At 48.6% G+C, this 57,671-nt stretch carries 46 protein-coding genes, 4 tRNA genes and 1 riboswitch (1 of these 51 only partly in view); of the genes, 19 read left to right on the plus strand and 31 right to left on the minus strand.

Translation table 11 applies throughout. From position 1 onward, the window contains the following. Window positions 1–204: 204 nt before the first annotated feature. Both ACN0TT_RS12690 and ACN0TT_RS12695 read right to left on the minus strand, forming a co-directional pair. Window positions 205–462 carry a GrxA family glutaredoxin gene (locus tag ACN0TT_RS12690; RefSeq protein ID WP_417762528.1) on the minus strand — a complete coding sequence of 86 codons (258 nt, stop codon included), beginning with the start codon at window positions 460–462 and terminating at the stop codon, window positions 205–207. 79 nt (window positions 463–541) lie between these two features. After that, window positions 542–2,305, minus strand: a complete 1,764-nt coding sequence (locus tag ACN0TT_RS12695) for a DEAD/DEAH box helicase family protein (protein ID WP_417762529.1) — start codon at window positions 2,303–2,305, stop codon at window positions 542–544. Window positions 2,306–2,801: 496 nt separating this feature from the next. On the opposite strand from ACN0TT_RS12695, the gene pheS reads away from it, so the two are divergent. From pheS to ihfA, 3 genes are read left to right on the plus strand one after another with little or no spacing between them, the layout of a single operon-like run. Further along, on the plus strand, window positions 2,802–3,782 hold the full coding sequence (gene pheS, locus ACN0TT_RS12700; RefSeq protein WP_417762530.1) for a phenylalanine--tRNA ligase subunit alpha: 981 nt from the start codon (window positions 2,802–2,804) through the stop codon (window positions 3,780–3,782). A 12-nt stretch (window positions 3,783–3,794) separates the two neighbouring features. Further along, on the plus strand, window positions 3,795–6,182 hold the full coding sequence (gene pheT / locus ACN0TT_RS12705) for a phenylalanine--tRNA ligase subunit beta (protein ID WP_417762531.1): 2,388 nt from the start codon (window positions 3,795–3,797) through the stop codon (window positions 6,180–6,182). A gap of 3 nt (window positions 6,183–6,185) precedes the next feature. Beyond that, a complete protein-coding gene (ihfA, locus tag ACN0TT_RS12710; protein WP_417762532.1) occupies window positions 6,186–6,482 on the plus strand; it encodes an integration host factor subunit alpha in 297 nt (98 codons plus the stop codon). 123 nt (window positions 6,483–6,605) lie between these two features. On the opposite strand, the gene ACN0TT_RS12715 is transcribed toward ihfA, so the two are convergent. The 7 genes from ACN0TT_RS12715 to ACN0TT_RS12745 all read right to left on the minus strand — a co-directional run bounded on the left by ACN0TT_RS12715 (window position 6,606) and on the right by ACN0TT_RS12745 (window position 13,628). Then, window positions 6,606–7,559 carry a lactate/malate family dehydrogenase gene (locus ACN0TT_RS12715; protein ID WP_417762533.1) on the minus strand — a complete coding sequence of 318 codons (954 nt, stop codon included), beginning with the start codon at window positions 7,557–7,559 and terminating at the stop codon, window positions 6,606–6,608. A 543-nt stretch (window positions 7,560–8,102) separates the two neighbouring features. Then, window positions 8,103–8,672 carry a hypothetical protein gene (locus ACN0TT_RS12720; RefSeq protein WP_417762534.1) on the minus strand — a complete coding sequence of 190 codons (570 nt, stop codon included), beginning with the start codon at window positions 8,670–8,672 and terminating at the stop codon, window positions 8,103–8,105. 147 nt (window positions 8,673–8,819) lie between these two features. Further along, window positions 8,820–9,752, minus strand: coding sequence for an AEC family transporter (locus ACN0TT_RS12725; RefSeq protein ID WP_417762535.1), 933 nt, complete (start codon window positions 9,750–9,752; stop codon window positions 8,820–8,822). 418 nt (window positions 9,753–10,170) lie between these two features. Then, complete coding sequence (locus ACN0TT_RS12730; protein WP_417762536.1) at window positions 10,171–10,527, minus strand: cytochrome c3 family protein; 357 nt, start codon at window positions 10,525–10,527, stop codon at window positions 10,171–10,173. A 788-nt stretch (window positions 10,528–11,315) separates the two neighbouring features. Continuing rightward, on the minus strand, window positions 11,316–12,128 hold the full coding sequence (locus ACN0TT_RS12735) for a DODA-type extradiol aromatic ring-opening family dioxygenase (protein ID WP_417762537.1): 813 nt from the start codon (window positions 12,126–12,128) through the stop codon (window positions 11,316–11,318). Window positions 12,129–12,170: 42 nt separating this feature from the next. Continuing rightward, the gene (locus tag ACN0TT_RS12740) at window positions 12,171–13,118 is read right to left on the minus strand and encodes a glutathione S-transferase family protein (protein WP_417762579.1); all 948 of its coding nucleotides are present in this window, start codon (window positions 13,116–13,118) and stop codon (window positions 12,171–12,173) included. Between the two features lie 60 nt (window positions 13,119–13,178). Next, the gene (locus ACN0TT_RS12745) at window positions 13,179–13,628 is read right to left on the minus strand and encodes a DoxX family protein (protein WP_417762538.1); all 450 of its coding nucleotides are present in this window, start codon (window positions 13,626–13,628) and stop codon (window positions 13,179–13,181) included. A gap of 146 nt (window positions 13,629–13,774) precedes the next feature. On the opposite strand from ACN0TT_RS12745, the gene ACN0TT_RS12750 reads away from it, so the two are divergent. The 3 genes from ACN0TT_RS12750 to ACN0TT_RS12760 all read left to right on the plus strand — a co-directional run bounded on the left by ACN0TT_RS12750 (window position 13,775) and on the right by ACN0TT_RS12760 (window position 19,118). Next, entirely contained in the window at window positions 13,775–14,656 is an 882-nt protein-coding gene (locus tag ACN0TT_RS12750) for a LysR substrate-binding domain-containing protein (RefSeq protein ID WP_417762539.1), read from the plus strand. 307 nt (window positions 14,657–14,963) lie between these two features. Further along, window positions 14,964–16,013: an efflux RND transporter periplasmic adaptor subunit gene (locus ACN0TT_RS12755; protein ID WP_417762540.1), complete on the plus strand. Its 1,050-nt coding sequence runs from the start codon at window positions 14,964–14,966 to the stop codon at window positions 16,011–16,013. A gap of 3 nt (window positions 16,014–16,016) precedes the next feature. Then, complete coding sequence (locus ACN0TT_RS12760; RefSeq protein WP_417762541.1) at window positions 16,017–19,118, plus strand: efflux RND transporter permease subunit; 3,102 nt, start codon at window positions 16,017–16,019, stop codon at window positions 19,116–19,118. 58 nt (window positions 19,119–19,176) lie between these two features. Here ACN0TT_RS12760 and ACN0TT_RS12765 read toward each other — a convergent pair whose 3' ends face one another. The 3 genes from ACN0TT_RS12765 to ACN0TT_RS12775 all read right to left on the minus strand — a co-directional run bounded on the left by ACN0TT_RS12765 (window position 19,177) and on the right by ACN0TT_RS12775 (window position 22,543). Beyond that, window positions 19,177–20,211 (minus strand): patatin-like phospholipase family protein, encoded by a 1,035-nt coding sequence (locus tag ACN0TT_RS12765; protein WP_417762542.1) that lies wholly within the window; start codon window positions 20,209–20,211, stop codon window positions 19,177–19,179. Window positions 20,212–20,401: 190 nt separating this feature from the next. Continuing rightward, the gene (gene gap, locus ACN0TT_RS12770; protein ID WP_417762543.1) at window positions 20,402–21,412 is read right to left on the minus strand and encodes a type I glyceraldehyde-3-phosphate dehydrogenase; all 1,011 of its coding nucleotides are present in this window, start codon (window positions 21,410–21,412) and stop codon (window positions 20,402–20,404) included. Between the two features lie 252 nt (window positions 21,413–21,664). Continuing rightward, window positions 21,665–22,543 carry a DUF2989 domain-containing protein gene (locus ACN0TT_RS12775; protein ID WP_417762544.1) on the minus strand — a complete coding sequence of 293 codons (879 nt, stop codon included), beginning with the start codon at window positions 22,541–22,543 and terminating at the stop codon, window positions 21,665–21,667. 206 nt (window positions 22,544–22,749) lie between these two features. Between ACN0TT_RS12775 and ACN0TT_RS12780 the strand changes: the two genes are divergently transcribed. The 5 genes from ACN0TT_RS12780 (at window position 22,750) to ACN0TT_RS12800 (ending at window position 25,613) form a co-directional block, all read left to right on the plus strand. After that, window positions 22,750–24,189 (plus strand): glyceraldehyde-3-phosphate dehydrogenase, encoded by a 1,440-nt coding sequence (locus ACN0TT_RS12780; protein ID WP_417762545.1) that lies wholly within the window; start codon window positions 22,750–22,752, stop codon window positions 24,187–24,189. Window positions 24,190–24,423: 234 nt separating this feature from the next. Further along, window positions 24,424–24,499: transfer RNA gene (locus ACN0TT_RS12785), tRNA-Gly, on the plus strand. 5 nt (window positions 24,500–24,504) lie between these two features. Continuing rightward, window positions 24,505–24,578, plus strand: a tRNA-Cys gene (locus ACN0TT_RS12790). Between the two features lie 9 nt (window positions 24,579–24,587). Next, window positions 24,588–24,674, plus strand: a tRNA-Leu gene (locus ACN0TT_RS12795). Between the two features lie 633 nt (window positions 24,675–25,307). Further along, entirely contained in the window at window positions 25,308–25,613 is a 306-nt protein-coding gene (locus ACN0TT_RS12800) for a hypothetical protein (protein WP_417762546.1), read from the plus strand. Between the two features lie 272 nt (window positions 25,614–25,885). Here ACN0TT_RS12800 and ACN0TT_RS12805 read toward each other — a convergent pair whose 3' ends face one another. The 5 genes from ACN0TT_RS12805 to ACN0TT_RS12825 form a co-directional block, all read right to left on the minus strand. Continuing rightward, on the minus strand, window positions 25,886–28,585 hold the full coding sequence (locus tag ACN0TT_RS12805; protein ID WP_417762547.1) for a bifunctional acetate--CoA ligase family protein/GNAT family N-acetyltransferase: 2,700 nt from the start codon (window positions 28,583–28,585) through the stop codon (window positions 25,886–25,888). Window positions 28,586–28,691: 106 nt separating this feature from the next. Beyond that, on the minus strand, window positions 28,692–30,320 hold the full coding sequence (locus ACN0TT_RS12810; protein WP_417762548.1) for a methyl-accepting chemotaxis protein: 1,629 nt from the start codon (window positions 30,318–30,320) through the stop codon (window positions 28,692–28,694). 377 nt (window positions 30,321–30,697) lie between these two features. Beyond that, a tRNA-Pro gene (locus ACN0TT_RS12815) sits at window positions 30,698–30,774 on the minus strand. A gap of 133 nt (window positions 30,775–30,907) precedes the next feature. Further along, window positions 30,908–32,692, minus strand: a complete 1,785-nt coding sequence (locus ACN0TT_RS12820) for a DUF3413 domain-containing protein (protein WP_417762549.1) — start codon at window positions 32,690–32,692, stop codon at window positions 30,908–30,910. Window positions 32,693–32,758: 66 nt separating this feature from the next. Beyond that, entirely contained in the window at window positions 32,759–32,971 is a 213-nt protein-coding gene (locus ACN0TT_RS12825; RefSeq protein WP_417762550.1) for a DUF1414 domain-containing protein, read from the minus strand. A gap of 73 nt (window positions 32,972–33,044) precedes the next feature. Here ACN0TT_RS12825 and yejK point away from each other — a divergent pair, with 73 nt between their 5' ends. Continuing rightward, window positions 33,045–34,073 carry a nucleoid-associated protein YejK gene (gene yejK / locus ACN0TT_RS12830; protein ID WP_417762551.1) on the plus strand — a complete coding sequence of 343 codons (1,029 nt, stop codon included), beginning with the start codon at window positions 33,045–33,047 and terminating at the stop codon, window positions 34,071–34,073. A gap of 165 nt (window positions 34,074–34,238) precedes the next feature. Here yejK and ACN0TT_RS12835 read toward each other — a convergent pair whose 3' ends face one another. Continuing rightward, window positions 34,239–35,648, minus strand: coding sequence for an IS1182 family transposase (locus ACN0TT_RS12835; RefSeq protein ID WP_417762552.1), 1,410 nt, complete (start codon window positions 35,646–35,648; stop codon window positions 34,239–34,241). Window positions 35,649–35,776: 128 nt separating this feature from the next. After that, window positions 35,777–36,220, minus strand: a complete 444-nt coding sequence (locus ACN0TT_RS12840; protein ID WP_417762553.1) for a DUF3069 domain-containing protein — start codon at window positions 36,218–36,220, stop codon at window positions 35,777–35,779. A 134-nt stretch (window positions 36,221–36,354) separates the two neighbouring features. Between ACN0TT_RS12840 and queG the strand changes: the two genes are divergently transcribed. After that, window positions 36,355–37,524 carry a tRNA epoxyqueuosine(34) reductase QueG gene (gene queG / locus ACN0TT_RS12845; RefSeq protein WP_417762554.1) on the plus strand — a complete coding sequence of 390 codons (1,170 nt, stop codon included), beginning with the start codon at window positions 36,355–36,357 and terminating at the stop codon, window positions 37,522–37,524. A gap of 1 nt (window position 37,525) precedes the next feature. Here queG and ACN0TT_RS12850 read toward each other — a convergent pair whose 3' ends face one another. Together ACN0TT_RS12850 and metE are read right to left on the minus strand one after the other, a co-directional pair. Then, window positions 37,526–37,735 carry a dodecin gene (locus ACN0TT_RS12850; protein ID WP_238898110.1) on the minus strand — a complete coding sequence of 70 codons (210 nt, stop codon included), beginning with the start codon at window positions 37,733–37,735 and terminating at the stop codon, window positions 37,526–37,528. Between the two features lie 81 nt (window positions 37,736–37,816). Continuing rightward, window positions 37,817–40,084 carry a 5-methyltetrahydropteroyltriglutamate--homocysteine S-methyltransferase gene (metE, locus tag ACN0TT_RS12855; protein ID WP_417762555.1) on the minus strand — a complete coding sequence of 756 codons (2,268 nt, stop codon included), beginning with the start codon at window positions 40,082–40,084 and terminating at the stop codon, window positions 37,817–37,819. 143 nt (window positions 40,085–40,227) lie between these two features. Here metE and ACN0TT_RS12860 point away from each other — a divergent pair, with 143 nt between their 5' ends. Continuing rightward, window positions 40,228–41,133 (plus strand): LysR family transcriptional regulator, encoded by a 906-nt coding sequence (locus ACN0TT_RS12860; RefSeq protein ID WP_417762580.1) that lies wholly within the window; start codon window positions 40,228–40,230, stop codon window positions 41,131–41,133. Here ACN0TT_RS12860 and ACN0TT_RS12865 read toward each other — a convergent pair. The 10 genes from ACN0TT_RS12865 to fkpA form a co-directional block, all read right to left on the minus strand. Next, complete coding sequence (locus tag ACN0TT_RS12865; RefSeq protein WP_417762556.1) at window positions 41,120–41,845, minus strand: HDOD domain-containing protein; 726 nt, start codon at window positions 41,843–41,845, stop codon at window positions 41,120–41,122. The genes ACN0TT_RS12860 and ACN0TT_RS12865 overlap by 14 nt on opposite strands. 112 nt (window positions 41,846–41,957) lie before the next feature. Continuing rightward, window positions 41,958–42,557, minus strand: a complete 600-nt coding sequence (locus tag ACN0TT_RS12870; protein ID WP_417762557.1) for an arylesterase — start codon at window positions 42,555–42,557, stop codon at window positions 41,958–41,960. Between the two features lie 89 nt (window positions 42,558–42,646). Next, entirely contained in the window at window positions 42,647–44,587 is a 1,941-nt protein-coding gene (locus tag ACN0TT_RS12875) for a TonB-dependent receptor (protein WP_417762558.1), read from the minus strand. Between the two features lie 83 nt (window positions 44,588–44,670). After that, window positions 44,671–44,859, minus strand: a riboswitch (cobalamin riboswitch). A 132-nt stretch (window positions 44,860–44,991) separates the two neighbouring features. Further along, window positions 44,992–45,363 carry a DUF805 domain-containing protein gene (locus ACN0TT_RS12880; RefSeq protein WP_417762559.1) on the minus strand — a complete coding sequence of 124 codons (372 nt, stop codon included), beginning with the start codon at window positions 45,361–45,363 and terminating at the stop codon, window positions 44,992–44,994. Between the two features lie 221 nt (window positions 45,364–45,584). Continuing rightward, entirely contained in the window at window positions 45,585–47,558 is a 1,974-nt protein-coding gene (locus ACN0TT_RS12885; protein ID WP_417762560.1) for an alpha-amylase family protein, read from the minus strand. A 23-nt stretch (window positions 47,559–47,581) separates the two neighbouring features. Beyond that, window positions 47,582–48,493, minus strand: a complete 912-nt coding sequence (locus ACN0TT_RS12890) for a PfkB family carbohydrate kinase (RefSeq protein ID WP_417762561.1) — start codon at window positions 48,491–48,493, stop codon at window positions 47,582–47,584. Further along, on the minus strand, window positions 48,490–49,344 hold the full coding sequence (locus ACN0TT_RS12895) for an HAD-IIB family hydrolase (protein WP_417762562.1): 855 nt from the start codon (window positions 49,342–49,344) through the stop codon (window positions 48,490–48,492). The genes ACN0TT_RS12890 and ACN0TT_RS12895 overlap by 4 nt, the downstream gene beginning before the upstream one ends. Further along, window positions 49,337–51,511, minus strand: a complete 2,175-nt coding sequence (locus ACN0TT_RS12900; protein WP_417762563.1) for an HAD-IIB family hydrolase — start codon at window positions 51,509–51,511, stop codon at window positions 49,337–49,339. Before ACN0TT_RS12900 ends, ACN0TT_RS12895 begins: the two co-directional genes overlap by 8 nt. A gap of 484 nt (window positions 51,512–51,995) precedes the next feature. Next, entirely contained in the window at window positions 51,996–52,877 is an 882-nt protein-coding gene (locus tag ACN0TT_RS12905; protein ID WP_417762564.1) for an SPFH domain-containing protein, read from the minus strand. A 285-nt stretch (window positions 52,878–53,162) separates the two neighbouring features. After that, complete coding sequence (fkpA, locus tag ACN0TT_RS12910) at window positions 53,163–53,936, minus strand: FKBP-type peptidyl-prolyl cis-trans isomerase (RefSeq protein WP_417762565.1); 774 nt, start codon at window positions 53,934–53,936, stop codon at window positions 53,163–53,165. Between the two features lie 167 nt (window positions 53,937–54,103). On the opposite strand from fkpA, the gene ACN0TT_RS12915 reads away from it, so the two are divergent. The 5 genes in view from ACN0TT_RS12915 to lpoB are tightly spaced (at most 21 nt apart) and all read left to right on the plus strand, a layout consistent with a single transcriptional unit that may run on beyond the window. Next, window positions 54,104–55,069 carry a WD40 repeat domain-containing protein gene (locus ACN0TT_RS12915; protein ID WP_417762566.1) on the plus strand — a complete coding sequence of 322 codons (966 nt, stop codon included), beginning with the start codon at window positions 54,104–54,106 and terminating at the stop codon, window positions 55,067–55,069. Between the two features lie 11 nt (window positions 55,070–55,080). Next, window positions 55,081–55,293 carry a SlyX family protein gene (locus tag ACN0TT_RS12920; protein ID WP_417762567.1) on the plus strand — a complete coding sequence of 71 codons (213 nt, stop codon included), beginning with the start codon at window positions 55,081–55,083 and terminating at the stop codon, window positions 55,291–55,293. A 13-nt stretch (window positions 55,294–55,306) separates the two neighbouring features. Then, on the plus strand, window positions 55,307–55,777 hold the full coding sequence (def, locus tag ACN0TT_RS12925) for a peptide deformylase (protein ID WP_417762568.1): 471 nt from the start codon (window positions 55,307–55,309) through the stop codon (window positions 55,775–55,777). Window positions 55,778–55,779: 2 nt separating this feature from the next. Beyond that, the gene (locus ACN0TT_RS12930) at window positions 55,780–57,144 is read left to right on the plus strand and encodes a COG3014 family protein (RefSeq protein ID WP_417762569.1); all 1,365 of its coding nucleotides are present in this window, start codon (window positions 55,780–55,782) and stop codon (window positions 57,142–57,144) included. 21 nt (window positions 57,145–57,165) lie between these two features. Beyond that, a protein-coding gene (gene lpoB / locus ACN0TT_RS12935; RefSeq protein WP_417762570.1) for a penicillin-binding protein activator LpoB crosses the window boundary here: on the plus strand, window positions 57,166–57,671 show its 5' portion. It continues 88 nt past the right edge of the window; only the first 506 of its 594 coding nucleotides appear in the window; its start codon is at window positions 57,166–57,168; its stop codon lies beyond the right edge, outside the window.

A 57,671-nucleotide genomic window follows, 5' to 3' on the forward strand; every position in this document is an offset into this window, starting at 1 on the left:
GTCGTTAGCTCAGTCGGTAGAGCAGTTGGCTTTTAACCAATTGGTCGAAGGTTCGAATCCTTCACGACCCACCATTTATCTCCTATAGAAGTCATCCTCAGATAAATTCACTAATATTGTTTCTAACTCGTTGTTATCCAAACTGTTACCAAACATTAGTGACAAAAAAAGCGTCCGAAGACGCCATTTTAAGATTGAACCCTATTACAGCAAATTATTGTCTCTAACGTAGGCTTCAAATTCAGTGCAACCACCGATAGGTTGTTTATCAACAAAGATCTGCGGTACGGTCTCTACCGGCTTACCAACACTCTTTGATAAATCCGCTTTGGTGATACCTTCTTCGTGAATGTCGACATAGCGAAAACTAAAATCATCACGTTTTTCTTCTAACTGCTCAGATAACTGTTTAGCACGAACACAGTAAGGGCAGCCAGGACGACCAAAAATAACGACGTGCATGGTGAACTCCCGTTTCTCAATTTTGCTCACATTACAACAGCCTGTAGAACGAGTACAGCCCTGAAATAACTTTGTCGGTTTAGTCGAGAAAATTTGCAGCAGTTTGGTGTCGGCCGTGATAATCAAAAAACTTTTCGACCAGTTGCCAACCTCGTTTGGGCTTCTGTTGCAGCAATAACAAATCCGGCTGGCGCAGACGAGTGGTCAGCGCGATTAGCTCACAGGGTTTAGTGAATTTCGGCCATGGCAACCCTGGTGTGCGGTCGTGAGGTAACAAGAAAACGGCATATAATGCTTTGCGTTGCGCCGTGGTTTCCATGCGAAAGGTCTCACCGAAATGATTGCCGTCCACGTCATGATAGATCACCTTCAGTACACCGTTGTCCTCTACTAGCTGCATTGCATCTACCTTAAACAGGTGATGGTGTTTTTTGCCAAGCACTTCCTTTAATCGTTTATCCGGATCAACCATTACTGACTGGCAGCTAGTGCAACTGCGCGCTGCGATATCATTTTCAGCGCCACAATCTGGACAAATCTTGGCGCGATAACGGTAGTTACATTGCTGTTTGCCATCGTCCATCAGCCCCTGGCATCGTCGACCAAAATGCTCGATGATGTCACCATCAGCGTCAACTTTGCCCCAAAATGTATTGGCAAAGCCACAGATTGGGCAGGGCACTTGCACAGGAACCGCACTACTGGTCGGTTTAGCTTGGGGGATCTCAGGGGCGAACAGATCAAAGCCATTCGCGGCATAATCAATGATGATGCAATCTTCTTTGCCCGGCGCAAGTCGCAAGCCCCGGCCTGCCATCTGCTGATACAAACCGGCTGATGCCGTTGGGCGTAAGATCGCAATGAGATCTACATGGGGCGCATCAAACCCCGTGGTGAGCACCGCTACGTTGACCATAAATTTTATCTGTCTGGTGCGAAACTCGTTAATGGCGCGATCGCGCTCCAGTGCTGGGGTATCAGCGGTGATGAGCGCAGCGTTATCGTCACTATATTTACCGAGTAATGCCATGATTTCTGCCGCATGTTTAACGGTAGCGGCAAAGATAATCACCCCTTGGCGTTGTTTAGCAAGTTGCACCAGTTGTTTGACAATGGCTGTTGTGGCTCGACCTTGCAGATTCAGCAGTGCTTCGACTTCACTTGCTTGGTAATCGCCACTATCTGTTACCGTTAACCGGCTAAAATCGTACTGTGCTGTTAATCCATCATAGGTTTTCGGTGGCGTTAAGTAGCCTTTTTTGACTAAGTAACGCATCGGCAGTTCGAAGATACAGTCATCGAACACCGCGGCTTTGCTGCCGATTTTACCGTGGTAGTGGCGCTTGTAGATATAACCGCTGTCGAGCCGATAAGGCGTCGCAGTGAGCCCCAATACTTTTAGTTTTGGATTATGTTTGGTTAATGTAGTCAGTAGTTGTTGGTATTGCGATGCTTCATCGTCACTCACACGATGGCACTCATCAATAATCACTAGCGAGTATTTATCACTAAATTCGGTAAGACTACGCGCGGCTGATTGTACTGACGCAACAACCGTTTTACCTGCCAGCAGCTTTTGCTTTAACCCCGCAGAATAGACGCTGACATCATCATCGAGCAGCTCAACTTTGGCAGCGTTTTGCTCCACTAACTCTTTGACATGCGTTAGCACTAATACCTTTCCGCGTGCGACACGTGCTAGCTCTGCAATTACAATACTTTTGCCTGCGCCCGTCGGTAACACAATCACAGCGCTACTGTTGCTACTGCGAAAATGTTGCAGCACCGCATCGACGGCTTGTTGTTGATAATCTCTGAGTTGTAACGCGGGAGCGGCAGGCATTTTTACTGAGTGATGAAGAAATTTTACAGCAGCATAGCACAGGGAGTTGTCACTAAAGCAGCGATGCTGAAATTCTTAGGGGCTGTTGATCTTTAGTGTTTAATTTTTGTTCAAATTAAACGCGTTATGAACGAGGCGAGACCTGCGACGCTTAGTCAACTAAGCAAGCTGGGCGCAACAAAGTTCAGAGTGCGTTTAAATGAACCCTTCGGGCAGCGACAGCGCGCAATTTATTCAGCGTTAGGCGCTGTTGGTGGAGAATAACTACACGGCACATCACCTGCCTTGCCTAAATCACGCGCTGCCTGCTGCAAAAACAATCAGCAAAGATAAACAGCCCCTAGGGACTTTGATGAAAAAAACTCCATGTTTTCATTCGTTAATTTAGATTGTCACTGGCTAATTTGGGGGGACTGACGTAAAATTTCTATCCTTTTATTACGTCATTTTAGAAACCATTCACAGCCCGTTGGGCTGGCATGAACTGGAAGGGAAGATGCAGCAGTTAACTGAGATCGTACAGCAGGCCCTCAATGCCATCGAAAGCGCCGCAGATCTAAAAACACTAGACGAACTTCGAGTCGATTACCTAGGTAAGAAAGGTAAAATCACCGACTTGATGAAACTGATGGCAACGCTGAGTGCTGAAGAAAAACCAGCATTTGGCCAAAAGGTCAACGAAGCAAAAAAGCAGGTCCAACAAGTGCTGAGTCAACGCATTGATGCGTTGAAAGCCGCTGAATTGGAAGAGAAACTGAAAGCCGAACAAGTAGACGTGACTCTTCCCGGCCGTCGCTTAGAAAATGGCGGTTTGCATCCTGTGACTCGCACCATCGAACGTATTGAATCTTTCTTTGGTGAATTGGGCTTTAGTGTTAAACACGGCCCAGAAGTGGAAGATGGTTACCACAACTTTGATGCGCTGAATATTCCAGCACATCACCCAGCGCGTGCCGATCACGACACATTCTACTTCAATCCCGAAGTGGTACTGCGTACGCAGACCTCTGGCGTACAGATCCGCACCATGGAAGTAGAAAAGCCACCATTGCGCATTATCTCTCCAGGCCGCGTTTATCGTAACGACTACGACATGACCCACACCCCAATGTTCCACCAAGTGGAAGGTTTGCTGGTTGATGAGCATGTCAGCTTCGCGCAGTTGAAGGGCATTTTGCATGACTTTTTGCGCAATTTCTTTGAAGAAGATTTAGAGATCCGTTTCCGTCCATCTTACTTCCCATTTACTGAACCATCAGCAGAGGTGGACGTGAAAGGTAAGAACGGTTGGTTAGAAGTGCTGGGCTGCGGCATGGTGCATCCGAATGTACTGCGTGGTGTCGGCATCGATCCTGAAAAATACTCCGGGTTTGCCTTTGGTATGGGCGTAGAGCGTTTGACCATGTTGCGTTACGGCGTGACAGACTTACGTTCATTCTTTGAGAATGACCTACGTTTCCTCAAGCAATTCAAATAACGGAGCGACATAATGAAATTCAGTGAATCTTGGCTTCGTGAATGGGTTAACCCTGCGATTAGCCGTGAAGAATTATCTCAGCAAATTACGATGGCTGGGTTGGAAGTTGATGATGTTGAAGGTGTAGCAGGCGAGTTCAGCGGCGTAGTTGTCGGTGAAGTGGTTGAATGTGGTCAACATCCTGACGCAGACAAACTGCGAGTTACCAAAGTGAATGTTGGCGGTGACGAGCTGCTGGACATCGTTTGTGGTGCACCAAACTGTCGCCTAGGCTTGAAAGTATGCGTTGCCGTAGTTGGCGCCGTACTGCCAGGCGACTTCAAAATCAAAAAAGCTAAGCTGCGCGGTCAACCGTCGCACGGCATGTTGTGTTCATATGGTGAACTTGGTGTTGATATCGAAAGCGATGGCATCATTGAATTGCCTGCCGATGCACCCATCGGTACCGATGTACGTGACTACCTGCAACTGAATGATGCGATTATTGACGTCGATTTGACTGCCAACCGCGCAGATTGTCTCGGCATGGTAGGTTTGGCTCGTGAAGTGGGCGTACTTAACCGCGTTACTGTGACTGAACCTACATGGGAAGCGGTAAGCGCAAGCATTGATGATACTATTACCGTTGATGTGCAAGCTACTGACGCTTGCCCACGCTATTTAAGCCGAGTGATCAACAAAGTAAACGTCACGGCCAAAACGCCAGATTGGATGATCGAAAAACTGCGTCGTAGCGGTATTCGTTCTATCGACCCAGTAGTTGATATCACCAACTATGTACTGATCGAATTCGGTCAACCAATGCACGCTTTTGATAAAGCCAACATCACTGGCAGCTTGCAAGTACGCTTGGGGGACGGTGTTGAAAAGCTGACTCTGCTTGATGGTAATGAAATCACCGTACCTGCAGATACGTTAGTTGTAGCTGATGATAACGGCCCGCTAGCACTGGCTGGTATTTTTGGTGGTGAACACTCAGGTGTTAATGCTGAAACTCAGGATATCGTGTTGGAATGCGCCTTCTTTGCACCGCTAGCCATCATGGGCAAAGCGCGTAACTTAGGTCTGCATACTGATTCAAGTCACCGCTTTGAACGTGGCGTTGACCCAGAACTGCAACACAAAGTGATGGATCGTGCATCACGTCTGATCATCGACATCTGTGGCGGTGAAGCTGGCCCAGTAGTTGAAGTGAAAGCTGATCAGTATCTGCCAAAAGCGGCGGATATTACGCTGCGCCGTGCCAAACTCGACAAGCTGCTCGGACACCATGTGCCTGATGCCGATGTTGCCGAAATTATGACTCGCCTTGGTTTTAACGTGAGCGACGTCGACGGTGGTTGGCAGGTTACTACCGCGACTTATCGTTTTGATATGGCGATTGAAGAAGATCTGATTGAAGAAGTTGCCCGCATCTACGGCTACAACAATATTCCAGATACTGCGCCAGTTGCTGCACTGAAAATGTCACAACACCAAGAGAGCAACATCAGCCTACGTAAAGTGCGTAGCATGTTGGTCGCGCGTGGTTTCCAAGAGGCGGTAACCTACAGTTTTGTCGACCCTAAATTGCAAAATCTGATACACCCAGAGCAATCAGCAATGGTGTTGCCAAACCCAATTTCTAGCGAAATGTCAGCAATGCGTTTATCGCTGTTTACCGGCTTGTTAACATCTGTGGGTTATAACCAAGCTCGTCAACAAGGCCGTGTACGCCTGTTCGAGACTGGGTTACGTTTCACACCAGATGCTGACGCGCCAATGGGCGTGCGCCAAGAACCTATGCTGGCGGCGGTTATTGCGGGTCCTCAAAGTGACGAACATTGGGCAATTGATTCTAAAACCGTAGATTTTTTCGATCTTAAAGGTGATTTAGAAGCAATTATTGGCTTGACACTAGCCGATGCTGAATTTAGTTTTAAAGCAGGGTCACATGCAGCGTTACATCCGGGGCAATGTGCTGAAATCACTAGAAATGATCAGACGATCGGTTATATTGGTGCAGTACATCCAGCGTTGGAAAAGCCGTTTGGACTAAACGGCAAAACTATCGTGTTTGAAGTGTCACTTGATGCGCTGTTGCACGCTAGTTTACCCGTTGCCGCTCCGGTGTCCCGTTTCCCAGCAAACCGTCGAGATATTGCAGTAGTCGTCGATGAGTCGGTTCCAGCAGGAAAAATTCTGTCAACAATAAAAAAAGTTGGCGGAAATCAGTTGGTTGGCTTAAACTTGTTTGACGTATACCGAGGGCAGGGCGTAGTGGAAGGTAAAAAGAGCCTTGCCATCGCGCTCACGTTACAAGATAACGCTCGTACTCTTGAAGAAAAAGAGATTGCCGCCACCGTAGAGGTGGTAGTTTCTGCTCTGAAAGACGAGTTCAACGCATCGTTGAGGGATTAAAGTATGGCACTTACCAAGGCCGAAATGGCAGAGCATCTTTTTGAAACACTTGGCATAAACAAACGTGTAGCCAAAGAGATTGTTGAAGCATTTTTCGAAGAGATCCGGTTAGCGCTAGAGAACGGTGACCAAGTTAAGTTGTCCGGCTTCGGTAATTTTGACCTGCGCGATAAAAACCAACGTCCAGGACGTAACCCTAAAACGGGTGAAGATATTCCAATTTCTGCACGACGCGTGGTTACCTTCCGTCCCGGTCAAAAATTGAAGAGCCGTGTAGAAGCAGCCAATAAAGAAGGCTAAGCTTCTGACACCAAACACCTATCCAGTGGGATAGGTGTTGACTTGATTTTACGGTATTGGCCAGTAGATGTTTGATCTACTGGCCTTTGCTGTACTTATAAGATAGCGGAATTGCTTATCTAGTTAAGCATTAAGTCCCGTCCGCTGTGCTACCGACACGATAACATCACGAATTTTCTGATGGATTTCTGTAAGTTGGGCTAACTCATCCTCGCTAAATGGATGTTCAAGCACCTTTTCAATACCGCGTTTACCCACGACCGCTGGTAAACTCAATACCGACCCTTCGATACCATAATAGCCGTCCACTAATACGCCAACCGGCAGTACTGAATGTTCATTAAGTGCAATGGCCTGAATAATGCGATACACACTAGCAGCGACGCCATGGGTGGTGTTCAACTTACGCTTGAAGATTTGATAGCCAGCTTGCTTTACGTCTTCCAATAACTGCTGCGGGTCAATACGTGGTAATTGGTTGGTATCGCAGTAATAGTCAATAGATTGGCCGCCAGCAGAGAGTAGGGTCGCTGGCATAAAACAATGGCTACCATGCTCGCCAAGAACATAACCAAACACGTTTTTCGGGTCGAGGTGCGTATGATCACCGACAATCTTCATCAATCTGGCGGTATCTACCACGCAACCACTGCTGATCACTTGGTGTGGCTGATAACCCGTGTTTTTAATAATAAAAAATGCGGCAAGATCACAAGGGTTGGTGACTACAATTAAGGTGGTATTGGGGGCATGCACCTCAATTTGTTTGGCGACATCAACACAAATGGTAGAGTTCACTTCCGCCAGCTCTATGCGCGGTTGGTCTGCTTTAATCTGTGCGCCGGCCGTGATGACGACAATATCCGCTCCTTGCAACATGCTGTAATCATCACCAGCGTGCAGGCGAATATTTTTACCAAAGGTCAACGAGCTTGCGTGGCCAAAGTCCATCAGTTCTCCTTCCGCTCGCTCTTTGTTTTTATCTATCAACACCAATTCATGGCAATTGCCTAGCGCCAACACATAGTTGCATACGGCTACACCCACCGCACCTGCGCCAATAATTCCAACTTTCATCTCTGTCCTTCTTTCATTTTTGTTGTAGTGAAGTGATTTTGCAGTTAATCAGCTTTACAGCAAGGGAATCGAGGGAATTAGCCATTACTTTAGTGTCACAGATATTTGACAACGAATTCATAAAATATTGGTTTTTAAGGATACTTTTTTGAAGTGGTTATGTTTTTTGGTAATTAAAACATATTTGCTGAGTGGTGGTGAATTTGTGCAGTTTTCTAGCATTAAATCTGAGTTAATTGCTTGGGTATTGTTACTGAGTGTTCAACTGTTGAGCACTACCTAATTGTCTATACGGGCTTGTAAGATGGTTCGGCTAGCTGCAACCGCTGTTCTAATCTCACCTGTTTATGCTGCTTTTCGTCACCATAAGCCTCAGCTGACGTTTTTGTTACGCAATCAGCAGTACTAGCCGATAAGTTGAAAGCTATACCCCTTCGCTAGCGCAACGACATTGGGCGAACGGGGTCAGCCGTTATTGCATGTGTGCTTGAACAAGCACTATGTTCGTACGGTGTCCGAAGATGTATGTTTTAACTTGTGCGCTCAAGAAATGCCGAATGCCCGCTCGATATGTGGATGGGAGAGTAGATAGCTAGCTCGTTCAAATAGCCAAGATGCCAAAATGTAGAGTGCCACTAGGGTGAGACAAAAGATGGTCATTATGGGCTGTTCAGCGATGTCATTAGGATGCTGTATAACAATGACAACCGTCATCATAAACAGTGCTACTGCCATTGCGAGCATGGTTCTTGCCATGCCTTTGGGACGCTGTTTCGACCACGAGGTGCCAACCACACCAATGACAAACACTACCGCTAACAACTGCTTAAATGGCAGGTTACTATCCTCGATGAGTTCATTGGTCAAATTCGCCCAGATCAATAGTAAAGAAGCGACCATAGCCGCGGCTGTTGCTAGCCGATAGGGTAGTCGGTCGACGTTTTTGGTGGCTATCCATTGGTAACAGGCAACACTGCCGCAGAGCGTTAACGCACCAACGATAACATCACTTAGCATCACTAGCAGTTGTTGATTGACGACCATTGCCGCCAACGGCACAAATAGCATAAATAACGGCCAAAAGGTGGCGAATAATTGCTTAAAATTAGGCATATTTTAGACCAGATAACAAAAATCGCGCTGCAGTGACGGCTAGTCAGCGTCGTTAACAAGAGCATCTATATTCGGCCTAATATTGTCGCTTTGCAACCTAAAAGCTAACGCTTCTCAATACCAAGGAGCATTGAGCTTTATCGTTGTTTAAATCAACGCCAGATAACGCAATGTCCCAAAGGCTAAAGCGGTTACTGGCAGCGATACCAGCGTTGTCACGGCAATGATACTGGCCGCTAAGCGATGATCACCGCCAAGGTTGCGCACCATGACATAGCTTGCCGCTGCTGTCGGCGCAATGGCTAATAACAATACAATGCCAAGATACATGCCGGTAAAGCCCAGCAGATAAGCGCTGACAACCATCGCTAGTGGATAGAACACGCACTTACAGGTGGTGGCAATGGCGATATTGCGCCAATCTGAACTAAACGAGCGAAACTGCAGTGACGCACCGGTGCAGATGAGTGCCAACGGCAGGGTCAGTTGAGAAAAGTAGCGCCCAGTTTTCAACAACCATGCGGGGAGGTGAAGTTGAAAGTAAGAAAAGGGCAGCGCGATAACAATGGCAATAATCAGTGGATTGGTGAGCATACCTTTGATGTGGTGCACAATTGAGCGGGTACCTGCCAGATAAAAGTTGAGCACAAATACTGACAGAATATTAAACAGGATGGTGATACAGCCTAAATACACCGAGGCAACGGCTAACCCTTCGTTACCATAAGTATTAGCGCAGTAAGCGAGGCCGATAATGCCCATGTTGGCGCGAAAGCCGCCTTGTACCACAACGCCACGGGCATTATCTGGGGTTACCGTGCCGTGACAGCAAAGCATCAATAAACCAAAGAATAACACGGTAGTGACCGCACCAATGGCGATCAGTGGCAAATTAGCCGCATGGCCAAAATCTGCTTGGCTAATTGATAGAAACAGCAGGGCTGGCAGCGCAAAGTTAAACACTAACTTAGAACCCGCTTCGACAAAGCCATCATTTAATAATTTATAGCGGTACAGCGCCCACCCCATTAATAGTAGTAGGAGTATCGGGATTAGAGTGTCTGCAATAAAGGTGAACATTTGCGCTTTCCAATAAATATAACGGTATATGCTAAATCAGCACTTGCCCAATTAAGCTAATCCTAACAGAAGCTTATACTGTTCGTCGTGGAAAGTTGATATTTAACAGCGTCAAAAAGAAGTGGGGCTAATTAAATAGCTAGCCCCATTGCCGCAATAAAGTGTGAGTCTCCCGGTAAGCAGGGATAGCTCGGGAAATCGGGTTGGATGATTGACGTTTAAGCTCATGATGAATCATTAATTTAAATGTCAAATTACCGTGTCGGCTAAGTTTGGATATTGCTATCCATAACTACACGCAATAATGGGATGTTCTCCAGCAATACTCCTTTTGCTCACCGGCTGGCACAGTGGCAACTGCGATAACTACACACCGTTGCAATGTGGGTGTGTAGTCGCAATAACGCATTGAATTGACTTACGGAGCGGTGAACTCAAATTGGTGACACTCGTTACAAACCACTTCTGACGCTTTGTGCATGTGGTGGCAATCCGTGCAATCCAATTCACCTAAATGACCATCCATATGCGGATTAACTTCGAACTCAGGATGGTTTTTTTCGGTCAATGCACGGACCGCGTCATAACTTTCATGACAATTTAAACAACCTTCAGTTGTTCCAGCATGTTGCATACCTTTGGTATGGCAAGATTTACAGGCCACGTGATTAGCTTTATGGCTTCCGCGTAACTCAACTGCAGATGCATTAAAACCGATGAACATAACTGCGGCAGAAACCGCGACAGCAGAAACAAAACGAAGAGATTTTTTCATATGATTACAACTCAATTAAACATCATATGTATAACATATTGGATTTTGTTAACCGCGTAAATTCATTCGCTATTGTTCTCTAAGGTGCTTCACATAACTTACTGTTCTTTGTATTAGGATCACATCAAAGTTCATAGCAATCTGATTTAGGGAACAATGAATAAGCCGCCGCTGTATATAATATTTTTTAGCCAGTTATCCTTTGTGAATGAATAAGTTTTAGAGCCAAAAGATAAAAAAAGACCGGAACTCTGAGAGTAACGGTCTTAAGGACGGTGCGAGTCAGTTGCGTGCATTGCGTTGGTATACCGCGTCAGATGCCAGGTGCAGTTTGCAGTGAATGGAAAATGCAACTTAGTAGAATAGGGGCTGTTGATCTTTAGTGTTTAATTTTTGTTTAAATTAAACACATTATGAGCAAGGCGCAGCCAGTGACGCTTAGTCAACTAAGCAAACTGGAGGCAATAAAGTTCAGGATACGTTTAAATGAACCCTTCGGGCAGTGACAGAGCGCCATTTTTCAGCGTTAGGTGATATTTGTGGAGAATAACGCCACGGCACATCACCTGCCTTGCCTAAATCACGCTCTGTCTACTGCAAAAACAACCAGCAAAGATAAACAGCCCACACCCTACGGGGATTTATAAGCTTATGCATTGCGTCGTTAGCCAACGTTGCCATGCTTCAGCATGCCCGCAGTTCTTGCCTTGAACTGCTGTTGCTTACAAATCCAGAGTGTTGCGAGGATATTTGTACGCACCTTCTTTAAATTAGCGTCGCGAGTTGACTTAATTAAGTTGTTTACCCAACCAAGTAAATCCGCTCGAATGTTTATTCAAAATCACCACATCATCCACTTGTTCGGCTGGGCGTTCGGCCAAGCCATAACAGACGTGCAATGGCAGTAAGTGCTCTTCTCGTGGCTGGCAAAAACGTGCAGAAGGTGCTTGCGCCCAATGTGCCAATTGTTGTTGACGGTCATGCTCAGTTAAATCGGCGCTGGTCAATGTGTGTTGTAGCCACTGTTCAAATGCCACATTCTTGGCGCGTTTCTCCGCGGTATCCGCCCCAAAAAATTCGCGCATGTTGTGAAATGAAAAGCCTGAACCAATCACCAACAAATTATCGTACTGTAGTGCTTGCAGCGCTTTACCAATCGCCAAGTGTTGCTCTGGGCTTAAGTTATTCATCAGTGATAGCTGAATACATGGAATATCTGCCGTTGGATACATCAGCATCAATGGCACAAACAAGCCGTGGTCAAAGCCGCGTTGTGGATCAAGACGGGCTGAGATGCCAGCGCTAGCTAGTGCATCGTACACTTGCTGTGCTAACTGTGGTTCCCCCGGCGCTGGATACTGGATTTTGTAAGTCTCAGGTGGGAAGCCATAGTAGTCGTAAATCATCTTAGGATTAGCACCAGAGGTGATAGTCGGTACATTTTCTTCCCAGTGAGCACTGATCACCAAAATGGCGCGGGGTTTACCCAATTTTTGGGCCAACGCCTTGAGGTGGGTCACCATGTTGGCATGGGCAGGGTCATTGAGCAGTGGCATTGGGCCACCACCATGAGAGATAAAAGTAATTGTCGGCGTTTTCATATACAACTCCAAAATCTGCTAAAACAACATTAGCGTATGAAACTAAATCTGCTGTGGTCCAATGGGTACAATACCATTGGGATTCAATGCGTTGATTGAGTAATAACCTGCTTTGATGTGCTCAAGGTTAATGGTTGAGCTAATTCCTTCTAGTGCTAGAACTCGCAGCATATATCCATGGAGCTGCGGCATTTCTTTGATCTGATTTCGATTACATTTAAACAAACCGTAATAGGCCGCATCAAAACGAATGAGGGTGACAAACAGACGAATATCAGCTTCAGTGAAACGGTCGCCAAACAGATACTGACGGCCGTCACTCAGACGGGCTTCTAGCGCATCTAAAGTGTTAAACACCGTGTGGTACGCTTCCTCATATGCCTGTTGCGTGGTAGCGAATCCGGCTTGGTAAACACCATTGTTCAGCGATTTGTACATACATTCATTGAGCTTATCGATATCATCTGCTAAGTCAGCGGGGTATAAATCGGGGCCTTGCTGCACTAGATCAATAAACGCCGTATTCAACATCCGCACGATATCAGCGGATTCATTACTGACGATGGTCTGTGTTTGTTTATCCCAAAGTACAGGAACAGTGGCGCGGCCAGTAAAATGTGGATCAGCCTTAGTGTATAGCTGGTGTAGATACTCGGCGCCATTAAGCGTGTCGGGCGCAGATTGCGCAAAACCACCAAACCGCCAACCTTGGTCTGAAAGGCGCGGATTAACTACGGCAATATCAATAACCTCGGTTAATCCTTTAAGCGCGCGTGCCATTAAAGTTCGCGATGCCCAAGGGCAGATATAACCCACGTAGAGATGGTAGCGGCCTTTTTCTGCTTTAAACCCCGCATGGCCAGTTGGCCCAGCGCTACCGTCGCGGGTGATCCAGTGGCGAAACGATGAGGTTTGGCGAATAAAACGGCCTTGGTCATCTTTGGCTTGTACGGGTTGCCAATCTTCGGTCCATACACCATCTACTAACATCATCTACTCCTCGGGTATTGCAGGGCTTTGTTACCAAAGCCCTTGGTATAACAGGCGCTCTTATCGTGCTAAGCGGTGCGCGATGACATTATCGAGCGATACGCGGCCACTGCCTTGAATTGCCAATGCTACTAAGGCTACTAGCAAGGCTAATGCGTATTCATAACCGTTGTTGGCGAGGAACAGCCCGTTGCTAATGTGCACGGTTAAAATCGCCATCAACATAGTAAATGCCACGATGGCAGCAGCAGGGCGGATAAGTAAGCCAAGTACCAGCGCCAAGCCGCCAAAGAATTCTGCACTACCGGCCATGCCTGCCATCAATACCCCTGGATGCATACCTAAGCTTTCCATCCATTGACCAGTGCCTTGCAGGCCATATCCGCCAAACCAACCAAAGAGTTTTTGCGAACCGTGACCCATCAAAATAATGCCGACAGGGACACGTAGAATAAGTGATGAGATACCCGCTTGTGTGGCAAACAGTTTAGTTATCAGTTGAGATTTCATTGTCGACGCTCCAAATTCCAAAGTATTCAAGTGTTTCGGGCTTCTCCCTTAACGTTGGTGATACTTTACTTTGTGGCGTAGCGGAGATTAAGATGGCTATCAATGCAATATTATAAACGCTGTATTGATAATCAACTGAGACAGATATGGATCGAATTGACGTACTTCGCGCTTTTGTGACGGTGGCCAGCGAGAATAGCTTTACCAAAGCCGCAGATAAGTTACAGCTCTCGCCACAGCTGATTAGCAAATATGTGTCGCGTTTAGAAGAAAACGTCGGGATTCGATTACTTAACCGCACCACCCGTAAAGTGCATTTAACGGAGGCAGGATTGCGTTACTTTCAGCGGGCGCAGCAGGTGTTGGATGATTTTGACGACTTAGACACTCAGCTGAACGATCTGCAAGATGAAGTGCGCGGGTTACTGCGTATTAGTGCGCCAGTATCATTTGCTACCAGTCACCTCGCACGGCTGATTAATGATTTCCGTAAAGCTCATCCCCATGTGAATGTTGACTTGCAGTTGAATGATCGCAAAGTGGACATTGTCGAAGAGGGCTTTGATATCGCACTACGGATAGGCAGACTTAAAAGCTCCTCGTTGATTGCTAAAGCCATCGTACCCATTGAACTGGTGTTTTGCGCGGCCCCAGAATATTTGGCAAAACATGGCACTCCGCAACAGCTTGACGATTTGGTCGAACATCAACTGCTAAGTTACAGCTATATGGAAAAGACACCGTTTTGGCCGGAAGGTAACCAAGCGATGCTCTGTAACAATGGCGATGTGTTAGTACAAAGTGCCATTGAAGGCGCAGGTATTACGCTGCAGCCGACATTTATCTGCGCCGAAGCGATAAAAAGCGGTAAGTTACAGATGGTCCTCAGTGATTATGTGCCAGAGCCGTTAGGCTTGTATGCGGTGTATCCCCATCGCAAACTGTTAGCGAGTAAGGTGCGCACTTTTATTGATTTTCTTGATGGCTATTTTGGTACGCCGCCATATTGGGATCGCCTAATTAAATAACCCACTGTGTTTTCCCGTCTTGATGCGTCTTTGCGGCGCATACCTGATATTTATTTACCGAATTAACACCTGAATTTAACCTGAATTTAATACTGTTCGCGTATAGCTATCGCATTGAAAAAAGCGACTTAGTTCAGTTCTTTCCACTAGGCTAAATAAAGTGCCAGCAACGCGTAATCGTTAAGAGGCATTGAGATGATACGCACTCGTCCGTTGCTAGCTTGCGGCGGCTGAGGGCGTTTCATCGTTAGTACACATCGAACATGACTAAGACGGCTAACGCTCTGTATCGGTTAAAGGATGAATAATGCCTCTATCTCGCGTTTTTAGGCTAAATGGCACCATCGGCTTCGCTATCGTGGGCAGTGTGCTGACATGGTCGAGTTTTGCCGCAGATCCCGCGGCAAAGCGGGTGGTGACTGAATCAGTCAGTTTTGAACATGAGATCACGCGCGTTGATGTGGTTGGTACTGCGGAAGCGCAACACTCGGTTGTGATCTATCCGGCAGTAGCAGAGCGGGTGGTACAAGTTAATTTCAATCCCGGTGACAAAGTGGCGGCGGGTGATGTATTGCTGCAGCTTTACGCAAGACGCCAGCAAGTGGCGTTGGAGCGGGCTCAGATCCAGCTAGCCGATGCAGAGCGCACCGTTGAACGACTGACTAACATTCGTCAGCAAGGCGCAGTGCCGCAAACCGATTTGGATGATGCCATCACCTTACGCGACCTAGCCAAAGTCAATCTTGAAGAAGCTCGAGTCGAACTGGAAGAACGATCCGTTCGTGCGCCATTTAGTGGCTATGTGGGCCTAACAGACGTCGAAGTGGGCGACCGCATCACACTGATTACTCCCATTACCAGCATCGACAGTCGTGACAAACTGTACGTGAATTTTCAAGCGCCGGAAACTGCATTTGCTTTGCTGCGCAGTAATACCGAAGTGCTATTGCGACCATGGAACAACCGCGCCGCCGAACTTCCTGCCACCATTGAGCAAGTTGACTCCCGTATCGATATCGCCAGCCGTACTGTACGTGCCCGTGCGGTGATTGATAACCGCGACGATCGCTTCCGCCCCGGCATGAGCTTTCGTGTGAGTTTACAAATTGTCGGTGACGCCTACGCCAAAATTCCTGAAGCTGCGCTCGCTTGGGGCGCCACGGGAGCTTACGTGTGGGTTGTCGAAAATGGGCAAGCGCAGCGGGTCGATGTGCAGATCAAACAGCGTCTCAAAGGGCGCATATTGGTTGCTGGTGAGCTTGATACCAAAACTCAACTGATCACCGAAGGTATTCAAAACTTACGCCTGCACCAAGCGGTTAACGCCACTGCCGCCGTAGCCGTGGTGAAGGAGTAACCGATGAGTCTGCAACATTACCTGCAAACCAGCGATCTCCCCTCATTATCGATTCGACGTCCGGTGCTGGTGGTCGTGTTCAACTTACTGATTATTATTGCCGGTATTGCGGCTATCAATGGTGTGGAAGTGCGGGAATTACCAGACGTTGATCGACCGGTCGTTACCGTTCGGGCCAACTTTCCCGGCGGCTCACCAGAAACCGTAGACACTGAAGTCACCAGTATTCTCGAAGGTGCTGCCGCGCGCGTCACCGGCGTGAAAAGTATTCGCGCTAACAGTGAAGAGGGCAATGCGCGCATCGTGGTCGAGTTTCGGCCGGGGATTGATCTCGATAACGCCGCCAACGAGATGCGTGAATCGGTCAGCCGTGTACAGCGTGAGCTGCCGGATGATGTTGAGCAGTTGTCGGTGATTAAAGCCGACAACGATGCCACTAGCGTAGTGAGTTTGGCTATCGCCAGTGATGAACTTGCGCTAGAAGAACTCACCGAGATTGTGGATGTCGATCTAGCGCCGCAGTTTTTGAGTGTGCCCGGCGTGGCCGATGTGCGGCTGACCGGTGACCGTGAACGGGTATTACGCGTAATGCTCGATCCGCTGCGGCTGACCAGCTTCCATCTATCGGTAACCGATGTCGCCACTGTCTTGGAGCAAGCGCCATTTGATGTGCCCGCTGGCAGTTTACGCTCGACCGATCAGCAACTGATTGTGCGGGCTGATGCCACATCAGTCACTGCTGAGCAGGTAGAGAACATTGTTATTCGGGGTGATATTCGCATTGGTGATGTGGCCTCGGTGTATTTCGGTCCCGCCGATGCGGGTTCTATTGTGCGCTTGGATGGACGGCCGATTATCGGCGTCGAGATTATTCGCCAAGCGCGTTCCAACACCATTGAGATTTCTGACGAAGTACTCGCGCTGGTTGAACGGCTCAAAGTGCGTTTTCCCAAACTGCAGATTTTAGTCACTTCTGATGATGCCGAATTTATTCGGGACTCGGTCAAAGAGGTGATCACCTCGCTGATCCTCACCGTGCTGTTGGTTGTGCTGACGCTGTGGATTTTTATCGGCCGTTGGCACGCTACTATTGTGCCTGCGCTATCTATCCCCGTCGCCTTGATTGGCTCGGTCGCCATTATTTGGGCGATGGGCTTTTCCATTAATATTTTGACCTTGCTGGCGCTGGTATTGGCCACTGGCTTGATTGTGGATGATGCTATTGTGGTATCAGAAAACGTGCAGCGCCGCCGTGCGATGGGGCTGGGGGCGCGTGCTGCCGCGGTGGTGGGCACTCGTGAAGTGTTTTTTGCGGTGGTGGCGACGACTGCGGTGCTGGCGGCGGTATTTATCCCCATCGCCTTTTTGCCATCAACTGCGGGGCGTTTATTCCGCGAGTTTGGCGGTGTATTGGCTGGCGCGGTGATTATCTCGTCATTTGTGGCGTTATCTTTAGTGCCCGCATTAACGGCGCGACTGCCACGAGAGGATGACGGTAAACGCAATCTTTTTGCCCCGCTTGGACAGCGGTTACTGACTTGGTATCAGGGCAGTCTGCGTTGGGTGTTGAATCACGCGTGGTTTACCTTCTTCGCTTGTGTCGCTGCGGCGCTTGGTTCGGCCGCATTGTATATGCAGCTGGATAACGAATTGCTGCCGAATGAAGACCGCGGCACCATTCGTATTTTCGCCCGCGGGCCAGATGGGGTGGGGCTTAACTTTATGGATCGCCAAGCGCAAAAGATGGAAGACATTCTGCTGCCGTTTGTCGAAAAAGGCGAAATTGAATCCATTTATTCTGTGGTTGGCCACTGGGACCCCAACATTGTGTTTATTACCGTGCCGCTGAAGCACTGGGACGATCGGCAAGAATCACAGCAAGACATTATCGACAAAATCCGCGACCCACTGAATGATATTCCTGGCGCGCCTGGACGTGCCTTTGGTGCCAACAGTTTGAACCTACGCGGGCAGGGCGGCGGTTTACAACTGGCGCTAACCGGTGATGATTACGAATCTATTTATCAGGCAGCGCTCGATTTTAGCCGCGCAATTGAGGAAAACTTGCCAGAACTAGGCACGCCGGATATTGGGTATAAACCCACTCAGCCACAGCTACGGGTGAACATTGATCGCCGCCGTGCCGAAGAGTTGGGGGTGTCGCTGCGCGATATCTCTTCTACCTTACGGGTAGCAATCAATGGGGATGATATTGCCGACTTAAACGTGGGCGATCAGTCAATTCCGATTATGCTGCAAGCCCACAATGGGGCGGTGAATGACCCAACTGACCTGTCGAACCTGTATGTCGGCTCGCAGTCGGGCGTGTTAGTGCCAATGTCGAGCTTAGCCACTATCAGCGAAGAGGGTGTAGCGGCCGAGTTGGAACGTCACGCACAGCGCCGCGCCATTAGCATTGAGATGGAATTGCCAGATGATGTGGCGATGAACGAAGCTGTTGACCAACTGCGGGAACTCGCGGATCAAACGCTGCCAGATAATATCGGCATGTTGTTCCAAGGCGAGGCGCTCACTTTTGAGGAAACTGCGCAAGACGTGATGCTGACCTACGTGCTGGCATTCATTATTGTATTGCTGGTATTGGCGGCGCAGTTTGAAAGCGTCAACAGCGCCATTGTGGTGATGCTTACCGTGCCATTTGGTATCGCTGCCGCCGTGCTAGCGCTGTATCTCACCAACACCTCGCTTAACATCTATTCGCAAATTGGTTTGGTGATGCTCATCGGGCTGTTAGCGAAAAACTCTATCTTGCTGGTGGAGTTTGCTGACCAGTTGCGTGACCGCGGCTTGTCGGTACGCGACGCGGTAGAAAAGGCGGCGCAGATCCGTTTACGTGCTATCGCCATGACGCTGTTTTCAACCTTGCTCGGTGGCTTGCCGTTAATTTTATCGACGGGTGCAGGGGCTGAAGCTCGTAACGCAATTGGTTGGGTGGTCTTTGGTGGTTTGGGCATCGCGGTGGTATTTACCTTATACCTGACCCCAGTGTTGTATTTGGCGTTAGCACGGTTCACTAAACCGCGTGGCGATGAAAGTGTCCGGCTGCATCAGGAGCTGAGCGAAGTCACCGAGCTGCCACATTAACCGCCAGTTAACCATAATAAGAAGAAGCCGCGCTGTTAATTCAGTGCGGCTTTTTACGTTAGGCAGACTCGGGCTTATTCGGCTTGGGCTGCTCATTGTCAAACCAATCCATGAAGCACTGTGCCCCTTGCTTGCCTGAATCTAACAGTGCTTGTTTGTGTTGCTCGTCGATATCAAAGTCAGTCGTTTTTACTCCGAGCGTATCAATGTAAACTGTGCGAGCCCAGTCATCACTATGTAGGTGAGTATTCTGCTGCGCTTCTAACACGGTATGCACCAACGCCCAAGTGTAATCAAATAGATGGTCAATCTGCCGATGTTCAATGGCTGACTGATCACGGATGACGGCAATTTCCTGCTTGCTATCTAAACGGAAACCTAAAGTTTGTTGGTTATAAACGTAGTCTCGCTGCTCAGCGGCTTGAACCGGTTGTTTCGCATTAAGACGTTGATAATAATCGGGTTCACGTACAGGGCAATTGATCAGATAACGTTTGCGATCAAATAATTTGACAGGATAGTTATTCAGTAAACCACCATCTACATATACATCACCGCGCAGGCTGCGCTTGGCAGCAAAAAACAGCGGAATCGACATAGAGATCCGTACCGCATCGGCGATAGCCACCGTGGGGGTATGTTCGTATGAGAACACCTCAGAGAATGAGGTCGATAAATTAGTACCAATAAAATAGAGCGACTTAAATGGATGTTCTGCCTTCATCGCTTCTAAATCCGCAAAAGTGGTTTCGCTGCTGCCAGTTTTGGCAGCGATGATGTTACCGATCCATTGCCGAAAGAAGTCACCGCGATACCAGCCAAACTCGGACAATAGCCGTTGGCTATCACGTATTATGCCCCAAGAGTCATCCATAAACTGATTAAAATCGAGTTGCCACAGTAGCTGGCGGGTTTCCTCTAAGCTATAACCTAGGCCAATCAACACGGCATTGATAGCTCCTGCTGATGTACCTCCAACGCGCACAATGTTGGCTAAGATCTGTCGTTGCTCCAGTAGCTCCAGCGCGCCAACGTAGGCAATCCCCTTAACGCCGCCGCCTTCAAATACTAGATTTTTAAATGGGTAGTTCATAGTCGCTCTCCTTAGCAAAAGTGCTGCCGTGCCTGAATGGCAACGTCAGAGGCTATCATAACGCCATTATTTGCGGATGTGGCAGGTTTATAGTGGCTTGAATCAGCCGAGAGCGGCGAAACTGTTTTCACTGCATTCAGGCATAAAAAAACGCCTGACTAGCAGGCGTTTTTTCGAGTAGGGCGCTAACTTACTTAGCGTTCATCAACGCAACAGCGTTATCCAGCATACGGTTGCTGAAGCCCCATTCGTTATCGTACCAAGACATGACTTTCACTAAACGGCCTTTCACGCGAGTTTGGGTCGCATCAAAGTTAGAAGAGAAAGCAACGTGGTTGAAGTCGATAGATACCAATGGCTCTTCGTTGATAGCCAACACTTCGTTCATTGGTGATGCTTGCGCTGCTTTAGCAACGATAGCGTTAACTTCTTCGATAGTTGTATCGCGAGAAGCGATGAACGACAAGTCAACCAGTGATACGTTCGCTGTTGGTACACGGACTGCCAAACCATCAAACTTGCCTTGCAGTTCTGGTACCACCAAACCTACCGCAGCAGCTGCGCCAGTTTTGGTTGGGATCATGTTCAGTGCCGCTGCGCGAGCACGGTGCATGTCTTTGTGGTACACGTCAGACAAACGTTGGTCGTTGGTGTAAGAGTGAATAGTGGTCATCAAACCAGATTCAATACCCAGTGCATCGTTCAACGGTTTGGCGATAGGTGCCAAGCAGTTGGTTGTACATGATGCGTTAGAGATAACGGTCATGTCTGCTGTCAGTACGTCGTTGTTAACGCCGTAAACCACAGTAGCATCAACGTTTTTCGCTGGAGCAGAGATGATCACTTTTTTCGCGCCAGCAGTCAGGTGTGGTTGCGCAGTTTCTTTGCTGGTAAAAATACCAGTACATTCAAACACTACGTCCACTTTCAAATCACCCCAAGGCAATTTTGCTGGATCACGTTCAGAGAAAGTCAGGATCTTGTCGCCGTTAACATAGATAGCTTCATCATCATGTTCAACAGAAGCGTTAAAACGGCCATGTACAGTATCGTACTTAGTCAGGTGAGCATTGATTGATGAGTCGCCCAAGTCGTTAATTGCTACGATTTCGATTGGGTATTTTTTGTCGCTTTCATAAAGCGCCCGCAATACGTTGCGTCCGATACGGCCATAGCCGTTAATTGCTACGCGGATAGTCATTTCGTATCCCTCAGATATACTTAGAAACTGGTTGTAAAATTACAAAACTGCAGGATTTAGTCAAGCGCAATCGCCCACAAAACCCGAAATCTGGCCAATCCATCTACCATTCTTTTGGTTTCTTCCCGAAACTGAAAAATAGTTAAGAAACACTAACAATGTTGGCAAGTTATTTGTATGACAAAATGGTGCGTTAGTCAAACTAAACTGCGTGGTTTTGCTGGCGATTTATCACGCAATTTAAACGTAATATTACTTGCTATGACTACTGCTTGCGGCACTTTGGGCAACAATGGCGCGAAACTTCTCGGCCCACCGGCTGCTGCGAAAATCACCATCCTTAATTGTGTCGACCAAATCTTCTGCTTGCTCGTCTAACTGCTTAACCAATGCTGGATTACCGCCCACCGATGCACTCATCTGCTGTTGATTGGCGTTACGCCCCGTCAGCAACAGATTAGCTTTCTCAAACAAGTAACGCTCTTCAGCATAACCTAAATAATGAAAAGCCGTAGCTGTCCCAAGCAGCCAATCAGGTTGGAACTGCTCTGGTGACACTTGCTCCAACGCGGCGATGTAAAGCGATAGGGCTTTTTCTGGTTGAACTTTTAGATAATGAACCGCCAGTGCCGTTAGGATCTGCGGATCGCTGATTTGGCCTTGCTTCTCCGCCTCGAGCAGACGGTGCAAGCCCTGTTCGTTACTCCGATGTGTCCATTGGTAAAAAGAAAGGTAGGGGGTTTTGGCATCGCTAACACTGGCCTGCAGCTCAGCCAATGATTGCGAACTTAAGCCGTAGGCGCGTGCTCGTACACTGGTACGGATGGGATTATTAACATGTTGCACGCCAGCCGCGAGACCAATGCATTTGTTATACGCCTCTAAGTTAAGCAATAAATTGTATAGCAGTTTGTCTTGCTGCTGCTCTTGCTGCTGCTCTTGCGCTGATTTTACCGCCAAACGGTTGCTGACGAGGTTAGCGCGTTCCACTTTACACCAGCCATCGGTATGCAAATCTTCACAAATTTCGGGATTATTTTTACAGATTCTCTCGGTCGGACTGAGCCTATCACAGCCCTGAAGCAGGGATATGAAACAAAATGACGTAATTAACCCCAAATAGCGCTGCATATTAGTGCTCCTGAAGGTGAAAAATATAATAAAATTACATAGTTAGCTTTTATTTATTGCTGGTCACTTTATCAGCTTTTCATTAAGATATAGCCAGCCATAATCGCTACTGCCGAATAGAGCATCTTAAAATTATGGTCATTTCTTTTGGTTACTCAATGAATTCGGATGATTAAATTGGAATTCTGAGATTAAAGGATATCTACATGAGCGCGGACAAACATCTGAAAAGTTGGCAAGAACGTTTTGAATTAGCGGAGGAAATGCAGCCCATTATCGGTAAACTCTACCGAAACCAGGGCGTAGAAGTTGTTGTTTATGGCCGACCACTATTAAACGCTTCTACGATTGAAATCATCAAAGCCCACCGGTTAGTGAGACGTTTTGTTGGGGAAAAACTGCGTCTTCGAGAAAGCTATCCATTTATAGCAGCATTAAGCAAATTACCTGTACGCCAATGCAAAGTCGACATTGGCAAATTGGCGGTAAAATACTGGCAGCAGCACGACAGCACTGACCAAATCGCTTCCTACATGCAGCAAGCATTAGCTGATGCCATTGCCTGTAAAGATGAAGTGGAACCACGGAATGTGGTGCTGTATGGCTTTGGCCGTATCGGCCGTCTATTGGCGCGGCTACTCATCGCTCGCAGCGGCCAAAGTAACAAGTTGTGCCTACGTGCAATTGTGTTACGCGGCGGCCGCGATGGTGATTTAGAAAAACGCGCCAGTTTACTGCGCCGTGATTCAGTACACGGCCCATTTAACGGCTCAGTAGAAGTAGATATCGAAAACAATGCCATTATTGCTAACGGCACTTACATTCAAGTGATCTACGCGAACTCGCCAAACGAAGTTGACTACACCAAATATGGTATCGACAACGCGCTTGTGGTTGATAACACCGGTATTTGGAAAGATGAAGCCGGTCTTGGCCAACATCTGCAATGCCCTGGTGCTGCAAAAGTGCTGCTGACGGCTCCAGCGAAAGGCAATATCAAAAATATCGTTTATGGGGTAAACGATAACGATATTACTGCCGAAGACGTTATCTGTTCCGCTGCCAGCTGCACCACCAACGCGATTACCCCAGTATTGAAAGCCATCAATGACGGTTACGGTATTTTGAGTGGTCACGTGGAAACTATTCACTCTTATACCAACGACCAAAACCTGATTGATAACTACCATAAAGCGGATCGCCGTGGCCGCAGTGCACCACTTAATATGGTGATCACTGAAACGGGCGCCGCCAAAGCCGTTGCCAAGGCGTTGCCAGTACTGGCAGGTAAACTGACGGGGAACGCCATTCGAGTGCCAACGCCAAACGTATCGTTAGCCATTCTCAGCCTTAACTTAGGTAAAGAGACAAGCAAAGACGATATCAACGACTATCTCAAAAATGCGGCGCTGCATTCGCCGCTGCAAAACCAAATTGATTACACCGATTCAACCGAGATCGTCTCTAGTGACTTAGTTGGCTCCCGTTATGCCGGGGTAGTGGACTCGCAAGCGACCATCGCTGAAGAGAATCGCGCCAATATCTATGTATGGTACGACAACGAGTACGGTTATAGCTGTCAGGTTGTCGGCGTGATGCAAAAAATGCTGGGGCTTAACTTCATCAACTTGCCGTTGTCAGAATAATTCCAATCCTTTTTTGTCGTGGGCAGCGGTGGTAATTTCGCCGCTGCCTATTTTGTCTTTACGATAACAACCTACTGAAATTGCTAAAATATTTGACAAGTTATACCAAATTGAACAAATAGGCAGCATACAACGCAAAAAAGGCACTTTTTGCTAAATCATTGATTGACACCTAACGCTAAATCCGTAGAATTCCATCCCGCAGTCAACGACAACTTCTCGTTAACGGCAAATGCGACATTAGCTCAGTTGGTAGAGCGATACCTTGCCAAGGTATAGGTCATCGGTTCGAACCCGATATGTCGCTCCAAAGATGGCGCGATGGCAGAATGGCTATGCTGCGGATTGCAAATCCGTCGATCTCGGTTCGACTCCGGGTCGCGCCTCCATTACTCGATGCCCGAGTGGTGGAATTGGTAGACACAAGGGATTTAAAATCCCTCGCTGGTTACAGCGTGCCGGTTCAAGTCCGGCCTCGGGTACCATTTCATCGAGTAATGCAATTAAGAGGTTAAGCATAAAAGCTAACCTCTTTTTTATGCCTGCAATTCGCCACCTAATACTCGCCTAATATTTTTGGTGGTCGGCGCTATCAATATCTCCTACTTAGTATCTTGGCTATCATGCTTAAGCCCTGTCCACCTTTTACCGAATTTAACTCTCTAATACCCTGTGTCAGCGATTTGATTGCGCTACAAGTTCCTTGTCGATTGGCCTTGGGCTAACTTCTCGCCAGCATCCACGTTCTGTAAGGCTTAAACGTTTTCGCTCTGGTGAAGTAGCTCCGCTCTCATCGTGGCAGTGTGGTGAACAACGCTATGGTGAGATAAAGCTTCATTCCCTAACCAGATAATCCCAAGAACACATGGCAGTTTGATTAAAAAAGATTGTTGTTGAGATTGTTACGTGTTACTTCCACTCCTGCACAGAAGAAGAGGAAAAGTATCACTTCCTCTGATGATGTATTTGATGGGAAACTGATATATTACTCACCTACAGTCGATTCAAAGTGTGTGTTGTTAATGGTCTAATGGGGTAACCGCTCGCGCGGGCCAATAAAAAGGATATTTATCAAATCATGGGATGAATTAACAAATGTTCAGCGTGCCGTTATTGGTATGTTGCTGGTTATCGTCGCAGCTATTCTCCCAGAGATCGCGTTTGTCATTCATCTCGGTGGCATGGATGTAGCGTTTGCTCTTATCTTCGCGAGCTTTGCGCCTTTCATTGTTTGGGCTTCCGGAAAACTAGCTTCTCTAAAAAGTGCTGTCATTTTGGCGTATGTAGCTTACCGGCAAAGTGCATCTGCTAAACCATCGGTATTTGCGTTGCAGGCGTCATTCTGTGTAATTGCCTTGCGCACAGGTGCCATGGCTATAGCATTCTTTATGCTCGGCATGGTATTAAACGGGGTCTTGGTCTAGGTGTACACCACAAACCACTTAAGTCGCTGCCTACTCGTTGGATCGCTCATTTATGTCGAACACCAAGCTGCTGACAGTCTAACTCTCTATTTCTAAACATGTTTCATTGAAGCCCCAACAGACTTCGTTGCTTGCCTGTTGGATATTAGACGTTATTTTTTCTGTATCGTGCCTCAATCTATACCACTCAGACTACAGGCTGTGGATACAAGTCTCTGGCAGATAAAAAAGACCGTACTGGCGGCCTTTTGCTATTTGTTGGCATCTTAAAACTACTCTGCTTGCTCGCTATTGAGATCCATATGCATATGGATTAACCGTTCCTCCATGTCGAAGGTCACGGTAAAGCCCAACGTTTTGGCTAAGTTAGCCATGCTACGGTTTTCAAACATGGTAAAGCCCGTAAGAATTTGGGTGCCGCTGGCTTTGAAATAGGTGATCAGTTTTTCTAACAGCAGTTTACCGATGCCAATCCCTTGGTGTGAGCCGCGTACTGCCATGGCAAATTCCGCTTCGGTATTGTCAGGATCAATCGAGGCTCTCACCGCGCCAAGGGTAATATCTTCGCCGTTTTCATCTTTAATAGTGGCGATAAATGCCATCTCACGGGCGTAATCAATCTGTGTTAGTACCGCCATCTCTTCATGAGTCATTTGTGAGCGGACACCAAAATAGCGTTTATAGCGGTCTTCATCGCTGAGTGAATTGTCAAACGCAAGATGCTTGGGTTCATCTTCAGGCAGGATAGGGCGCAGCATCACTTGCAAGCCGTTACGTAGCGTAGCGTATTCTTCTAGCTCTTTCGGGTATGGCAATATCGCCAGCCGTGCTGCATTATCTTTAACTTGCTGGGTGAGCTGAATATTTACATCCAGTAGCGTAATAGTGGTGCCAGAGGCCAATACCGGATTGAGATCTAACCGTTCGATCTCTGGGCAATCAATAATCAAGTTAGATATTTGCGTCAACATGCGGCACACCGCCATCATGTCTAGGCCGTTGGGCAAATGACGGTCATGCACTTTGCCGGTCTTTAAACCTTGGATCACCATATAACGTGCTAGAGCCAAGTTTAGCGGCGGCAGTGCCACGGCGGCATCGCGCGTCGGTTCCCATTCGGAGCCGCCTTCGCCTAACATAATAGCGGGGCCAAACACGGGGTCGTTGATGACGGCGACACGTAGCTCTTGTGCACCGGCGGTGAGCGCCATGCGCTGCACTATCATGCCTTCGATACGTGCATCAGGATTTGCGGCACGCACTCGGCTGGTAATGGCTTCGGCTGCTTGCCGTACTTCGTCGGCGTTGGTGAGGTTAAGCATTACGCCGTGTACGTCTGACTTATGCAAAATATCAGGCGATTGAATCTTTAACGCGACTGGATAGCCATGTTCGTCGGCAATCGCAATTGCCGCATCGGCGTCGGCAACCAACCATGTGTCGATGGTATTCAAGCCATAGGCCGATAAAATATCACGCGCATCATGGGTTTCTAACACTTGGCGATGACAATTTAACGCCTGTTGTAACAGCCGATGGGCGGTGGCACTGTCGGCGTTGGCGGTAAATGTTTGTGGAACTTCCTGCAGCAACTTTTGGTTACGCCGAAATTCGACCATATGCATGAAGGCGCGCACTGCACCTTCCGGCGTGCGATAGGTGGGAATACCCGCTTTAGAAAAATGACGCCGCGCTTGGTAAGCGGAATCCTCGCCGCTCCAGTTGGTCATCACGTTTACGCGATGTTTACGCGGATGTTGTTTAACGGTCTGAATCAACGCATCGGCAATGGCGTTACCGTCACCCAAGGCTGAAGGGGAGTGCAGCACCAGCACTGCATCTAGCTCATCGCTGTCCATCAAAATGGTCAGCGCTTCGCAATAGCGTTTAGGATCTGCATCACCAATGATATCGACCGGATTTTGCTTCGACCAGGTGGTGGGCAATACTTGATTCAGCTTGGCTACCGTTTCGCTAGATAATTGCGCTAGCTTGCCACCTTTAATGATCAACTCATCTACGGCGAGTACCGCTGGGCCGCCGCCGTTGCTGAGAATGCACAAGCGTTCACCCTGTAGCGGGTTTAAGTGCGCCAAGCTTTCTAACGCGGCAAATAGCTCGACCAGATCGGTGACGCGCAACATCCCGGCACGTCGAAATGCCGCTTCATATACCGCATCATTACCTTGATCTGCGCCCGTGTGGTGCCTTGCCGCCAAGCTGCCTTCGCTACTTCGGCCAGACTTAATCACCAAAATTGGTTTGTGGCGCGATGCTGCGCGGGCAGCAGACAAAAAGCGCAGTTTGTCGCTGATAGAATCCACATAGAGCATGATGGCCGAGGTGCGCGAATCGCGGCCGAGATAATCAAGCAACTCATCAAAATCAATATCGCTGGCATCGCCAAGCGAGATAAAAGCGGAGAAGCCAATGCCTTTATTGTTGGCCCAGTCCAGCACTGTGGTACATACCGCAGCAGACTGCGACACAAACGCGATCTTGCCCGATAGCCCAGAGGTATGTGCTAATGTGGCGTTGAGGTGGAGATTGGGCAGCATGATCCCCAAGCTGTTCGGCCCCAAAATCCGCATACCGTAGCGTTTAGCATGTTCAAGCATCTGATCGCACAACGAACGCTGCTGCTCATCTTGCAATTGGCTCATACCCGAGGCGATAACAATGGCCGTTTTACAGCCAAATTGTGCCAGTGTTTCAATAATGGCGGGTACTCGCTCGCCGTGGGTACACACAATGGCGAGATCGGGCTTAATCGGCAAAGACTCAATATTGGGGTAGGCCAGCACGCCCATAATGGCGGTCGCCTTTGGGTTCACTGGCATAATCGGCCCTTCAAAGCCGCTAGCCATCAGGTTTTTCATTACCACCGAGCCTGCACGAGCAGGGGAGTTAGACGCGCCAATAACGGTGATGGATTTCGGCGTAAACAGGTTACGAATGCTGCGCTGGCTCATGGGGATTTTCCATAAAAGAAAATTGACCTGTGGAGCATGATTCCACGGGCCAATGATTTCAACAATAGGCTAAACGTCCAAGCGTTACGTTACCATAAACAAGGCGTTATACCTTAAATTTCACCACCACATCTTTGAGCTGATGCCCAAGGCTAGCTGCCGAACCAATGGCGTTGCGGCTGCTATCTACCACTGAAATGGTTGCTTGGCTGCGGTCAGCCAAATCCACCAAGTTGCGGCTTATTTCTTCTGTAACGTTGGCTTGTTGGTCAGTTGCTGATGCGGTTTGCACAGACATCTGATTCACCCGCTCGGTAGATTGGCGGATCTGCTCTAACGCGGCATGAGTTTGTTGACTCAGTGCTACGCTTTCAGCTACCAAACCCGCGCCTTGCTTAATTGAGGCGACAGCCGTTTTGACACCTTGTTGCAGTGCATCAATCATCTTCTGAATATCTTTAGTGGATTGCTCTGTGCGTCCAGCGAGTGTTCGCACCTCGTCTGCTACCACCGCGAACCCACGTCCTTGCTCACCCGCTCGGGCTGATTCAATCGCCGCATTGAGCGCTAACAGGTTGGTTTGCTCGGCAATTTCGCTGATCACATGCAGCACCGAGGTGATATTATTTGAGGTCACTTCTAATTGCTGAATTACGCTGACGGCGTTGTCTACCGAAGTGGATAGCTGGTTAATTTTATTGACGGCATTTTGCAGAACCTCAGCACCGTTATCAGTAAGTCCGCTGACACTATCAATTTCGTGGGCGGTTTCCTGTGCCAAAGAGGCAACCTCGCGCACAGATGCGGCCATCTCGTTAACAGCGGTGACAATTTGCTCTACCGACTGGCCTTGGTAATGAATCAACTCGCTGGTTTGTCCCGATTGCTCATCTAGCTGTTCTACTTGATTACTGAGCGAACTTGAATGATCGACCACGGTGGCAAACATCTGCTGTAGCTGCGCGATAAACTCATTGGTCGCAACCACCAGATGATCAATCTCCGCCAGATTGGACGGCTTCAAGCGTCGAGTCAGGTCGCCATCGCCTTGGCTTAACGCTTTAATCTTCTGCGTGATATCGTCCAGCACCTTAGCCACTAAGCGCGGCCCAAAGAATGAAGATAGCAGGGCAAATAACACCATTAAAACGGTGATCGTTTTTACAGCCACGCCCAGCTTCGCGGCATAGCTGTTGGCTTCTTCGCTGACTTGATGTGCTTGCAAATCGGCCGCTTCACCTGCGGCATTGTAGATTTTTCGCAGTGCCGAAAAATGGCTATTCGAGTCTTCAAGATAATGCGCCATTGCAGCGGATGTATTACCTGTTTGTACTATCTTAATAGTGGTAACTGTGTCCTGTTGCCACTGGCTGAACACCGCATCAAACCCCGCGACCGAAGCCTCTACTTGCGGGTAGCTCTGCATGAGTGATAGGAAACTCTGCATACGTTCTTGCGCTTGCTGCAAGTTCTCATTAATCGCATCTATCTGCCTTTGCTGCTTTGCTTCAGTGTCAGCTGACGTGATGAGCTGTAGCTCAGCAAGTTTGGCCTGATATAAATCTCTGTCCGCGTTTAAAATCGCCGAAATCGCCACATTGAATTCATTCCCTAATTTTTCCGTTGCATCCTCTGCATGACTGCTACGAAATTCATCGATAACCGCCAACGCGATTAAGGCCAGTCCTAAAGCCGCAAACAGCAGGGTAAAGCGAGCACGTAGGGAATTGAACATCAAAGTAACCTCTCAATTTAAATCTGCGTATCTTGAGTGTAGAACAGATTCCGGAGGTTGCTAGAAATTAACCAAGGTAACTAATTGAATTTAAAGATAGTTAATACCACCTTTGGCGTAAAACTATCGTCTAGAGTTATGGCGCGGCAAAAGTGACCTCAATAAAAGGTAATATGAATACCTTTTAGTTACACTTTAGGTTACCTTTTTGTGTGATATAACTAGCTGTATTTATGGCCTATAGCGGCGTCCAGAATCAGGCTCACTTTTGCCACTTTTTGATGCGCGGTTTTGCGGGAATTTCGCGAGAGTTTCGCGGGTGAGGGTATTAAACAAAAAAGCCTAGCTAAAATTGCTAGGCTTTTCAGTATCTTATTTGGTCGGTGTGAGAGGATTCGAACCTCCGACCCCTGACACCCCATGACAGTGCGCTACCGGGCTGCGCTACACACCGAGAGTTGTGACGATAATCATCATCAGCGCAGTTATCGTGGCAGCACTTTAGCAAGAGCCGCCACACTGCGCAAGTAGCAATTATCTTGTTATATGTTAATTGCTTAGATTATGTCCGTCCGCTTTTGTGTGTGCTAATGGCCGTAGAAACGGCGGCCTTCGCGCATGACATCCAATAACTCTGGCGCGCTCATCTTTTTGCGTAGGCGTTGCGAGTAATCTTCGTTGTAGATGCGGTATTTACCATGTCGGTCAATCACGGTGATTTCGTTTTCTTGGTAGATGGCAAACACGCGGTTATCTCCCACGTACAACCATGTTGAGTCATCTGGTTGCAGTAGGTGGCGGCCGGCGCTGTAGTCACTTGGTGGGTTGGTACAACCTAGCACCTGCGTCATTAACGTGGGCACAATGCCGTAATGGCTGCTGCGATAGTTAACTTGGCTACTGCTGGCTTCCGGCCAGTGGATAACCAAAGGGACTTTTACGTTGTCTGGCGACAGGTTATGGCGTGCTTCATCCATATTACTGGTGAACACTTTGCCGTTAACGCCCGTCACGATGATGATGGTGTTCTGCGGCAGTGACTCAATCAAACGTTGCAACTGTTGGTCAACAAAGTTGAGCGATTGGCGGTACTGGTTGAACAGGACTTTTTGAGCTGGTTTCAACTCATTGGCTGATCGAATCGTTTCAACTCCAAGGAAGCCTACTGGCGTGTCGTAGTCTTCTGTTGACCGTAAGTTGAGTAGGGCAAACCAGTGGCCTTGCTGTTGGTGGCGCCATTGATTAAAGCTGTCGATGTTGCTGATATCCGCCATGGCACTGCCCATCGATTCATCGGCTAAGTGCATGTCGAAATCGTTAAAAATCGCTTTAGGTTTAGCGGAATCTACATTGGATGCCACGCTAAACATATCGACTTGATATTGTTCGTTCTTCAAGGTTTGCGTCAGCAGCGGTGAGGTGAAATCTAAGTCCACTGAATCCATGTAGCTGCCTTGCAGGCCGTACAGCAGGGAGAACATACCGCTATAGAATTGGTTACCGCCACTAAAGTGGTTGGTAAAGCGCGTGTTGCGCTGTGAAAACTCGTGGAAGAAGGGCATGGTTTGCGCGTCAATGAGATCACTTCTAAAGCTGTCAATCGCGACCACTAATACATTGGGATGTTGCTGTTGCGGCATTTTGCACTGCAATGGATGCAGCGGATACTGCAAACTTTTCTCATACGGCAGTGATGATAAGCTGCTGCCATCAATACCATGGTTTTCCATAAAGGTTTTAGCAGTCGCTGGGTAAGAGATTGGGTAAGCATCATCAAAGCGGGTGATGGCGGTAACTTCCGCGGCATCGGCCCAAATATGTACTAGATGGCTACTGACAAAGCACACACCGATAACGGCAACTAACTTGTTGCCGACGTTACGGCGCTGAATGCGGTCGATACGTTTCCACAGCGCATTGGCGAGCACTAGTTCGATCACTAATACAATCAGCGGGGTGACAAACACCGATACCCCTTGCAGCAGACTATTAAGGTCGGCAAAGGCTAAATCAAACGCGAACGGGCTCAAGTGCATGCCGTATTCACGGTAGATAACCGCATCGTACAGCAAGGCACAAATACCGATAGTGGCGACTATGGCTGCATATCCGCGCAGAATGCGCGAGTAGGGCAGCAATAATGTCACAGGGAAGATAAAAACGAGGTAAACAATGAAAGCAAGAAAGCTGAAGTGGCCTAAGGTAGAAATAGCTAAGTAACCCCAGCCGATGATGCTGTCAGGAAAACCTACCGTACTCAAATAGCGCACGCCCGCCACCATAGCGAGTAGGCCATTGAAAAAGGCAAACCAGTGACCCCAGTTTACCAGTCTTGATACTTGATCCCTGACGAGTTGCTTTTTACGCTCCACCTTGGATTCCCATCTCTTGCTTTTATTTCGATATCTTAATGCGTTACCAACGAAAATTGCTATTCGTTAACGTAAAGATTGTGTCAGTGCCTTAGCAAATTGCTCGGCCAGCTGCGCTTTACTCTCGGGATTAACACGAGTAGTCAGCAGATGCGATACCGTGTTGCCTAGCGCCATCAGGCTAAGATCAACAGGGGTTTGATATTTTTCTAACACTGCCAGCAGCTCGGCGATCAGAGCTTCAACTTCAGCGTTGGTGTATTTAGATTGAAGTGCCATATTGAAAAAATTCACTCTTTAACGACTTAGCGGCATATAATAACGGATTTACAACGGACTAGCACTAACGCCCATGAGTATTCACGTCGAACAAGCCATTATTCACTCAATTATTCAAGATAAAGATGGACAACTCTCGTGCCGCTTGCGCCCGCAACCGCTGCTGAACGGCAATGCGGTTGAAGCCATTGTGGCAGAATTACACCAAGGCTATTCGGCGAAAGCCGGTAAAGGTTTTGGTTTTTTCGGCGTTAACGGTGATGACGGCGAAGCCAATCCTGCGTTTAAAGAAGCATTACGTGATTACACGCTGGGGAAGCAAGGCTTTGTCGAGTTTTCGGCGTTGGCGGGTAATCTATTACAACAAGAGTTGTCAAAATACGATTTCAGCCAAGGCGGTTTCTTGCTGCTGGCATGCTATACCTACCTTGCCAGTGATTACCTGTTTGTGGCGTTGCTTAATGCCAAACCATCCATGACCGTTTTGGATGACATGGAACTTAGCCAAAACACGCACTTGGATTTGGCGAACTTGCAACTCGCTGCGCGTATCGATTTGACAGAGTGGCAAGCGGATGAAGACTCTCGCAAATATATCTCGTTTGTGCGTGGGCGCGCCGGCCGTAAAGTGGCTGACTTTTTCCTCGACTTTATGGGTTGTGTTGAGGGTGTTAACCCAAAAATGCAAAGCAAGCAGTTGATGCAAGCGGTAGAAGACTTTGTCGCCGAAAGTGATATGACCAAAGAAGAGCGTCAAACCTGCCGTGATCGCGTATTTGAATATTGTACCGAGCAAGTCGACGCTGGCAGTGAAGTGATGCTGAAAGACTTGGCAGATGAGTTGGCCGAATCTGGTATGGATTCATTCTACGATTTTGCTGCTGGTGGTGAATATGCGCTGGAAGAGGAGTTTCCTGCGGATAAATCCACCTTGCGCCAATTGAAAAAATTCTCTGGCACTGGCGGCGGCGTGTCGTTGAGTTTTGATAGCACCCATCTGGGGGAGCGGGTGATTTATGATCCCGTGTCGGACACCATTATGATTAAAGGCGTGCCAGCAAATTTGAAAGATCAGTTGGATCGCCGCCTAAAAGGTGACTAACCATTAGCGGTGGTTGCTGGATAACAATAAAGCGCCCAATGGGCGCTTTCAGATTAATGACAAACCCCGGTTTTTTAGCCGGGGTTTGTTTTATTAGGCTTGTTATGGGAAACGCTCTTCTTGGCTCTTATCTTTACACCAACCACGATGATGTGGAGTGTTCGCTCATGCCAGCTGGGAAATCTGCCTGTTAAGGCTTATTAACACGCATTTTCCCTGATAAAAAGGCGATAAAAAGGCCACGAGGGCCATCTTCTTGATGTTTTGTGCAACGGCGGCCAGCAAACATTGCATTTGCACTTTCGCTAATCCTCTAAACCGCGCATATCGGTGACCATGATGCTGTTTGGCGTCGGCAAAGCTACGCTCTACCGTCTCTTTTCGTCGCTTGTATATCTTCTGCCCTGCGCCACTTAACCGTAGCTCTCGGCAAGCTTCCTTATCCTCTTCCCACACGTGTCGTGTGAGGGTTTTTTTGAACTGTTTGCTCTTGGTGCAGGCTGTACGCTGCGGGCAGTGTTGGCAGATGCTCGGAGTTGATTGGTACAATTTGTAGCCATGGCGGTCGGTGGTGCTGTAACGAAGCACTTCCCCTTGTGGGCAGTAGTATGTGTCTGTCTCGGCATCATAAGTGAAATGCTTTTTCTTTAAGGTGTTCTTACTGGCGTTAGGTCTACGGTAAGCGATGATGGGGGCGATTTGGCGTTCTTGGATAAGATGACACACGGGGGCGGTAAAGTAACCGGCATCTAGGCCGACGGCGATGGGGGTTAACTGGAAGCGCGCTAATTGGCGGTCTAACCGCGCAATGTAAGGTTGGCTGTCATGTACGTTACCGGGCGTGACGAAGGTGTCGGTAATGATGCCATATCGGCCATCAACGGTACGGTGGTCGAGGTAAAAAAAGCCTTGAGGTTTGCCTTCTCGCGTCATAAAACCGCTTTCTGGATCTGTAGTGCTCACTTTTTGTGAATGGGTTTTGCTGCTCGGTTTCGCGGCCTTTAATGGCTTTTTATCATGGGCGATGCGGTCTTGCTCTACCGCTTTATCCAGCTCAGCAATGTATGCGGATGTACTGGCTCCTACGGTTTGATTGATGGCTTTACGTTTATTCGCACTGGCTTTGAGGTGGGTACTATCTGTGTATAAGGTGTAGCCACCTATCAAATGCTGTTCAATGGCTTGCTCTACGATACGGTCAAAAATCCGTTGAAATATATCGGTGCCATTAAAGCGGCGAATGCGGTTTTGGCTAAGCGTGGAGGCATCAGGGACTTTCTCTGTTAATCCCATTCGTAAAAACCAGCGGTAGGCCACGTTAACGTGGATTTCCTGCATTAAGCGCCGCTCGCTCGGTACGCCAAACAGATAACCGAGGAGCATGATTTTGAACAGTCGCACGGGGTCAATCGGCGGGCGTCCATTATCTTTGCAATAGAGATGTTCAACTTCAGCGCGGATAAATTCGAAATCGATGGCGGCATCGACTTTACGTACCAGATGGTCTTTGGGCACAAGCTCTTCGAGAGTGACCATTTCTAACTGGTATTGTTGTGGTGCAGGAGTTTTGAGCATAAGCGTGAGCCTTCAAATCAACTCACTTCATTAGATCAAAGTCCTAGATTGACGTCCAGGACTTTGTCAGCAGTCTGCAACGGATGCCAATGGCATCCGTTTTTTATTGTCGCTAACCCAGCGAGCACTTAGGCTTTTAAGCCAATCACTTCGCGCATGCTGTTCAGTAAACGGCGATCAGTACGGGCTTTTTTCAGCTTACGGATACTTTCACGCAGCGCATCTTTCGCAATACGCGCGTAGATACCATCAGTATCTTGCTGCGACAGCTCTTGCTCGCTATCGCCCTGCTTTTCAGCCAGTTGTTGACCCACCATGCTCAGTTGTAACCATGCGGCAGCGATGAAGAAACCATGGAAGTGAGCTTTTGGCAGCAACTTAGTCGCACTGGCTGGCAAGCTGATCCATGCTTCCTCAAAGGTTGCCGTGTTATCGGCCAGTAGTTCATCAAACAAGCTGTCGTAGGCTTCACGCAGGCCTTCAGGCAATTTATCCATCGGCAACACAGTGCCGCAGATATTTACCGCCGCGGTATATGCATGCTCGCGGTATTCTGGAGTTTGTTGGCTCATATCGATTCCCAAAACTAAAACGGCGGCAAGTATAGCATTGGCGCGAATGCTTTAGCAGCGCTGATTAGCACTGCATTCCATAGCACAAATTTGCTATGATGCGCCCCACCTAACTCTCCAGCAGCCCGATGCCGATGACAGACTCGCCGCCCAGCTTTGACGCTAGCTTACTCAATCAGCTGGCCCGCGATATCAAACAGTGGGGGCTGGAGTTGGGGTTTGCCAAAGTCGGTATTTGCGATATCGATTTAAGCGCCGAAGAGCCAAAACTCCAGCAGTGGCTAGCCAAAGGCTATCACGGTGAGATGAGTTACATGGCTAACCACGGCATGATGCGCGCGCGTCCTGCCGAGCTGCATCCCGGCACCGTGCGCGTTATTTCGGTACGGATGGATTACCTGCCGCCACAAGCTGGGTTTGCCAAGAACCTGCAAGATCCCACCAAAGCGTATATCTCCCGTTATGCAGGCGGCCGCGATTATCACAAATTGATGCGTAACCGCTTAAAGCAGTTAGGCGAACGGATCAACCAAGCGCTCGCTGAACTCGACCTGCCCGACAGTGGCTACCGGCCGTTCGTTGACTCTGCGCCCATTTTAGAACGTCCGCTAGCCGCTAAAGCAGGCTTGGGCTGGACGGGCAAACACTCGCTGATTTTGGCGAAAGAATCGGGCAGTTGGTTTTTCCTCGGCGAATTGCTGATCAATCTGCCGCTGCCGGTCGATATTCCAATGGCGGATCAATGTGGTAAATGTGTAGCCTGTATTACCTCCTGCCCTACTGGCGCCATTGTCGAACCCTACGTGGTCGATGGCCGCCGCTGTGTGTCATACCTGACTATTGAATTACAGGGTGCGATTCCGTTGGAGTTTCGGCCGCTGTTAGGCAACCGTATTTATGGTTGTGATGATTGTCAGTTGGTGTGTCCCGTCAACCGTGATGCGCCGTTAACTGAGGAAGAAGATTTCCACATTCGGCCACAACTGAAGCAGATGTCGTTGCTGGCGCTGTTTGCATGGGATGAAGCCACTTTTCTAAAACATACCGAAGGCAGTGCGATTCGCCGCATCGGTCATCAACGCTGGCAACGCAATATTGCGGTAGCGTTAGGCAATGCGCCCTACAGCGCGGAAATAGTGGCCGTATTAGCACAAACACGCACTACGGCGAGTGAATTGGTGGCAGAGCACATCGATTGGGCACTAGAGCAGCAACGACAAAAGCAGCAAGCGGCACCGAGCGATGATCGCAAACAGCAGCGCCTGCTACGTATTATCGAAAAAGGCTTACCACGGGACGCCTAAGCTACTCGGCATCCAAGGTGAAACCGACTTTAATGGTCACCTGCCAATGAGCAATCATGCCCGCCTCAATATGACCACGGCTATCAATCACTTCAAACCAACGTAGATGGTGCAATGACTGACTGGCCGCAGCGATAGCATTACGAATAGCATCATCAGAGCTGATGGGCGACGAACCTGTGAGTTCAATAATCTTGTAGACATGACTCATAAGTAAACTCCTCAAGCATGGGTGACCCTTTCAGTATAGTCAGCGTCACCCAAGCTGTTAGCCCACCATCAGCCGCGCTGCTTAGCCTAAGCGACGGCGCAGTTCACGGGCAGCATTGACCATGTTGCGCAGTGCTGGTTCCACCTCTTCCCATTGGCGAGTTTTCAGACCGCAGTCGGGGTTGATCCACAACTGGCGTAACCCGATACGCTCAGCGGCTTTCTCCATCAGCGCGACAATCTCGGCTTCGGTCGGGATGTTAGGTGAGTGGATGTCATATACACCGGGGCCAATTTCGTTCGGATATTCAAACGCTTCAAACACATCCAGCAACTGCATCTGTGACCGACTGGTTTCAATAGTGATCACATCAGCGTCCATGGCAGCAATCGCGGCGATGGTGTTATTGAATTCGCTATAACACATGTGGGTGTGGATCTGCGTTTGATCTTGTACCGCGCTGGCACTCAAACGGAAAGCTGCCACCGCCCAATCCAGATAGTGCTGCCAGTCACTCTGTTTCAACGGCAAGCCTTCACGGAATGCCGGCTCATCAATCTGAATGATACCGATACCCGCTTGTTCCAGATCTGCCACTTCATCGCGGATCGCCAATGCCAACTGATTAGCTACCGTTTCACGCGAAATATCTTCACGGCAGAATGACCAATGCAGAATAGTGACCGGCCCAGTCAGCATGCCTTTAACGGGTTTATCGGTAAGACTCTGCGCATAAGTCGCCCAGTCCAATGTCATCGGTTGTGGGCGGCTAACATCAGCGTAAATCAATGGCGGTTTAACGCAGCGAGAGCCATAACTTTGCACCCAACCATATTGGGTAAAGCCGACGCCAGCGAGCTGTTCGCCAAAGTATTCCACCATGTCGGTACGTTCCGCTTCACCATGCACTAATACATCAATGCCCAGCTTCAGTTGTCGTTCGATGGTGTCTTTGGTGACCAACTGCAGTTGCTTCTGATATTCCGCCGCAGTCACCTCGCCTTTGCGCCAACGGCTACGCAGATGCCGTACCGCTTGAGTTTGTGGGAAGGAGCCGATGGTGGTGGTTGGCAACAGCGGCAGTTGCAGCTTTTGCTGCTGTGCCTGCTGGCGTAACGTAAACACGTTGTGACGCTGGAAATCTTGTGGCGTGAGCGCGTCTAAACGGGCCGCCACCTTAGCATCGCGTGATTGCTGCCGCTGTTGACGCAGTTGCTGGCAACGTTGGCAAATAGCTTTAGCGTCTGACGATAACGGCTCATTCAGCAATAAGCGCAACTCTTGTAGTTCCACCAGCTTCTGCTTGGCAAACGCCAGCAGCGCTTTGAGTTCAGGAGCTAATTGCTGCTCCACGGTGAGATCCACGGGCGTATGCAGTAATGAGCAACTCGGTGCTAACCAGAGGCGGTCACCTAATTGATGGGCGTACGGTGCGAGAGTTTCCGCCAACAGATCTAGCTCAGCGGCCCACACGTTACGGCCGTTAATCACCCCAGCAGATAGCACCTGCCCCGCGGCTAATGAATCCGCAAACAACGCCAACTGTTGAGGTTCTGCCACGATATCCAGATGTAACCCTGCCACAGGCAAGGCACTGACCAACGCATGGTGATGAGCAATCGAACCATAGTAACTGGCAAGTAGCACCTTCACTGGCGCGCTGTGCAACTGTAGATAACTGCTGCGTAGCGCTTGTTGCCACTCGGCATCTAATTCCAACGCGAGGATTGGCTCATCTAACTGCACCCAAGTCACTCCAAGGGCGGCAAACTTAGCCAACAGTTGTTCGTAAGCGGCAAGCAGTTGCGGTAACAAATCGAGTTTATTGAATTTGCTGCCGACGGTTTTTGCCAGATGTAAATAGGTTACCGGCCCCAAAATCACCGGTTTAACTTGATGGCCTTGAGCAATCGCCTCGGCAGCTTCCTGCCACAACTGCGGCCAACTCAAATTAAACTGCTGCTGTTCCGTCAGTTCCGGCACAATGTAGTGATAGTTGGTATTGAAGAACTTTGTCATCTGCGCCGCTGGCGCTGGCGTACCGCTTGGTGCTCGGCCACGTGCTACACGGAACAAGGTATCGAGATCGATATCGCCCTGCAGATGTCGAGCAGGCAGCACGCCAAAGGTAGCGCTCAGTGTCAACACATGGTCGTAAAAGGCGAAGTCCCCTACAGGCAGCAGCTCAACGCCAGCATCAGCTTGCCATTGCCAATGAGTACGACGCAGATCGGCGGCAATCTGTTGTAACTCTGTCTGGTTGATCTCTTCACGCCAATACTGCTCTAGTGCAAACTTTAATTCGCGTTGGCGACCGATGCGGGGGAACCCCAAACTATTTAACTTCATGCTGCCATCCTTCTGATAGGTAATGTAAAGGCCAAAATTCAACTTTTAGGCGTCTGGACGTCTAGAAGTTTATTGTGGTAGGCTGCACACATTCAAACGAATTGCTTTCAACGACAACATGAGCAGGATTCAATAGCATGGGAATGATTGAGCTGCGCCACCTGAGAACCGTATTAGCCTTAAAGCAGACTGGCAGTCTTGCCGCTGCCGCCAGCAAATGCTTTGTCACTCAGTCGGCGTTATCACATCAGCTAAAAGAGTTGGAGTCGCGCATTGATGCTAAGGTCTTTGTGCGCAAAAGTAAGCCGTTGGCTTTTACCGATGAAGGCTTAAAGTTAGTGGTATTGGCCGAAGATATTTTGCCAAAGGTAGCAGCCACTGAGTCACAACTTAAAGCCGCCACCGATAGCCAATCACCACTGCGTATTGGCATTGATTGCCACAGCTGTTATCGCTGGTTAATGCCAGTGATGGCACAGTTTAATCAGCAGTTTCCGGATGAGCGTCTCGATCTACTGAGCCGTTATTCATTTGATGCGTTAGATGCGTTAGAGCAAGGCGAGCTGGATATGGTACTCACCTCAGATCCAGTAGCTAACAGCGCGTTGCATTTTGAACAGCTATCAGAATTTGAAGTGAAACTGGTGGTTGGTAAAGACACTGCCTTAGCGCAAAAAAACTATGTCACGCCAGCACAGCTGGCCGGACAGACGATTATCAGTTATCCAGTGCCCTTGTCTCGCTTAGACCTAGTGCAGTATTTTCTTGCACCTGCGGGAGTAACCCCTGGGCCGCAAAAGACCTGCGATCTAACCAACGTATTACTACAACGCATCGCTTGTGGTGAAGGAGTGGCTGGAATGCCAAGTTGGTCGCTCACTGAGGCTCAAGGGCTAAGTTTAACCAGTGTGCGTTTAGGAGAACACGGCTTATTTCGGCCGCTGTTTGCTGCTACTCGTGCGGGTAAGCATGCACTGCAGCAGCCAATCATGCAGCGCGTCATGCAGTTAATTGCCGACGCGACGGCCTCGCCGATTACAGCGGATTAAGCAACAAACCACGCATAGATAAAATACGACGTAACACCAACCCGGGTGAATTGGCATCGCGGGTTTGACGCAAATTATGAGCAATCATAAATTCATGCTGTAAATCGTCATCCAATCCAAGCGATTCAAACGCTTCCAAGGTCAATGTTTGCTGCTGAGTATCAATCAGATTTTTAATGATGCTCAGTGGGAAACATTGCTCAGCATCTGCATTAAGATAAGCAAATGCGGTGAGCGCAATGATCTGGCCAAATACACTAAACAGCGCCAAGGTTTGCACTTCATCGGGGTCGATATTGACACCTTGCATCTGGTGCAAGCTATCCACCGCTTCAATGGCAATACTTTCAGTCAAACGCCAATAGCCCTGTACCAACTTACGATACGGCTGCGGCAACTCATCAAGACGTTCTTTAAGGTAGAAAGTAAAAGCATAGCGATAGATATTCACTTGCCCGAGGCGGATCAGTGCATCTTTCAACGTACGATTAGCGGTTTGCACTGTGGGGGCGGCCGCGTTATTACTGCGCCACAACAGATGAGCAGCTAACGCAGGATCAGTCGAGACAATATCAATAACATTACGAATGTCGCCATCAGCAATGATGGCCTTTTTCAGCGGAATCAAGGTGGCACGACGGCCAATCACCTGTTCTTCATTTGCGATGATTGCGCGTACCTCAATTAAAACCTGCTGTTCGATCTCTGTCATGGCGATCTTAACCTATTGTTTCTTCCGTAATTCAAACCTGCTTAGTATGGCAGGAATTTACCCACAAAACGCCCCTAAGGGTCAAGATGATTAAATCTATTTTAGTAATACTCTATTCCGAAAAAGCGCCTTCTTGCTGCAGTTTGCTGAAAATTTGTTGCGCCAACTGCTGATAGCCATCGGCATTAAGATGTACCGCATCTGATTTTAGCTTAGGTTCGCGTAATAATTGCGTCAGATTATCCTCCAGCAGTGGCAACTGATATTCATCGGCAAGCTCACTGTAGATAGGCGAAGGCGCGAGAAAGAGGCTTTTTTCGGGAACAGCTAGCAACAACACATCAATGCCACGGCCTTTGACCTCGGCAATCATTGCGGCTAAATTTTGTTGCATCTGTGGCAACGACTGATTGCGCAAAATATCATTACCGCCTTCCAGCAGTATGACTAAATCGGGTTGGGTTTCATCCAACACCTCCAGTAAGCGTTGTAATCCCTCACTGGTGGTTTCACCGGAAATACCGGCATTGATGACTTGGCAACCGCAAAGATGAGCCAGTTGCGCCGGATAATCTTTACCAGCTGACGCACCGACACCCGCCGTCAAACTATCGCCAAACGCTAATACCGTGGCGTTAGTGTCCAGCGGTGGCAGACTCGGCTTAGAACAACCGACAACAGCGGTAAGCAGAAGCAGCACAACCCAGCGCATAGTTCACCTTGGAATACTTATGAGCTGCCATCATGCCGTAAAAAAAGCCGCGCTTACAAGCGCGGCTTTATTGATTTCGCAACAAATTGTTAGAAGTGATAGCTCACACTCAAACGCAGCGCACGACCCGCACCTGAGTAGTAGCTGTTGCCCCAACTGCTGTAGAAGCCAGCGCTGGCATACTCTTTATCGAACAGGTTATCGGCCCGTAAGCTGGCACTCCAGTTCTTGCGAGTGTAATTAATTGCCACGTTAGCTAACCAGTAGTCGTCCAACTGGTCGTCAATATTGGCGTTATCGCCTTCAAGGTAACGTTCGCCGAGGTATTGCCCTTCGACATAGAACTGCCACACATCATTCAGATCATAGCTGCTGTAGATGCGACCAGAGTGCTTAGCCACCCAAGAGAGTTCATTACCGTCGTTGTCGCCGTTGGTAAATTCCGCGTCGATGTAGTTGTATTCAGCACCGACATCCCAACCTTGTAGCACTTGCCAATCACCAACGATACTGCCGCCGTAACGACGCGATTCGTCAGCATTGATGTTAGCACCGGCAAACGCACCGCCTACTGGCATTTCGGCACTGTTGTCGTAGACAATTTCATCTTTCAGCGCCAAGCGATACAGGCTCAATTTCAGCTGATATTGGTTAGCAACCAGATCCCAGCCAGCTTCAATAGAATGGCCTTTTTGTGGTTTCAATCCCATCACGCCCGGAGAGGTGTACGCCTGTTCATCCACTTTGGCAAAACGGAAGTTCTGATCCGCACGCACATAGAAACGTTGACCTGCCACTGGACGGTAGTTCAAGCCGAGTTCCAACGCGTGCGCATGCTCATCTAAATCAACACCCTCGGGATAGACAGCCGCATCCACCAGCTCATCTTTCACGTGGGCGTAACGGCCACCAATCACATACTCTAAGGTGCTGCTTAGCGGTACCGTTTGTTGCAAATACACGCTTGCCAAGGTTTGGGTGTTATTACGATCGGTACCGAAAAGGTCAAAATCTGCTTTACCACGATGTAAATCAGCACCCAAGACAATGCTTAGTGGGCCGTTATCGGTTTGATATTGCCCCAAAGCTTTAGGATTAAGCTCCAGCAGTGAACGGGTATTTTTACCTGGGCTGCCCCAACTGACGCTGCTCACAGAAGAATCTGAGTAATTCAGATCGCCCGCTAAGCTCCAGTGCTCGCTCACCTGCTGCTGCAGATGTGCCCGCCAAGCATCGGTGGTTTCGTGGATATAATCGCCATCTTGGAAACTGCTACGAGGATCGGCTTCAAACTGTTCCAGCGTTAAAGACCCCGGTGTTTCCTGTTTATTATCGTAGTAGCTACCTTCAACGAAGAACTGACGCTCGCCATCATCATATTGAACGCGCGCCATTACTGAGCCAGTTTCATTGGCATTGTTGCGGCGATAGTTGTCGCTTTCGTTGTAATCAGCTGCGGCAAAGTAGCGCCATTCATCGCTGATTTTACCTGCGATGTCAGCACGGCCTTCATAAGTGTCGTAGCTACCGGCGGATAAGGTGACATTGCCACCAGCGGCATTTGGTGCTTTGGTGATGATGTTAATCACACCGCCAACTGCTTGATCACCATAGAGCACGCCAGCACTACCGCTAAGGATTTCAACCCGCTCCACTTGATTCAATGGAATGGCTCGAATACTCGCCGCAGCAATGTCGATGTTATTCAGACGGCGACCATCAAGCAAAATCAGGGTGTTATTTGCAGCGCTTTCTGCGTTAAAACCGCGCATGGCAAACACTGCGCCGTTGTTGCTATCAGAGATCTGAATGCCAGCACGACCGCGCAATACATCGGTCAGGTTCGTGGCCCCCGAGGCGGCGATCTCGCTGGCATCAATCACGGTAACATTAGCGGCGAGATCGAGTGGCGTTTCCAGTTGGCGGCCAATAACCACCATCTGTTCATCAGTCGTTTGTGTATCTGCCAATACAGGCAGAGAAGTCGCCGTCGCACACAGTACAGCGAGAGAAGTCAGTTTGAATCCCATTTCCTTTTGCTCCTGAAGGGAAACGGGGCATGGAGGCCACGGCGAGGAAAATTCCAGCCCATTTCGCGATCTGCCCACCGAAATACGCGAAATACCTAAAGGGCCGGTCTCCGGACTTTGGCTGTGCGAACGACAGTTCGCCCGAATCCCACTGGTTTAACGCTTAGCGCGCGTGGGCTTCTTACCATTTACCGTTGCGGGGGCAGTGTTGGATTTACACCAACTTCCCGATTATCCCGTGCTGTACGGGCACCACAAAAGGTTGACTAAATAACTATGTTAATCCCATTTGGGACGCGCATTATAGATATCTAGGCGGCTAAAAGTCCAACGCTATCCATAATGTGATAACAAAAAAGGTAAGTCATTGACTTACCTTTTCTTTTAAATCTTAAATTAGCCGTTTATGCCATAGTAGCAGCAATATCGCCGTTATCACCTTTTGGGTTTTCACCAAATTGGTTGGTGCCTTGCTCGCTGTCTTGGCACAAGAATACCAACAGTACGATCCAGCCCAGAATTGGGATAAGTGCAATCAGCTGCCACCAGCCTGATCGGCCTGTATCATGCAAGCGACGTGCAGCCACGGCGATGTTTGGGATGAACGCTGCTAAGCCATAAATTGTACCGAGCAATACGCTTCCCAATGATGCATCAATCACCTGCAAGATGATTGAAACAATAAAGCTAAATAAGGCAAACATCCAGTAAGCCTTACGGCGTGCGCGGCCAGTAAAATCAGCATATTTTTTAAATGCGTCGATGTAATATTCCATTTATTTCATTCTCCATTGGGCAGTTGCTTGTTGCTCTGCGCTCATTATTAAATTACTAACATGTACAATCCGATGCACATGGGAGCATAACATAACACAATCATATGCATAGCGAACCCTTAGCGGATGTAAACTGTAGACATATTATGTCATATGCGCAACTTTTAATCGTAACTCCTGTTTTTTAGATAAAAAATCAGTCTTTAAATTCACCATGCAGATTAAAAACCGCGATGGTGTTGCGAGAGCACTAGCCAGTAAAATTGAAAGCCACTGAGCACTAGCTGGTTGGAAAACACCGACGGCGCCCGCCCGGTCCACAGATCTTCCAGCATCAACGGATCAACGTAGGCACTTTGTCGCAGAATATCTAACTCTATGCGCTGCGGCTCCGCTGACAGGTTGGCAATCACCACCACTTTGTCAGACGGATTGGCATAGTTGTAACGCACGTAACTAAATATTGCTTCGTTGCCTAATTCCAACAGCTCACGATTATTGAAATCCGCAAAGGCATCGGTTTGCTTACGCAAAGCGATGAGTTTTTGCATATCGGTAAATAGCTGGTGTTGGATAGTACCGGGTTGGTGGCGTTGCTCCATCACATCCCAATTGAGCTTAGGACGATGTAGCCAACGACTATCCGCCGACTTATCTGTATCGCGCTCGTAGTTGTAGTCATTGAGCGTGCCCACTTCGTCACCGTAATACAACAGCGGGATGCCCCCAAACGACATAATTAAGCTGTGCAGCATCACTATGTGTTTATGACTATTACGCACCAGCAAGTCATCGCCCGCTTCAACGCCAGCTTGCAGGCCAACCAACGATGCCAATGAGCCAGAAATTCGTGCATCACCCGTTTTTTCATTCTTACCGAAGGGGCGTCCGCGCGCGGAGCTATTGGAAAACTCACCGGTAAAATAATCCACCAAGAACTTGCGGTGCATCGGCGGGTTGTAACCGATGAGACCAATATCCCTGTCGTCAAAACCGAAACCGATATCATCATGGCAACGCAGATAGTTGAGCCACGTTGCTCGCTCTAACTTAGCGGGTAAGCTTTTCAGCCCTTGCGTGAGTAAACGGCTGTTTTTGGTAGCGACGGTTTCCCACAACAGCGCCATAAACGTTGCGTTGTAAGCAATATCGCATTCCTTGGCGACCACGGCATCCTCACCAAAGTATTTGATGATTTCCGAGGGTGCCACAATCGCTTCTGCGATAAAGATCAGCCCTGGCGCGACCACCTGACAACAGTCTTTGAACAGCTGTAGCACTTGGTGGGCTTCTGCTTCATTTTGACAAGGCGTGCCAATTTTCTTCCATAGAAATGCCACCGCATCAAGCCGCAGTACATCAACGCCTTTGTTGGCCCAAAACAAGATCACATCCAGCATCTCAATAAATACTTCGGGATTGGTGTAGTTCAAATCCCATTGGTATTTGTGAAACACCGTCATCACCCATTTGTTGATCTCGTCACTCCAGGTGAAGTTACCGGGGTCAGTTTCTGGGAAGACTTCCGGCATGGTTTGTTCAAACATGTCGGGAATGGTGCGGTCATCAAACATGTAGAAGTAGCTTTGATACTTGGCATCGCCCTGCATCGCCTTCTTCGCCCAAACGTGTTGATCTGAGGTGTGGTTGACCACAATATCGAGCGCGATTAATGACTCTTGTTGATGCAGCCCATCAATAATCTGCTGCAAAATTTTGTTATTACCCATGCGCGAGTCAACTTTACGAAAGTCACTCACTGCGTAACCACCATCACTCTTGCCTTCGGGACATTCGCAAATCGGCAGAATGTGCACCATGTTGACCCCAAGCTCGGCAAAATAGTCCACTTTGTCACGGAGGTCAGCCAAGTCTTTGGCAAAGCCATTGGCATACATCGCCATACCGACCCATTGTTGATGCAGAAACCAGTTATGGTCGGCTTCACGCTGGCGGTCCACTTGCTTGAGGTGAGTATCGCGTTCAATGTAGTTACGTGCCATCACCTCAACTAAGCGCTTTAGCTGTTCATCAAAATCACTTCGGTTACCATATAACTTATTGAATAATGAATAGATTGCGTAAAAATTAGCCCCGAGCCGGCTGTAGAAGAAGCGCAGATCCTTGGCTTCTATGGCAGGTTTAAGTTCATCGAGGATACGGTTCAGCAGGGTATGGGAAACCTCTTCATACATAGTGAGTACCTTGTCCTAGAAAGTTAGCGCATGCCCCAAAGGCATTTAAAATCTCCATAAATCGCGGGGTTATCAGACACCGCGCCCTGTTGCGTTACAATGAAGCCAGCAAATTGTTGCGCCCGCTCAAGTACCGTTTCCCATTGCCAGTTATTCAACATGCCGAGAATCACAATGGCGGAAAACGCATCGCCAGCGCCAACGGTATCCACCACTGTACGCGCTTGTGGCGGTAAGCTATGGCTTACAATTTCGCCCATTTCATCGACCAAGAATGCGCCGTCAGCACCTTGGGTCACGATCAGATTGGCAATGTTGTTGGCTAGCTTAAAGTTACGCGCGAGTTCTTTTAACGCCTCTTGGTCTTGAGGCTCAAACTCGGCGGCTGACAGCAATATTAGCTCTTGCCGATTTAATTTGACGCAGTGACCACCGTGAACTTCAGAGCGAACCCAGTCTAACTCCCACCAGGGATCACGCAGATTGACATCAATAAAGGCTCTTTGCCCAGGCCATGTGCGCAGTTTCCCTAGCGACTCGCGGCTGGTTGTACAGCGAGCGGCCAAGGTACCATGGTAAAACAGATGCTCGCCACTGGGCACAGGTAACCCTCGTGGATCGATATGATCATACGCAGCATCCAACACGATATCGTATTGCGGTTCCCCCTCCTCGAAGGTGACGGCCACACGTCCGGTTTCATGCTGTACATCAACGGCAACACTCTGAGTATCCATGCCCCATTGCTGCATTTTAGCCAAAATCTGTTGGCCACCTTCATCAGCGCCAACAGCGGAGATAAGTTTAGGATTGGCACCAAACGCCTGCAGATGCCAAGCCACATTAAAAGGCGCACCGCCCAACATCGGCTCACTATCAGGGAAGCAATCAAACAACACTTCGCCAAATATATAGATGGGTAGACACTCGTTCATTCTGCTCTTTGCTCCACAGTTAACCATCGTCGAAGTTGCGGATAGAAGTGCAACAACCCCTCAATAATACCCGCGCTATAGTTGCCATTGAGTCCAAGGGATTCGTCACCTTGAGCCACCCACAGCTGTTGTTCGACGTTTTGGTGTTTACTTAATCGTTTGGCTTGTTGCACTACCTCTGGCAACGCATTTTTAACCACCACGGCCGGATAAGGACTAGCCAACACATCCAAGTCATTACCACTATCGCCGCTGAAAAACACCTTATCAGCCTTGAGGTGTAATTCCATCACGAGAAAATCAATAGCGGCACGCTTACCAGCATTGGCGGGTAATAGATCCACCAGCCCTTGATCGGCGGTTTCATCAATACTGCTCACCACATTAACCGCATACGGCACACTCGCTAGCCGCTGCTTTAATATGCCTAGCTCGTTGGTGAGTTCCGCAGCGGGCGATACTTGATAACTCAGCTTAAACGGCTTTTGTCGTGCGGGCTCTTGCAGTTCCAACTGGGCAAAATCCCCAAGCTCACGCGCTAACCAATCAGCATTTTGCTCTGGCCACCCCGCCTGCAAATAACTGACCCAAGCTGCTAGCGGCTGATAGCCATCGTCACTGCGTTGGTAAATCATGCTGCCGACGTCAGTAATGGCAAAATCCGGCATCGGAAGTTGATACTCATCAATGGCTTGCTGCATCAAGCCGATATCTCGGCCACTGACATAGGCAAGTCGCATACCGGCTCGCTCAATTAAACTTGCCAGCATAGCGCGTGCGTTGGGCGATTCCGCTTGCTCACCATTGGGTAGCAACGTGCGATCTAAATCAGTACACAGTAGTTCAGGCACAACAGACTCCTGCTTCCTCTTCAAAGAAGTGATAGTGTTCAATCGCTTCTAATATGCCTAACGCATTGGGTTGGGTGGCATAGAAGATCGTATGATCTTGCTGCTTGCCCGAACTCAGCGGTTCATGGGCGCGGTTACTGACAATGACCGATAAGGTATTGCCGGTGATCATATCTTCATCTGATCCCGCCCCAGCAGCGACTAACACTCGCTCTAATGGAATGCCCCAAATCGATGCTACATAACGCAATGCTAATCCCTTAGAAACGCGCGCGGGCGTGATATCGAGGTTTTGCCCTGCGGTTAAGAACACATTGACGCTCTGCTCCTCTTGTCGCAGTAGCTTCATGATCTTGTCTCGGGTCAATGAGTCCTGGTAGGCGGGTGCCACGTGGAAGGAGATTTTGAACTTACTCTGCTCCGATTCATCCTGCAGCGTTAGCCCTTCCACTCGCCGCAAAATACGGCGAATGGCGCGCGGGTTCCAATCGTGGTCAACGTGCTCTTCCCAATCGGTACTTAGCTCTAATTCGCGACCGTAATGGATCTGCGAGCCTAAGCTAGAGATCAAAATATCGGGTTTAGGGATGCGATATTTCTTCAGCACTTTCAATACCGAGTCGAGGCGACGGCCAGTAGCGATACCGAATGCCACGTCCTTGCGGCGCTCACGCAACATCTGACAAAACTCGCGCAAGCCGGTGGGGTTACTCAGTAATGTCTTATCAAGATCCGACACAATTAACCGATCTGATAAACGCGATGCTTTGACAATTTCAGGCGACACTTGCTGTGGGACATGCGCCGCCACCAACGGCTTAATCTGTTTGAGGTAGGCACGTGCATGGGCATTCCAGCTATATTTCAACGCCACATTTTTAATACCGTTGGCGGAAAATGTACGCCACATTTCGCCATCTAGCAGCAAGGTTTTCATCGCATTGCCTAGCGCTCGCGCATTGAGCGGGTCGATCAACAATCCGGCTTCGCAGTTCTCTACAATATCGAGCGGGCCACCATTCTCGGTGGCCACAAATGGCAAGCCAGACGCAGCGGCCTCCAATAGCGTCAAACCAAAGGGTTCAGTTAATGCGGGGTTGATAAACACTCCGCGAGAGTTAGCGGCCATACGATAGATAGCAGGGACTTCTGACGGCAGATGTTTCTTGGGAATTGCCACTTTACCGTACAGATCGTAATAGTCGATCAGCACCAGCAGTTCGGACATCACTTCCTGCGCGCCGTTGTCCATCTCGCGGATGTCATCGCGATTACCTGCCACAATTACGAGGTTGGCCATCTCGCGTAATTCGGGCGATTCACCATAAGCCTGTACCAGCGTGGCAATGTTCTTGCGAGGATCAGGCCGTGATAATGCCAAAATCATCGGCTTATCAGGCTCGTCCAAAAAACGCCGTACAGCACTGGTGATCTGTGTGGGTGTTTCGCCGAGTTCTGGTGGATGAAATAAGCTAAGGTCAGTTCCTGGGGGGATAACGCGCATGCGCTCGGGCGAATAAAAATCATATAACTCGTATTGGGATTCAATCTCTTGACGGGTACTGGTAATCACCAGCGAGGCGTTAGCCAGTACCTGCTCTTCGGCCTCTATGCGATACCCCATGTTGTAGCGTTTTTCGACATTCTTCGAGGTCATGCCCGATGCCATCAAACGCTTACGCTTATCGCGCCCCAACGAGTGCCCTGTATGAACCAATGGAATCCCCGATAAATGGCTAATTTTGGTCGCCACATAGCCCGCGTCAGCATAGTGGCTGTGCACTACGTCAGGCATACGGTCTTGCTCATGGAAAAAATCTAGTAAGTTATCGGTGAAAGCATCGAGGTGTTCCCAAAGCTGCTCTTTGGGAAGGTATTGTTCAGGGCCGCAATCGATACGGACAATTCGTGCACCTTCGGCGTCAAGAGGTTCTATCTCTGAGGAGTAATCGCAATCGATCCTATCATCAAGCACTCGACGAGTGATCAAGTCAACTTTTGCGACATTGGGCTGTCTGGCTAATGCATTAGCTAAATCAACCACATATTTGGTTTGACCACCGGTATCGGCGTCACGCCCGAGTTCTAAATTTTTACTGCGTATTAATCCGTGGATACTGATCAGGGCGATATAAAGCCCCGGTTCTTCCTGTTGTTGTAGCTGCATAGACATCTTCTCCGTAAGATGAGCCGATTATCCTGTCAGGTATTCAACCTACAACGCTGAGATTTTAGTTAAGTTAAATGACCTGGTTCGACTACTATTCCAAAAAGGTTCTGACAGCGAAGGACTTGGCAAACGAGTCCCAAAAATGACAGAGAAAATAAGACAATGTACTCCTTCACGTCTCAACTGATTATTGTCGCGATTGAACGGAAGCACAAAAAATAAACAGCTGCTAGCTGCTTTTTCAACCTACCACAAGATGGCCGTAATACCAAATCGATACCACATTAGTATCACTGCTATGACAAGTGCTGGTGAATTATTTGTTTAAATAAGAATGATTAATTATCAGAAAGTTACTGTCATTGACTGTCGAGGAATACGCAGTGACGCCAGGAGTGACGCTGCAACTAATGCGCTGAGTCAGACATCCGGCAACGCTGAATTGATGCCAGCCAGAGAGGCTGGCATCAAGCAAAGATGATTAATTGCTGTTGGTATTGAAGTAAGGCACAGTGCTGTTAGGCAGCATAGTGCTTGGCAGGCGGCCATCCCATTTTTCGGCTTTAGTCAGCTCAATCAAGTTTTGGTTTTTCGCTAACGCTTCTGCTCGGCTCTTAATCGCCGCCGCTTCCGCTTCACCTTTAATGCGAATCGCTTCGGCTTGCGCTTTAGCGCGTGCTAGTTGTGAGTCAGCTTCCGCTTGCGCTTTGGTCACCGCAATTTGCGCTGATACGCGTTCTTTCTCTAAGTTTTGTTTCTGCGTTTGCACTTCAACTTCAGCGCGCATTCTATCTTCGACAGATTTTTCGTAAGCACTAGAGAAATCGATATTTTCAACTTGCACTGACGTGATTTCGATTGGACCTTTGATACTCGATTTCAGCGCATCGCTGACATCAATGACAAACTTCATCCGCTCTTGCACGGCAGAGATTGCGGTGTATTGACCAAAGATATTTTCAATCTGTGTTGGGACTTGGCGGTCAACTAGACGCTCAACCATTGCATCGATGCTTTTAAAGTTGGCGTAAACGTCTGCCACTTTAGTTTCGGGTACGCGGAAGGTTACCGAGGCACGAATAGTTGCTGGCTGTTGATCACGGCTATATGCCTGTAAACGTTCGTAACTTACGGTATGCGTTTGGGTGGAGATTTTCACCACTTTATCGAACAGTGGCATTTTAAAACTCATGCCTGGTGCAGCGGTACCAATAATCTTGCCGTTACGCAGATGCACGCCACGTTCACCTTGGTCAACGGTATACCAGCAGCTAAAGCTCAATCCAAGCAGCACTAAAACCACGATGATGCCAACGATAGCAGTAATAGAGGGACCGGAAGAGATCTTGGTAGGCAGAGCCATAATTAATTCCTTTGGGTAGATATCCTAAAAACGTGTTACGTGCCGTCGCTCAAACATTTTAATAACAGCACGCTGTATAAATCGGCGGCAAAAATAACATATTTTCGTCACAAAACGGCAGTTTTTATTCAATTAGCCTGTTTCACTCGCGGTACGACATTTTGCGTTCTGCATCACTAGCCGCGTTAACAGACATGGCTCGGGCTCACAGACCACTCCGAGGTAAAACTAAGCCAATAAAAAAGAGCACCGAAGTGCTCTTTTAGCAGGACGTAAGCTTAATGCTTATTGTGCTGCGGCGTCAGTTGCTGCTGGCGCATGAAAATCTAACAATTCTACTTCAAATTCCAGTGTAGAGTTGGCTGGGATAACATCACCCATGGCACGTTCGCCGTACGCCAGTTCTGCTGGAATAACAAAACGGAACTTAGCACCTTTAGACATCAGTTGCAGCCCTTCAGTCCAACCTGGAATCACACGGTTCAGTGGGAATTCAATTGGCTCGCCGCCATTTTTCTCAGTGCTGTCAAATACAGTACCGTCGATCAGCTTGCCAGTGTATTTCACTTTTACAGTGTCTTCAGCTTTTGGTGAATCACCAGAACCCGCTTGCAGTACTTCGTATTGCAGACCAGATTCTGTAGTTTTCACGCCATCTTTGGCTTTGTTTTGTTCCAAGAATGCTTTACCAGCGGCTTGGTTTTTCTCAGCTTCAGCTTGTGCTTGAGCTTGACGTTTTTCGTTCACAGATTTATCCAACGCTTCCAGCGTAGATTTGATTTCGTCATCAGTCATGGCTGAGTTGCCGTTCAAACTTTCAGTGAAGCCGGCTACGATGGCGTTTTGGTCAACATCAAACCCCATCTCTTTTTGTTCTTTAACGTGTTGCGCTACATAACGTCCCACAGAAGCACCGATACCATAACCCTGTTTCTGCACATCTGTTTTCAGCTCTACTTTGGCAGCTGCCGCGTTAGGCTCTGCAGATTTTTCTTGATTGCAAGCAGTCAGGCCAACTACAGCCAGGGCTACCAATGAGTATTTCAACATGCTCTTCATTCAATTCTTCCTTAGGACGTTTAGGCAATTATGAGTAACCTACAATGTAACTAGCGGCCCACTCTATAACAGTTAACTTGTTTGTACAAAATGGGATATTCTCACTAAAGGAGGCTAGTCAGCAAATGGAACCTCTGGCAACAGACCAGCAAAATGGGTAAGAGTTCATGAATTTGCTTCGATTGCTCAAAATTTCTACCACACTCGCCATCTTCTGCCTGTTATTTGCCTGCGCTCCTTCAGGAGACCCGATTATCAACCTCGACAACAGTGGCCTATATAGCGCCGCATTAGCCGAAGATGGGTCATTAGCGCTGATCAGCAGCAGCCAACAGATCACCTTATGGGATGTGAGCACAGAACAACCCAAGTATCAATGGTGGCAAGGCGAACGCCGCGACAATGTGATAGCGGTAGCGCTGTCAAACAACAGCCACTTCGCTGCCACGCTCAGCCGTAATTCAGTGGTATTGTGGAACACTGGCGATGGTCAAGCGCTCGGCTGGTGGGAAATCATCGGCCAAGCACAAAGTGTGTCAGTGGCAAATGATGGTCAATTATTAATTGGGCTAACAGATGCCAGTGTGCTGTACTTGGCCCCAGATCATCAACGACTACTCAAGTTTATGGGGCACCAAGAAAAGGTGAATAGTGTTGCGCTCTCTAGCGATGGTCGCATAGCCCTTACTGGTGGTAATGGTGCCGAAGCGATCCTATGGCGCACCAGCGATGCTAAAATATTACAGCGGTGGCCAATGGATTCACGCATTCTGCAAACGGCATTATCGGCGGATGGCCGTTTGGCCTTTGTCTCTGATAGCTCGGGCCACGGCGTCATTTGGGACATTACCAAGCAGCAGCGTATCAGTAAGTTAAATATTCGACGTCGCCAAATGAACTTTACCGCAGCTCGCTTTATCCAACAGGATACTCAGCTACTGACGGGAACCCCTGATCGCGAGTGGCAGCTGTGGCAAGTCAGCAACGGAGAAAAATTGCGCAGTCAGCGTGTAGCCTTGCCTGCAAAGCCGCAACCACCGAGCGCTGTGGTTTATGCTGTGTCACAATGGCGTGATAATAGTATTCAGGCCATCAGTAGCAGCGGTTTGCTGGAACGATGGAACCATCCATAACCGAGGACAGCATGGATCCAATTAACCAACGTGTTGAAGAGTTAGAAACCAAGTTAGCCTTTCAAGAGGCCACCATTGAAGAGTTGAACGGCGAAGTGATTGCACTGAATCGTGTTGTGGCAGAGCAGCAATATCAACTGCAATTGATCGTCACCAAGCTTAAAGCAATTGAACCAAGCAATATGGCCACTCAAGCAGAAGAAACCCCGCCGCCACATTATTGATGGAGGATTTGCCATGTTAACCATAGCGACATACGGCGAAGCAGTATTACGACAGGTAGCTGAGCCGGTAACCGTATTTGATAATGAACTGCACCAGCTTGCCGAGCAGATGCTACAAACGATGCAGCAAGCAAACGGCGTCGGTATAGCGGCGCCGCAAGTACATCGCTCGCTACAGCTATTTATCATGGCATCCAATCCCAATCCGCGTTATCCAACCGCGCCAATTATGGCACCCCAAGTGGTGATCAACCCACAAATTTTGCAAGTGTCTGAGCAAACGGTCATGGGCGAAGAAGGCTGCTTATCCATTCCACAGCAGCGTTGCCAAGTGGCGCGCTATCAGTCGATAGAAGTCAAATACCAAGACCTGTCTGGCGAATGGTACCAAGAGCGGTTAGAAGGCTTTATTGCGCGGATCTTCCAACACGAGTTTGATCATCTCCAAGGCATTACCCTCAAAGAGCGTGCAACGGAAGCATGATAATGTCCTACGGCATCACCAAAACGCTCACCAAGTTATTGGGTTGCGGCTGGCTCATATTATCCCTGTCCGGCTGTGCAGTGAGCGGCTTACTGACCAGCTACCCTAACGAGATGGCGTCAGTTAAAGAGCAACTTAATAGCGGTAGCGCCAGCAGCGTCGTACCGCAGCTGACCGACAAGATGAAATCATCTAACCCGTTGCTATACGCGCAGGAAGCGGGACGAGCGGCGCAAATTACCGGTGATTTTGCTGGCAGTATTGCGTTATATGACCGCGCGATCAACGGCTATGTGGCACTCGATGAACGTGCCAAAGTCAGCTTATCGCACGTGGGTGCAAACACCGGCAGCTTGCTGGTCAATGACAAAGTGATTCCATATGAGGGCAACCTCAGCGAACGCATTTTGCTGCATCAATATCAAGCACTCAATTACCTGTTCAAGGGCGATAGCACCGCAGCGCAGGTGGAGATGCGCCGCACCAACGAGCTGCAACAACTGCAGCAGCAACAGCTGGATCAACAGAGTAAAACCGCACAACAACTGAATAATGGTGAAATCAGCGCCGAAGTCAGCCGCTTAAAGTCGATTGGGGATACACCGCTCAATGGCGGCAGCTACTATGTTACGGGCTTGCTGCACGAATTATTCGGTCAGCCTAACGATGCCTACATCGACTACCGTAAAGCCGCCAACGTCCTGCCAGATAATCCGGTGCTACAACAGGCGTTATTGCGTTTGGCACAATCGCTGAGTATGCCGCAGCTTGAAGAATTTACCCAACGTTGGGGTAACCCTGTACAGCCAAAATCCAGCCAAGGACGCGTAGTCTTAATGCTCGAACGTGGCTTTGTTACACCAAAAACCAGCTTTACTCTGCCATTGGTGATTGATAACAGTGTGGTCAGTCTGTCACTGCCCACCTATCGCGAGCCGGGGCTGTTACCTGCGGTACCGGCCACGCTGTTTGGCAGTAATACACTAAGCTTTACCCCATTAACCCAATTCACTCAGATAGAAGCGGCTGAACTGAGTGATCGCCTGCCATTCATCTATACTCGACAAGCAGGTCGCTTAGCCGCCAAAGCCATGTTAGCGCATCAAACTCAGGGCGAAAGCACAGGTGCCTTACTTGGCAACGCGTTGATGCAGATATTTAATGTGGTTACCGAGCAAGCAGATTGTCGCAGTTGGCTAACACTACCAGCCCAGCTAGATTTGCTTGATAACTTTACCGAACAAGGCCAATATCAACTGCACTATGGCGACTACCAACAACCTGTCACAGTTCAGGCAGGTAGAACAACCTTGGTGTGGATTATCGATACTGGCAATCTGACGCGTTTTTACACAAAATTGCTATGAGTACGGAATATAGGAACGGATATGAAACCTTCTAAGTTGATCTTTATCGCCGCTATGGCGTTAGGCCTTTCAGCCTGTCAAAGTAAAGTAGAATACGGTGACGCGAACGCAGTGGAAACCGTAAATGAAAACTTCGGTTCAACCGATCTGCAAGCCATTACCGACAAGATGGTCGATAGCATGTTGACCACCCCGTCAGTGATTGTGCTGTCGGCTAACCAACGCCCTATTCTGTTTGTCGATTCGATTAAGAATAAGACCTCTGAGCATATTGATACTGAATCAGTCACTGACTCAATCAGCACTAAGTTGCTGCAATCCGGTAAGTTTCGCTTTATCGACATGACCAAAGTAGATGCGGTACGTAAACAACTGGATTATCAAAACAACGCGGGTATGGTTGATCCATCAACCGCCATTAAATTTGGCCGCCAAATCGGTGCGCAGTACATGTTGTACGGCAACCTTTCAAGCATAGTTAAACAAAATGGTAGTACCAAAGATGTGTACTATAAGATGACCATGCG

The sequence above is a fragment of the Shewanella sp. genome, assembly GCF_048265805.1.
Classification (GTDB): Bacteria; Pseudomonadota; Gammaproteobacteria; order Enterobacterales; family Shewanellaceae; genus Shewanella.

Bases quoted from the DNA above. Each gene is read 5' to 3' on its own strand.
- ACN0TT_RS12690 (WP_417762528.1), bottom strand. From the start codon at position 462: ATGCACGTCGTTATTTTTGGTCGTCCTGGCTGCCCTTACTGTGTTCGT.
- ACN0TT_RS12695 (WP_417762529.1), bottom strand. From the start codon at position 2,305: ATGCCTGCCGCTCCCGCGTTACAACTCAGAGATTATCAACAACAAGCC.
- pheS (WP_417762530.1), top strand. From the start codon at position 2,802: ATGCAGCAGTTAACTGAGATCGTACAGCAGGCCCTCAATGCCATCGAA.
- pheT (WP_417762531.1), top strand. From the start codon at position 3,795: ATGAAATTCAGTGAATCTTGGCTTCGTGAATGGGTTAACCCTGCGATT.
- ihfA (WP_417762532.1), top strand. From the start codon at position 6,186: ATGGCACTTACCAAGGCCGAAATGGCAGAGCATCTTTTTGAAACACTT.
- ACN0TT_RS12715 (WP_417762533.1), bottom strand. From the start codon at position 7,559: ATGAAAGTTGGAATTATTGGCGCAGGTGCGGTGGGTGTAGCCGTATGC.
- ACN0TT_RS12720 (WP_417762534.1), bottom strand. From the start codon at position 8,672: ATGCCTAATTTTAAGCAATTATTCGCCACCTTTTGGCCGTTATTTATG.
- ACN0TT_RS12725 (WP_417762535.1), bottom strand. From the start codon at position 9,752: ATGTTCACCTTTATTGCAGACACTCTAATCCCGATACTCCTACTACTA.
- ACN0TT_RS12730 (WP_417762536.1), bottom strand. From the start codon at position 10,527: ATGAAAAAATCTCTTCGTTTTGTTTCTGCTGTCGCGGTTTCTGCCGCA.
- ACN0TT_RS12735 (WP_417762537.1), bottom strand. From the start codon at position 12,128: ATGAAAACGCCGACAATTACTTTTATCTCTCATGGTGGTGGCCCAATG.
- ACN0TT_RS12740 (WP_417762579.1), bottom strand. From the start codon at position 13,118: ATGTTAGTAGATGGTGTATGGACCGAAGATTGGCAACCCGTACAAGCC.
- ACN0TT_RS12745 (WP_417762538.1), bottom strand. From the start codon at position 13,628: ATGAAATCTCAACTGATAACTAAACTGTTTGCCACACAAGCGGGTATC.
- ACN0TT_RS12750 (WP_417762539.1), top strand. From the start codon at position 13,775: ATGGATCGAATTGACGTACTTCGCGCTTTTGTGACGGTGGCCAGCGAG.
- ACN0TT_RS12755 (WP_417762540.1), top strand. From the start codon at position 14,964: ATGCCTCTATCTCGCGTTTTTAGGCTAAATGGCACCATCGGCTTCGCT.
- ACN0TT_RS12760 (WP_417762541.1), top strand. From the start codon at position 16,017: ATGAGTCTGCAACATTACCTGCAAACCAGCGATCTCCCCTCATTATCG.
- ACN0TT_RS12765 (WP_417762542.1), bottom strand. From the start codon at position 20,211: ATGAACTACCCATTTAAAAATCTAGTATTTGAAGGCGGCGGCGTTAAG.
- gap (WP_417762543.1), bottom strand. From the start codon at position 21,412: ATGACTATCCGCGTAGCAATTAACGGCTATGGCCGTATCGGACGCAAC.
- ACN0TT_RS12775 (WP_417762544.1), bottom strand. From the start codon at position 22,543: ATGCAGCGCTATTTGGGGTTAATTACGTCATTTTGTTTCATATCCCTG.
- ACN0TT_RS12780 (WP_417762545.1), top strand. From the start codon at position 22,750: ATGAGCGCGGACAAACATCTGAAAAGTTGGCAAGAACGTTTTGAATTA.
- ACN0TT_RS12800 (WP_417762546.1), top strand. From the start codon at position 25,308: ATGTTGCTGGTTATCGTCGCAGCTATTCTCCCAGAGATCGCGTTTGTC.
- ACN0TT_RS12805 (WP_417762547.1), bottom strand. From the start codon at position 28,585: ATGAGCCAGCGCAGCATTCGTAACCTGTTTACGCCGAAATCCATCACC.
- ACN0TT_RS12810 (WP_417762548.1), bottom strand. From the start codon at position 30,320: ATGTTCAATTCCCTACGTGCTCGCTTTACCCTGCTGTTTGCGGCTTTA.
- ACN0TT_RS12825 (WP_417762550.1), bottom strand. From the start codon at position 32,971: ATGGCACTTCAATCTAAATACACCAACGCTGAAGTTGAAGCTCTGATC.
- yejK (WP_417762551.1), top strand. From the start codon at position 33,045: ATGAGTATTCACGTCGAACAAGCCATTATTCACTCAATTATTCAAGAT.
- ACN0TT_RS12835 (WP_417762552.1), bottom strand. From the start codon at position 35,648: ATGCTCAAAACTCCTGCACCACAACAATACCAGTTAGAAATGGTCACT.
- ACN0TT_RS12840 (WP_417762553.1), bottom strand. From the start codon at position 36,220: ATGAGCCAACAAACTCCAGAATACCGCGAGCATGCATATACCGCGGCG.
- queG (WP_417762554.1), top strand. From the start codon at position 36,355: ATGACAGACTCGCCGCCCAGCTTTGACGCTAGCTTACTCAATCAGCTG.
- ACN0TT_RS12850 (WP_238898110.1), bottom strand. From the start codon at position 37,735: ATGAGTCATGTCTACAAGATTATTGAACTCACAGGTTCGTCGCCCATC.
- metE (WP_417762555.1), bottom strand. From the start codon at position 40,084: ATGAAGTTAAATAGTTTGGGGTTCCCCCGCATCGGTCGCCAACGCGAA.
- ACN0TT_RS12860 (WP_417762580.1), top strand. From the start codon at position 40,228: ATGATTGAGCTGCGCCACCTGAGAACCGTATTAGCCTTAAAGCAGACT.
- ACN0TT_RS12865 (WP_417762556.1), bottom strand. From the start codon at position 41,845: ATGACAGAGATCGAACAGCAGGTTTTAATTGAGGTACGCGCAATCATC.
- ACN0TT_RS12870 (WP_417762557.1), bottom strand. From the start codon at position 42,557: ATGCGCTGGGTTGTGCTGCTTCTGCTTACCGCTGTTGTCGGTTGTTCT.
- ACN0TT_RS12875 (WP_417762558.1), bottom strand. From the start codon at position 44,587: ATGGGATTCAAACTGACTTCTCTCGCTGTACTGTGTGCGACGGCGACT.
- ACN0TT_RS12880 (WP_417762559.1), bottom strand. From the start codon at position 45,363: ATGGAATATTACATCGACGCATTTAAAAAATATGCTGATTTTACTGGC.
- ACN0TT_RS12885 (WP_417762560.1), bottom strand. From the start codon at position 47,558: ATGTATGAAGAGGTTTCCCATACCCTGCTGAACCGTATCCTCGATGAA.
- ACN0TT_RS12890 (WP_417762561.1), bottom strand. From the start codon at position 48,493: ATGAACGAGTGTCTACCCATCTATATATTTGGCGAAGTGTTGTTTGAT.
- ACN0TT_RS12900 (WP_417762563.1), bottom strand. From the start codon at position 51,511: ATGCAGCTACAACAACAGGAAGAACCGGGGCTTTATATCGCCCTGATC.
- ACN0TT_RS12905 (WP_417762564.1), bottom strand. From the start codon at position 52,877: ATGGCTCTGCCTACCAAGATCTCTTCCGGTCCCTCTATTACTGCTATC.
- fkpA (WP_417762565.1), bottom strand. From the start codon at position 53,936: ATGAAGAGCATGTTGAAATACTCATTGGTAGCCCTGGCTGTAGTTGGC.
- ACN0TT_RS12915 (WP_417762566.1), top strand. From the start codon at position 54,104: ATGAATTTGCTTCGATTGCTCAAAATTTCTACCACACTCGCCATCTTC.
- ACN0TT_RS12920 (WP_417762567.1), top strand. From the start codon at position 55,081: ATGGATCCAATTAACCAACGTGTTGAAGAGTTAGAAACCAAGTTAGCC.
- def (WP_417762568.1), top strand. From the start codon at position 55,307: ATGTTAACCATAGCGACATACGGCGAAGCAGTATTACGACAGGTAGCT.
- ACN0TT_RS12930 (WP_417762569.1), top strand. From the start codon at position 55,780: ATGTCCTACGGCATCACCAAAACGCTCACCAAGTTATTGGGTTGCGGC.